The organism is Modestobacter sp. SYSU DS0904 (assembly GCF_054051115.1).
In genome coordinates, this window is sequence record NZ_JBJHAQ010000002.1 from 113,685 (window position 1) to 167,893 (window position 54,209).

Below are 54,209 nucleotides of genomic sequence, written 5' to 3' on the forward strand. Positions count from 1 at the left end.
CTCGCCGTCGTCGACGTAGAGCGAGACCGAGCCCGTCTCCCGGGGCAGCTGGGCGAGCACCTGGGGCACGGTGAGGCCCTGCGTGCCCAGGGCGCGCTGCACCTGGGAGGCGTTGTCGGCCGCCTGCACCAGCGTCGCGCGCTCCCGCTGGACGAGCAGGTACTGGGAGACCGCGACCCAGACGGCGGCCGCCAGCAGGCTGCACAGCACCGTGGTGACCGCGGTGAAGGCGAGGGTGGCGCGGCCCCGGAGGGTGCGCGCCGGACTGCTCGACCGGCCGCCCGCGGCGGGGGAGAGGTCCGGGTCCGGCTTCGGGGCGGTCGCCGTCACGCCGGGATGCGGTAGCCCATGCCGCGGACGGTGGTGACGACGGTGGGCTGCCCCGGGTCCGCCTCGACCTTCTTGCGCAGCCGCCGCACGTGCACGTCGACCAGCCGGGAGTCGCCGAAGTAGTCGTAGCCCCAGACCCGCTCCAGGAGCTCCTCCCGGCTCAGCACCCGGCCGGGCTCCTCGGCCAGCTCGCACAGCAGGCGGAACTCGGTGCGGGTCAGGCTGATCAGTTCGCCGTCGCGGGTGACGGTGCCCTCGTGCGGTGAGATCTCCAGGCCGCCCACGGAGATCCGCACGCGGGGCTCGGGGGCGCGGGTGCGGCGGGCCAGGGCACGGATGCGGGCGGAGAGCTCCTTGGCCACGAAGGGCTTGGAGACGTAGTCGTCGGCGCCGGCCTCCAGGCCGGCCACCACGTCGTGGCTGTCCGCCCGGGCGGTCACCATGATGATCGGGACGTTCGAGGTGCGGCGGATCTCCCGGCACACCTCGAACCCGTCCTTGCCCGGGAGCATGAGGTCGAGCAGGACGACGTCGAAGCCGCGCTCGCCCAGCTGCTCCAACCCGGCCTCGCCGCTGCCCGCCTCGGACACCTCCAGGCCCTCGCGCTGCAGGGTCATCTGCATGATCCGCCGGATCCGCGGGTCGTCCTCGATGATCAGCACGGATCGGGACACGATCGGAAGTCTGCCTGCCCCGCCGTTCCCCAGCCACCGCCAGCTCCCCGTCAGCCGGTTCGCCCGCGTCGGGGCAGCAAGACCTGGGCGCCCGGGCGGCCGTGGCTCCCCGCCGTCATGCGGCCCGCACCTGCCGGGTCCACCGGGCGACCTGGTCGGCCACGTCGGCGGGGTGGGTCAGCGGCAGCATGTGGCCGGCGTCGGGGAACTCGACGAGCTCGCCGTCGGGCAGCGCGTCGATGAGCTCCCGCACCTCGTCGCCGGGCACCTCGGGGTCCGCGCCGCCGTGGAGCACCAGCGTCGGCACGTGCAACCCCGGGGCCAGCTGGACGCCGTCGTGGCTCAGGCTGGCCAGCGTGGTGGCGGACAGCGCCGGGGCCCGGGTGGTCAGGAAGCTCTTCCGCACCCGGTCGACGACGTCCGGTGGCGCGGTCGGGCCCACGCCGATGCGCCGGACGAGCCGGTCGGCGATCCACCGGACCGGCCGGATCCGGCGGCCCACCGTCAGGGTGCCGCGCAGCACGCCGAACCAGGTACGCCGGAGGCCGGAGGCGAGGGCGGGCGGGAGCCCGCGCGCCGGCAGGCCGGGCGCGGTCACCCCGGAGCCACCGGACGCGGCGAACACCACGCCGGCGGTGCGGTCCGCGGCCGCGGCCTGCTGCTCGGCGGCGAGGATGATGCCGCCGCCGAGGCTGTGCCCCACCAGCACGGCACGCTCGCCGTCGGGCACGACATCGGTGAGCACCGCGATCAGGTCACGGGCGTGCGCGTCGAGGTCGTAGCCGCCGGAACGGGCGTCCCCGCTGCTGCCGTGGCCGCGCAGGTCGTACCGGAGCACCCGGTGCCGGTCGGCCAGCAGTTCGGGGACCTCACCCCAGGAGTCCCGGGACATGCCCAGGCCGTGGACCAGGACCACCAACGGAGCGCCGGCCGGGCCGGTGACGGAGACCGACAGCGGGGTGCCGTCGAAGGACGGGAACGGGGACATGGCCCTCCCGTCCCCCGGGCGGGTGGCCCCGACCCGGCGCGGGGTGCGTTCGTCACGGAGCTGACACGGAACCCCGGCGGGGATGACGGCGGGGTGACGGCCGGCGGCGGACGCGCGCGGCCGGCAGCGGTCACGGTGAGACGGCGATCCCGCCACCTCGGTCCTAGCAGCTCCCCGGGCGCCGGGTGGTGGATGAGGTGGTGGTGCCGGGGTCGCTCGGGTCAGGCGGGTCGGGGCTTGCCCAGGTACATGACCGCGTCCGCCCGGGCGATGAGCGTCGCGGGGTCGTGGGCGTCCCGGGGGAAGAACGCGGCGCCGGAGGTGCCGCTGAGCCGGAGGGTGGCGCCGGCGAGCTCGAGCGGCTGGCCGAGGGCGGTGTGCAGGTGCTCCTGGACCCGGCGGACGGTCTCCTCGGCGCTGCTCGTGCCCGGGGTGCCCGGCGGGGCCCCGGTGGTCGGCGGCAGGCCGGCGAGGACGACGAGGAACTCGTCCCCACCGAGTCGTCCCAGCAGGTCGCCGGCGCGGATGGCCCCGCGGAGCCGGCTCGCCGCGCCGACGAGCGCGGCGTCGCCCACCGCGTGGCCGAAGCGGTCGTTGATGGCCTTGAAGCCGTTCAGGTCGATCAGCACGGCGGCCACGCTCGTGCCGCCCCGTTGCGCCCGCCGCAGCTCCAGGTCCAGGTGCTCGAGCAGGTGCGACCGGTTGGGCAGCCCGGTCAGTTCGTCGTGGTGGGCGAGGTGCATCGTCCGCCGTTCCCGGTCGACGCGCGCGGTGACGTCGAGCTGGCTGCCGATGTAGTGGGTGATCTCGTCCCCGTTCCACAGGGCACTGATGTGCACCTCGTTCCAGAACGAGGACCCGTCGCGCCGGTAGTTGAGCAGCACGGCGTGCACGTCCCGGCCGGCGAGCATCCGCCGGCGGATCGGCTGGACCTGGCTGCTGTCGGTGTCCGGCCCCTGGAGGAAGCGGCAGTTGCGGCCCAGGACCTCGGCCTCGGTGTAGCCGGTCATGCGCAGGAACGCCGCGTTCGCATAGACCAGCGGGTGGTCGGGCAGGCGCGCGTCGGCGATGACGATGCCGTTGCTCGCCACGGCGACGGCCCGGAGCATCAGGTCCGGCAGGTCGCCGTCGGCGATGCGCCGGACCTCGGCGGCGGTGCGGGGCTCGGGAACCGCCGCCGGGGCCGGGCCGGTCGTCCTGGGACGCGTCCTGCTCAGCAGCAGGCCGGCCGCCTCGAGCACCCGCGGCCGGTCGTAGGTGAGCACGTAGTCCAGCCGACGGTCGCCCGGGTCCCAGGCTCCTGGCGCGCCACGGTCCCCCCGGCCGTCGACGCGGACCTCCCGGGCGGCCAGCGCGGCAGCGAAGTGCGGGCTGACCACCGTGACCACCCACTCGCGGGCCAGCGGGTCGTCGGCGTCCAGGGCGGTGCCGGCCACCCCCGGAGCCGGCTCCGGGGGCATGCCCACCCCGGTCACCGCGGTGAGCGCGGTGACGCTGCCGAGCGTCTCGTAGCGCCGGCGCGTGCGCGCGCTCATGGCCGCCGCGTGCTGGAAGTTCGCGAGGACGACGGTCTGCTCGTCGAGCAGCAGGGCCTGCCGCTCGAGCTGCCGGGTCATCGACGCCAGCAGCGGCACGCTGGTGCGCTGCGGTTCGGTGGCCGCGGCCAGGACCGTGTGCGGCGTCGGCGTCGCCCCGCCCACCGCGGGATCCGCCCGGGGGCCCGCCGGTCGGAGGCGCAGCGGGCGCATCCCGGTGGGCAGCAACGCCGCGGGGCGACCGAACATCCAGCCCTGTCCCAGTCGCGCGCCCATCGCCAGGGCACGTTCGAGGTGCTGCTCGGTCTCGATCCCCTCGGCCAGGACCAGGGCGCCGGAGCGCTCGGCCTCGGCCCGCACGGCGTTGACCACCCCGGCGACCTGCAGGGTGGTGTGACCCCGCACCAGGTTCAGGTCCAGCTTGATCACGTCCGGCCTGAGGAACGACACCAGCGCCAGCCCGGCCGGCTCGGCGCCGACGTCGTCGAGCGCGACCCGCCAGCCGATGTCCCGGGCGAGCCGCACACCGTGCACGAGGTCCGCGGGCCGTTCCAGCAGGTCCCGTTCGGTCACCTCCAGCACGATCTGGACGGGGTCCGGGGTGAGGTCGGCCAGGGCGGCGAGGTCGGCGGGCGAGAGGATGGACAGGGTCGCCGGCTCGATGTTGACGAACAGCGTGGTCACCGCGGGGACGCCGGCCACCCCGCTGAGAGCGGCGCGCAGGCACACGCCGTCGAGCGCGGCGGTCGTCCCGGCCGCCGCGGCCGCCGAGAACAGCTCGGTCGGCGCCTCCAGGGGGCCGGGCACTCCGCGGGAGAGCGCCTCCACGGCCACCAGGGCGCCGTCGTCCAGGTCGACGATGGGCTGGTAGAGCGTGCGCACCGAGCCCTCAGAGCCGTCAGAGCCCGCTGAGCGCCCCGAGCCCTCGGAGCCCGCTGAGCGCTCCGAGCCCTCCGAGCGCTCCGGCGCGGTCATGCGCTTGAGGGTCCCACGGTCTCCGGTGTCGGGCGCGGCGTCGGTTCTGCTGCCACCCGCGGGCCGGCTGCGGCAGGATCGCCCGGGTGAGCAGCCGAGCCGCGGCGGACCAGCGCCTCAGCGACCTCGCCCGGCTGCGTCGGGTCCGCGACCGGATCGACCGGGAGTACGCGCAGCCCCTCGACGTCGCGGCGCTCGCCCGGGGCGTGCACATGTCCGCGGGGCACCTGAGCCGGGCGTTCCGGGCCGCCTACGGCGAGCCGCCCTACGCCTACCTGATGACCCGGCGGATCGAGCGGGCGATGGCGCTGCTGCGCCGGGGCGACCTGAGCGTCACGGAGGTGTGCTTCGCGGTCGGCTGCTCGTCGCTGGGCACGTTCAGCACCCGGTTCACCGAGCTGGTCGGCATGCCGCCGAGCGTCTACCGGCGGATGGCGGACGGTGCGACGGAGGGGATGCCGCCGTGCGTGGCCAGGCAGGTGACCAGACCGGTCAGGAATCGAGAAGCACCGGTCACCGGGCCCTCCCTAGCGTGACCGGCATGGACACCACCGGCATGGACCTCACCATCCACTCCAGCTTCCTGCCGCACACCGACCCGGAGGCATCGCTGCTCTTCTGGCGCGACACCTTGGGATTCGAGGTCCGCCTCGACGTCGGCTACGAGGGCATGCGCTGGATCACCGTGGGCCCGCCCGGCCAGCCCGACACGGCGATCGTGCTCCACCCACCGTCGGCCGGCCCGGACCTCACCGACGACGAACGCCGCACCATCGAGGAGCTGCTGGCCAAGGGCAGCTTCTTCGGGGTCAACCTGGCCACTCCCGACCTCGACGGCACCTTCGCGGCGCTGGCCGGCGGCGGCGTCGAGGTGGTCCAGGAGCCGACCGACCAGCCCTATGGTCTGCGGGACTGCGCCGTCCGCGACCCGGCGGGCAACCTGATCCGCATCCAGCAGCTGAGCTGAACCCGGGGCAGTGCACCCGGGCGGAGGGAGAGTGCGATGAGCCCCGCCACCACGAGCCCCGCCACCACGAGCCCCGCCACCACGAGCAGGGCCACCGGCCCCGCCACCACGAGCCCCGCCGCACCGCCGTCGGATCGGCACGCGGCCGACGGCCACGACCTGATCCGGGTGATCGGCGCGCGGCAGAACAACCTCAAGGACGTCAGCGTCGAGATCCCGAAGCGCCGGCTGACCGTGTTCACCGGCGTCTCCGGTTCGGGCAAGAGCTCGTTGGTGTTCGGCACGATCGCCGCGGAGTCGCAGCGGCTGATCAACGAGACCTACAGCTCGTTCGTCCAGGGGTTCATGCCGTCGCTGGCCCGGCCGGAGGTCGACCTGCTCGACGGGCTGACCACGGCGATCATCGTCGACCAGGAGCGGATGGGCGCCAACCCCCGCTCCACGGTGGGCACCGCCACCGACGCCAACGCCTTGCTGCGCATCCTGTTCAGCCGGCTCGGGCAGCCGCACATCGGCTCGCCGCAGGCATTCTCCTTCAACGTCGCCTCGATCAGCGGCGCGGGCGCGGTCACCTTCGAGCAGGGCGGCAGGACGGTGAAGGAGCGCCGCGAGTTCAGCATCACCGGTGGGATGTGTCCCCGCTGCGAGGGCATGGGCCGGGTCAACGACATCGACGTCAGCCAGCTCTACGACGACAGCAAGTCGCTCAACGAGGGCCCGTTCACCGTCCCCGGGTACAGCGCCGACGGCTGGTACGGCCGCATCTACAGCGGCTGCGGCTTCTTCGACCCGGACAAGCCGATCCGCGAGTTCACCGACACCGAGCTGCACGACCTGCTGCACAGGGAGCCGACGAAGATCAAGGTCGACGGGATCAACCTGACCTACGAGGGGCTGATCCCGAAGATCCAGAAGTCGATGCTGGCCAAGGACCGGGAGGCGATGCAGCCGCACGTCCGGGCGTTCGTGGACCGGGCGGTCGTGTTCACCACCTGCCCGGACTGCGAGGGCACCCGGCTCAGCGCGGAGGCGCGGTCCTCGCGCATCCGGGGGAAGAACATCGCCGAGGTCTGCGCGATGCAGATCAGCGACCTCGCCGGATGGGTGCGCGGGATCGACGAGCCGTCGGTGGCGCCGTTGCTGGGCGGGCTGGGGGAGACCCTCGACGCGTTCGTGGAGATCGGCCTGGGCTACCTCAGCCTGGACCGGCCCGCGGGCACGCTGTCCGGCGGTGAGGCGCAGCGCACCAAGATGATCCGCCACCTCGGCTCCTCGCTGACCGACGTCACCTACGTCTTCGACGAGCCGACGATCGGCCTGCACCCGCACGACATCGGGCGGATGAACGACCTGCTGCTGCGGCTGCGGGACAAGGGCAACACCGTGCTCGTGGTGGAGCACAAGCCGGAGACGATCGCGATCGCCGACCACGTCGTCGACCTCGGCCCCGGCGCCGGGACGGCCGGGGGAACCGTGTGCTTCGAGGGCACCGTGGCAGAGCTGCGGTCCAGTGGCACGCTCACCGGGCGGCACCTGGACGACCGGGTCTCGGTGAAGCCGGCGGTGCGCACGCCCTCGGGTGCGCTGGAGGTGCGGGGCGCCGGCACGCACAACCTGCGCGACGTCGACGTCGACATCCCGCTCGGCGTGCTCGTGGTGCTCACCGGCGTCGCGGGGTCCGGCAAGAGCTCGCTGGTCTCCGGCTCGGTGTCGGGGCGGGAGGGCGTGGTGACGGTCGACCAGACCCCGATCCGTGGCTCGCGCCGCAGCAACCCGGCGACCTACACCGGGCTGCTCGACCCGATCCGCAAGGCGTTCGCCAAGGCCAACGGGGTGAAGCCGGCGCTGTTCAGCGCGAACTCGGAGGGCGCCTGCCCGGCGTGCAAGGGCGCCGGGGTCATCTACACCGACCTGGCGACGATGGCCGGGGTCGCCACTCCCTGCGAGGAGTGCGAGGGCAAGCGGTTCCAGGCCGCGGTGCTGGAGCACCGGCTCGGTGGGCGGGACATCAGCGAGGTGCTGGCGATGTCGGTGGCGGAGGCGGAGGAGTTCTTCGGCGCCGGCGACTCCCGCACCCCGGCTGCGCACAAGGTCCTGACCCACCTGGCCGACGTCGGGCTCGGTTACCTCACCCTCGGCCAGCCGCTCACCACGCTCTCCGGTGGTGAACGCCAGCGGCTCAAGCTGGCCACGCAGATGGGCTCCGACGGCGGGGTGTTCGTGCTGGACGAGCCGACCACGGGGCTGCACCTGGCCGACGTCGAGCAGCTGCTCGGGCTGCTCGACCGGCTGGTCGACGGCGGGACGTCGGTCGTCGTCATCGAGCACCACCAGGCGGTGATGGCGCACGCCGACTGGATCATCGACCTCGGTCCCGGCGCCGGCCACGACGGCGGCCGGGTGGTCTTCGAGGGCACGCCGGCCGATCTGGTCGCCTCGCGGGCCACCCTGACCGGCGAGCACCTGGCGGCCTACGTCAACGGCTGAGCTGCGGGCGGCGCCGCGACCAGGCGGTTTACGCCGTAAACCGTGCGGACTAGACTCGCCCGATGCCGTTGATCCTGCATGTCGGTGGTCCCCGCGACGGCCAGGTCGACGACCTGCCCGAGGAAGCCCTCGCCTCGTCCCTGCTCGTCTACGACGGGCCCCGGTGGCTCGGCGTCTACGAGCGGGTCGCTCCCCGGCGCACCGTGGACACCCCTCGCGGCGAGGCCGAGGTCTGGGCGGTGCACGAGTAGCCACGCCGGCCGCGCTGCCAGGCACGTGGACGAGGCGGGCGCGGCAGAGGCCCGTACCGGGGTTGCCTCAGAACGGGGTACGACAGTTTTGGCCCGCTCGCGGGAGGACGCCCACCCGGGCCGGGAGGACGGTTCCCGCCGGTGGGGGCGCCGCGGGTCAGCCGGCAGCGGAGTGGGACAGGGCCGCCCGGACCTCGTCGTCGGTGGTGGAGCGGAAGTCGAGGTAGCCCTGGCCGACGGCGGAGAACGACTCGGGTGCCCAGAGGCAGACGACCTCGTCGACCTCGGTGGCCAGCTGCCCGCAGACCCTCGGCGACGCCACCGGGACGGCCACGGTGAGCCGGCGGGGTGTCTGCCGGCGGACCGCGTTGAGAGCTGCCCGCATGGTGGACCCGGTGGCGAGCCCGTCGTCCACCACGATCACCGGCCGGCCGGTCAGCGGGGTGACCGGGCGGCCCTGCCGGTAGGCGGCCTCCCGGCGGCGGAGCTCGACGACCTCCCGTTCCCGGGCGCTGCCGAAGGTCTCCTCGTCGACGTCCACGTGCGCCAGGACGCGCTCGTCGCGCACGGTCTCGATCTCGGAGTCGACCGCCGCGATGGCGCCCATGGCGAACTCCGGGTGCCAGGGCACCCCGATCTTGCGGACGACGACGATGTCCAGCGCGCCGCCGAGCGCGCGGGCGACCTCTGCGGCGACCACCACCCCACCCCGCGGCAGGCCGAGCACCACGAGCTCAGGATCGGCGTGCTCGGCGAGGCGAGCAGCGAGGGCGCGGCCCGCCTCGGCGCGGTCGGCGAACGGCTTCGTGGTCGTGGACATCGGTCCTCCTCGGTCGTGGTCCCGTCGATCGGTCCGCTGCCCCTACCCGTTCTGCGCGACGGGGCATCGCCGGCGGCGTGCCGGGTAGGGGCACCACGCCGTGGCCGCCGAGCCGAGGCGCCCGGCCGCTCGTCCCGGAGGTGGTCTGCCCGCCCCGGGGCCACGACGGAGAGGGCTGCCATGCAGGCCCACGAGATCACGTCCGCAGTCCAGCAGTCGGCAGGGATCGACACGTCCGAGCACGCGCACCAGGCGGTCGCGGCCACCCTGACGGTCCTCGGGCAGCGACTGTCCACCGAGGCCGGGGACCTGGCCGCCCAGCTGCCCGCGGAGTTCGCGCGGTGCCTGCCGGACGGCGGGGAGGCCGAGCGGTTCGACCTGCCGGAGTTCTACCGCCGGGTCGCCGACCAGGAGGGCCGCGGGTGCACCCCGGAGCAGGCCCGGCAGCACGCCCGGGCGGTGACTGCCGCCCTGCGGGAGGCCGTGGGTGCGGAGTACCAGCACCTGCTGGCCCAGCTCCCGGACGACTACGCGGACCTGCTGCACACCGAGAACGTCCAGCACTGAGCCGATGCGCGGCCGGCTCCCCGGCCGGTCGCGCGCACCCATGGGGAGAGGAGACGGGATGACCGGGGTGGAGTTCGACCCACAGGTGCAGGAACTGGCCCGGCCGTTGCGCGATGCCGGCGACCTGGACCCGCTGCTCGAGCGGATCGGGTCGGCCCGCATCGTGCTGCTGGGGGAGGCCTCGCACGGCACCCACGAGTACTACGCGTGGCGCACGGAGCTGACCCGCCGGCTGGTCGCCGAGGCCGGTTTCTCCTTCGTCGCCGTGGAGGGGGACTGGCCGGACTCCCACCGGGTGAACTGCTCGGTGACGCTCGCCTCCGGTCCGGAGGACCCCCGTGAGGTGCTGCGGGGCTACGCGCGCTGGCCGACCTGGATGTGGGCCAACGAGGAGGTCGCCGACCTGACCCGCTGGCTGCGCGGGCACAACGCCGACCGGCGGCCGGCCGATCGGGTCGGCTTCCACGGACTCGACGTCTACAGCCTCTGGGAGTCCCTGCAGGCGGTGCTGGACCACCTCCGGGAGCACGACCCCGAGCACGTGGCGACGGCGCTGGCTGCCTTCCGGTGCTTCGAGCCCTACGCCGAGGACCCGCAGGCCTACGCGCGGGCCACCCGGCTGGTCCCGACCAGCTGCGAGGACCAGGTGGTGGCCCTGCTCGCCGACCTCCGCGCCCGCACGGCCACCGACGGACGGTGGGACCGGGACGCCGCCTTCGACGCCGAGCAGAACGCCCGGGCAGCGGCCGGCGCGGAGGCCTACTACCGGGAGATGGTCCGCGGCGGACCGACGTCCTGGAACGTGCGCGACATCCACATGGCCGACACCCTCGACCGGCTGCTGGAGCACCACGGCCCCGGCTCCCGCGCAGTGGTGTGGGAGCACAACACCCACGTCGGGGACGCCCGGTACACCGACATGGCCGACGCCGGCATGGTCAACGTCGGGCAGCTGGTGCGTGAGCGGTACGGCGAGGACGACGTCGTCATCGTCGGCTTCGGCAGCCATCACGGCAGCGTCATGGCCGCCGACGAGTGGGGTGCCCCGATGGAACGGATGCCGCTGCCGCCGGCCCGGCGGGGCAGCGTGGAGGCCCTGCTGCACGACACCCTGGCGGCGAACAGCGCGCTGTTCGTCGTCCCGCCCGAGCTGCCCGGGTGGCTGGCCGAGGAGCGCGCCCACCGTGCGGTCGGCGTGGTCTACCACCCCGGTGCCGAGCGCTGGGGCAACTACGTGCCGACGGTGCTGGGCCGCCGCTACGACGCGTTCTGCTGGTTCGACGAGTCGCGGGCGGTGACGCCGCTGCGGGACGCCCGGCCCATGAGCGGCGAGCAGGAGACCTGGCCCGATGCCGTCTGACCGCCGCACCGTGCAGCTGACCGTCGACGGGGGGTCGCTGACCGGGGACCTGGTCGTCCCGGCCGCGGCGCAGGGCGTGGTGCTGTTCGCGCACGGCAGCGGCAGCAGCCGGCACAGCCCGCGCAACCGGCAGGTCGCCCAGGCGCTGCAGGCGGCGGGCTTCGGCACCCTGCTGCTCGACCTGCTCACCGAGGACGAGGAACGGGTCGACGAACGGACCCGCCAGCACCGCTTCGACATCCCGCTGCTCGCCGCGCGGCTCACCGCCGCCGCTGACCGGCTCGGCGAGGAGGAGGGCACCGCATCCCTGCCGGTGGCGACCTTCGGCGCCAGCACCGGGGCGGCGGCCGCGCTGATCACCGCGGCCGACCGGCCGGACCGGGTCCGGGCGGTGATCTCGCGGGGCGGGCGCCCCGACCTCGCCGGCGCCGCGCTCGGCCGGGTGCGGGCGCCGACGCTGCTGCTGGTCGGCGCCGCCGATGAGCAAGTGCTCGCGCTGAACCGGGACGCCGCCGGGCAGCTGGCGGGCGAGCACGAGGTCAGCGTGGTCCCCGGGGCGACCCACCTGTTCCCGGAGCCCGGCGCCCTCGAGCAGGTGGTCGAGCGTTCGATCGCCTGGCTGCGCCGCTGGGTGCCGGGGACGCCGGCCGGCCCGCCCTGAGCCGGCTGGGGCCGGTCGGGGCGGCGCGTCGGCCCGCCGTCGGCTCGGGGTCAGCTGGTGGGGCGGCGTCCCCGGCCTGCTGCGCCTTCTCCCCGGCGTGGGCGGCCATGCTGCCTCCCGGCCCTCGCGTCAGGGCCGCCAGGTGGGCCGGAGCAGCCGGGCCAGGCGGTCCGGTGCCGACGTCCGGGGTGGCCGGGCTTCCCCCCGCGTCCAGGACCGCGCGCCGAGCCGCAGCCCGGCGCCGGCGAGGTGGCGGAGCAGCACGATCACCGCGGTGGTGGCGATGCCCTGCCAGTCCGGCTCCCCGGCCAGCCGGAGCAGGCCGGCGGCCAGCAGCAGGTCGAGCAGCACCCCCAGCGCCAGCGCCGGACGGCGGGTGCTGGCGAGGGTGAGCGCCCCGGCGACGAGGGCGAACGCGGAGAGCAGCTGCGGCCCCAGCCCGGTGACCGCGTCGACCGTCACGTGGTGCGCTCCCGCCGATCGCCGTCGCCGGAGTCCGCCTGCTCCCGGTCCCGCTCGGCGACCTGGCGTCGTTCCTCGGCGATCTCCCGGCCGAGGAACCAGTTCAGCGCGGTCCGGATCGCCGCGACGGCGGCCAGCTTCCCGAGCTCCTCGAAGCTCGGCGCGACCGCCGTCCGCAGCACGTCGCTGGCCAGCTGGAACTCCAGGCCCAGGGCGAGGAAGCGGCCCAGGGTGAGCCGGACGGGGACGAAGGCACGGTCGTCGCGGTCCCGCAGCGCGACCCAGAGGAAGCGGGCGAAGGCCCACAGGGCGCCGATGATGATGACGACGACGGCGCACGCCTCGACGATGACGACGAGCAGGTTGACGGCGTCCGCGAGCAGCTCTTCCACGCAGCGCCCCTACCCGGGTGGCCGACGCGCACGCCGGGCCCCGGTCAGCGCAGCGGGATCTCCACCCCGCGCTCGGCCTCGCCGCGGGGGCCGGTCCAGCGACGGTCCGCGGCGTCGATCGCCACGTCGTTGATGCTCGCCTCGCGGCGGCGCATCAGCCCGTGCGCGTCGAACTCCCAGTTCTCGTTGCCGTGGCTGCGCCACCACTGCCCGGACGTGTCGTGCCACTCGTACTGGAAGCGGACGGCGATCCGGTCGTCGGTGAACGCCCACAGCGACTTGCGCAGCACGTAGTCGAGCTCGCGCTCCCACTTGGCGGTGAGGAAGTCGACGATCTCGGCGCGACCGGACAGGAACGTGTCCCGGTTCCGCCACTGCGAGTCCTCGGTGTAGGCCAGCGACACCCGCTCCGGGTCCCGGGAGTTCCACGCGTCCTCGGCGGCCTGCACCTTCTGCGACGCGGTCTCCCGGGTGAACGGCGGCAGCGGTGGGCGATCGGTCACGGGGGCTCCAGCAGGTCGGTGGTGGGTCGGCTCGGTGGTGGGTCCGCTCGGTGGTGGGTCGGCTCGGTGGCGGCTCGGCCCATCGTGGCCGACGGCGCAGCCGGTCACCAGCCGTCGGGGTCCCCGGCGGCGGTCAGCGCCCGGTCGACCGGCGGTGAGCCGCGCAGCCGGACGCGACGCCCGGCCAGCTCGGCGACCGCCAGGTGGTCCAGCAGCAGCTCCAGCCCGGACGGCGACAGCGCCGTCACCGAGCCGACGTCGATGGCGTCCACCCGCACCGGCTCCCGTCCGTACCGGGCGACGAAGGCCGCCACGGCCGCCACGTCGACCTGCCCGGCCAGGCACAGCAGCCGCCCGCCGGAGGTGTTCAGCAGGCGCACCACGCCCCGCACGCCCGGGGTCTCGGCCGCGCCTCCGGCGGCGGGCCCGCTCACGCGCTGGCGCGGGGGCGGTCGGCGTCACCGGTGCGCTGGACCATGGCCAGCACCGCGTCGACGACGACGTCCGGGTGGGTCAGCGGCAGCATGTGCCCACCGTCGGGGACCTCCACCAGCTCGGCCCGGGCGATCCGCTCGACCAGGCGTTCCGCGTCGGGGCCGGAGACCTCGCTGTCGTCGGATCCGTGCACCACCGTCACCGGCACCGTGACCGCGGGGGCCAGCTGCTGACCGTCGTGGCTCAGGCTGGCCAGCGCGGTCCGCGCCAGTGCCCGTCCGCGGGTGCGCAGGAAGTCCTCCCGCACCCGGGCCACCAGGTGTTCCGGGGCGCCCGGGGCGAAGGCGTACCAGCGGGTCAGCCGGGCGGTGAGCCAGCGCCACGGACGCAGCGCGTGGCCCAGGCCGATGGCCGCCACCACGACGGCCAACCAGAGCCCCCGCACCACCCCGGCCAGCGGGGCGGGTGCGCTGCCGTCCGGGAGCCCCGGCAGGGTGACGGCGGAGCCCCCCGACCCGGCGAAGACGATGCCGGACAGCTCGTCGTCCCCGGTGGTGGCGACGTGCTCCAGCAGGATCGCGCCGCCGAGGCTGTGCACCAGGGCGGTGGCCCGCTCGCCGTCGGACCGGACCTGGTCCAGGACGGCGCCCAGGTCGGCGGCGTGGGTGGCCAGCGAGTAGGACCCGCCGCGGGCCGCCCCGCTGTCGCCGTGCCCGCGCAGGTCGTAGGCGACGACCCGGCAGGAGCCGGCCAGCCGCCCGGGCACGTCACCCCAGGAGCTGGTCGACATCCCCATCCCGTGCACCAGGACCACCAGGGGAGCCTCCGGAGGCCCCCAGGTGGTCAGTGCCAGACGGGTGCCGTCGGTGGAGACGACGTCGGGCATGCAGGTCTCCTCGGAGGGCATCCGCGCTCTGTGCCCGTTGCCGCAGGCGGTCAATCCTCGGGACCGGAGCCCCGGTCCGCCGGTGGACGCCCCGCAGAGCCGGCCTCCGCCCACCTACTAGGTTGAGCCCGACGCAACGCAGTCCAGGCAGCGATCGGCGAGGTGGGTCAAGTGGGCAGGTCGGTGCTGGTGACCGGCGGCAACCGGGGGATCGGGCTGGCCATCGCCCGTTCCTTCGCCGAGCAGGGCGACTCGGTGGCGATCACCCACCGGGGCAGCGGCGCACCCGACGGGCTGTTCGGCGTGCAGTGCGACGTCACCGACGCCGCGGCGGTCGACCGGGCGTTCACCGAGGTCGAGGAGCACCAGGGCGCGGTCGAGGTGCTGGTCAGCAACGCCGGCATCACCCGCGACGGGCTGCTGCTGCGGATGGGCGAGGAGCAGTTCACCGACGTCGTCGACGCGAACCTGACCGCGGCCTACCGGGTGGCCAAGCGGGCGGCGTCGAAGATGGTGCGGGCCCGCGCCGGCCGGATGGTCTTCATCAGCTCGGTGGTGGGCCTGTCCGGCTCCGCCGGGCAGGTGAACTACGCGGCGAGCAAGTCCGGGCTGGTCGGGCTGGCCCGCTCGATCGCCCGCGAGCTGGGCAGCCGCAACATCACCGCGAACGTCGTGGCGCCGGGCTTCGTCGCCACCGACATGACCGCGGAGCTGCCCGAGCAGCGGCAGCAGGAGATCCTCGGGCAGGTGCCGCTGGGCCGCTACGCGCAGGCCGACGAGATCGCCGGCGTCGTGCGGTTCCTGGCGAGCGAGCAGGCGGGGTACATCACCGGGGCGGTCGTCCCGGTCGACGGCGGACTGGGGATGGGGCACTGACCATGGGGATCCTTGACGGCAAGAAGATCCTGATCGCCGGCGTGCTGACGGAGGCGTCGATCGCCTTCTCCGCGGCGCGGATCGCGCAGGAGCAGGGCGCCACCGTCGTCCTGTCGAACTTCGGCCGGGCGTTCTCGCTCTGCCAGCGGATCGCCAAGCGGCTTCCGCAGGAGGCGCCGGTGGTCGAGCTGGACGTGACGGACACCGAGCACCTGTCGACGCTGGCCGACCGGCTGCGCGAGCACCTCGGGGGTGACGACGCGCGGCTGGACGGCGTCGTCCACTCGATCGGGTTCGCGCCCCAGGAGGCGATGGGGGAGGGCTTCCCGGAGGTCGGCTGGGAGCACGCCGCCACCGCCTTCCAGGTCTCGGCCTGGTCGCTGGCGTCGCTGACCCAGGCCTGCCGGCCGCTGTTCGGTGAGTCGGCCTCCGTCGTCGGCCTCACCTTCGACGCGACCGTCGCCTGGCCGGTCTACGGCTGGATGGGGGCGGCCAAGGCCGCGCTGGAGTCGACCTCCCGGTACCTGGCCCGCGAGCTCGGGCCCGAGGGCGTGCGGGTGAACCTGGTCGCCGCCGGCCCGCTGCGCACCATGGCGATGAAGTCGATCCCCGGCAGCAACCAGTTCGAGGAGGCGTGGGAGCAGCGCGCCCCGCTGGGCTGGTCGGTCACCGACACCGACCCCGCGGGCAAGGCCGTCGCCGCCCTGCTGTCGGACTGGTTCCCCGCCACCACCGGGGAGATCGTGCACGTGGACGGCGGGTTCCATGCCGTCGGTGTCTGACCTCTCCCGCCCGGCGCACCCGATGCCGGAGGGGGCGTCGATCACCCCGGCCGGCCAGCAGCCCGACGAGGAGCCCTCGCTCGCCGTGCGCAACAACGGCGGGGTCGCCCCGTCGGCCACCCCCGCGCCGGCCGGCCGCCGCGAGGCGCTGCTGGTGCTCGGCTTCGGCGGCCCGGAGGGGCCGGCGGACGTGATGCCGTTCCTGGAGAACGTGACCCGCGGTCGCGGCATCCCCCGCGAGCGGCTGGAGGCCGTCGCCGAGCACTACCACCACTTCGGCGGCGTCAGCCCGATCAACGACCAGAACGAGGCGCTGATCGCGGCCCTGGAGGCCGAGCTGGAGACGGCGGGCATCGACCTGCCGGTGTACTGGGGCAACCGCAACTGGGCGCCCTACGTCGAGGACGCCTGGCGGCAGATGGCCACCGACGGCGTCGAGCACGCCTACGTGCTCGCCACCTCGGCGTACGCCTCGTTCTCCGGCTGCCGGCAGTACCACGAGGACGTCGCCCGGGCCCGGGTCGCGCTGGAGTCCGACCCGGCCGCGCCGGCCGGCCCCACCGCGGAGAAGCTGCCGCACTACTTCGACGCCCCGGGCTTCGTGCAGGCCAACGCCGACGCGCTGACCGCCGCCCTGGCGCAGCTGCCGGCCGACCTGCGCGACGGCGCCCGGTTGGTCGCCACCGCGCACAGCATCCCGAACGCGATGGCCGACGTCGCCGGGCCCCGGGGCCACGCCTACGAGGCCGAGCTGCAGCGCGCCGCCGAGCTGGTCGTCGCGGCCGCCGCGCCCGGCCGCGACTTCGACCTGGTCTGGCAGAGCCGCAGCGGCCCGCCCTCGGTGCCGTGGCTGGAGCCCGACGTCAACGACCACCTGCGGGCGCTGGCGGAGAACGGGGAGCAGGCCGTCGTCGTCTTCCCGGTCGGGTTCATCAGCGACCACCTCGAGGTCATCTGGGACCTGGACAACGAGGCGAAGGAGACCGCCGAGGAGCTCGGCCTCGCCTTCGCCCGGGCCGCGACGGCGGGCACGCACGAGGCGTTCGTCCGGTCGCTGCGCCAGCTGCTCGAGGAGCGCCGCGCCGGTGGCGAGCCCCGCCTGGGCACCAACTGCCCGGCGTCCTGCTGCTTCGTGCAGCGCCCCGCCCGCCCGGCAGCCTGACACGCTGTTCCCGCAGTTGATCATCGGCGAACGGCTGTCCCGACCGGCGTGCCGGGCAACCGTTCGCCGATGATCAACCGGTGGGGCGTCAGTCCCTCGGCACCCAGTTGTAGGCGGCGACCGTCGCCTCGCGCACGGCGGTGGCCAGCGGGCGCAGCGCCTCGTCCCGGGCGGCTGCCTGGGTGCGGGTGACCGCGGCGCCGGGCGCGTCGGCCATCGCCAGGTCCAGCACCCGGCGGAGCCGCTGTGCCCGGCCGAGCACCGAGACGGCGAGCGGGTCGTGGTCGCCCGGCAGGCCGGGTGCGCGCACCCCCTTCGCCAGCCCGGCCAGCAGCGCCGGCACCTCCGGGTGCCACCGGGCCAGGTCGAGCGAGGCCAGCGTGCGCGCCGCATCCCCGACCGCGAGGTCCAGCGCCCCCGACGCGGCCCGCAGGGTCCCCTCCGCGAGGGGCGCGGCCGGGGGAGCGGGGGCCAGCGGCACCGCGGTCCAGGCGACCATCTCCGTGCCCAGCTCCTCGGGCACGAGCGCGACCTGCCCGCCGACCGCGACCTGCCCCGACGCGAGTGCCAGCGCGGTCAGCGCGGGGACGGCGGGCACCCCGCGGGTGTCCCCGGGAGCCGGCAGCACCAGCTGCAGCCGCTGCTCCCCGAGGCCCCGCAGCGCGCTCAGCGCCCAGCCCAGCGGGACCGCCTCGTCGGTGCCGGGCATCCCGACGACCCGGTGGGCGGTGTCCCCGGTGACGGCGTCGAGCGCCTCGTCGTAGGAGGAACGGCCGGTGAGCCAGGCGGTGGCCCAGACGGCGAGACGGCCGGCGGCGAGATCGTGCACGGTGACCGAGGCTACGACGACCTCGGGGGGGGCCGCCCAGGCGGGCGGCACGCGCGCGCAACGAGCGGCCGGGCACAGCTGCGCGTGCCAGACTCGGCACGTGGCTGCCTGGTTGCTCTGGTTGATCGCCTCAGGCCTGTTCGCGGCCGGGGAGGTCGCCAGCCTGGACCTGGTGTTGCTCATGTTCGCCGGCGGCGCCCTGGGTGGGATGAGCGTCGCCCTGCTGGGCGGGGCGGTGTGGCTCCAGCTGGCCGCGTTCATCGTCGTCTCCGTCGGCCTGCTCGTGGTGGTCCGCCCCATCGCCAAGCGGCACCTGGTCGACCGCACCCCCGAGCAGATCGACGGGGTCGCGACCTACGTCGGCCGCGAGGCCGTGGTCAGCCGGCGCGTCGACAACACCGAGGGCCGCGTCCGGCTCGGCGACGACGAGTGGACGGCCCGCACCCAGCTCGACGGCGAGGCCTACGAGGTCGGGACCGAGGTGCGCATCGTGCAGATCGAGGGCCCGATCGCCTACGTCAGCCACCTCTGATGGTCGCGATCGGGTGACGCCGCCCGGCGGGGGGTGACCCACCGTTCCGAAAGGGGCAGGATCGATGCCACGCACCGCCTCCTAGGAACGGAGCACCACCCGCGTGGATGCCGCCCTGATCGCCCTGATCGTCATCGCCGTGCTCGTCATCTTCGTGCTGGCCAGGAGCGTGACGATCGTCCCCCAGGCCCAAGCGAAGGTCGTCGAGCGACTCGGTCGCTACAGCCGCACCCTGTCGCCGGGCCTGGCGCTGCTCGTCCCGTTCGTCGACCGGGTGCGGGCCACCATCGACCTGCGCGAGCAGGTCATCTCCTTCCCGCCGCAGCCGGTGATCACCGCCGACAACCTGCAGGTCGGCATCGACACCGTCGTCTACTTCCAGGTCACCGACCCGCGCCTGGCCGTCTACGGCATCGCGAACTACATCACCGGCATGGAGCAGCTGACCACCACCACGCTGCGCAACGTCGTCGGTGGGCTGAACCTGGAGGGCGCGCTGACCGGCCGGGACGGCATCAACTCCCAGCTGCGCACGGTGCTGGACGGCACCACCGGCCCCTGGGGCCTGCGGGTGGCCCGGGTGGAGATCAAGGCGATCGACCCGCCGCCGTCGATCCAGGACTCCATGGAGAAGCAGATGCGCGCCGACCGCGACAAGCGCGCGGTCATCCTCACCGCCGAGGGGCAGCGGCAGTCGGCGATCACCACCGCCGAGGGCCAGAAGGCCGCCTCGATCCTGTCGGCGGAGGGCAAGAAGCAGGCCGCGATCCTCGACGCCGAGGCCGAGCGGCAGAGCCGGATCCTGCGCGCCGAAGGTGAGCGCGCCGCGCTGTTCCTGCAGGCGCAGGGGCAGGCGAAGAGCATCGAGACGGTGTTCCAGGCCATCCACGACGGCAAGCCCGACCAGGGGCTGCTGGCCTACCAGTACCTGCAGACGCTGCCGAAGATCGCCCAGGGCGACGCCAACAAGATGTGGATCGTGCCCAGCGAGTTCAGCAAGGCGCTGGAGGGGCTGTCCAAGCTGGGTGGCGGCGACGACGGCGACGGGGCCCGCAGCTGGCTGGACGTCGACGCGTCCTCCGGCGCCCAGGGCGCGACCCAGGCGCCGGCGTCGTCCCTGGACACCAGCAACTGGTTCGACTCGAACCTGCCGCCGGCCGCCGAGCAGCCCGAGGCCAAGATCTCGCTGTCCAGCATCGCCGACCAGGCGGGGGAGACGGCGCCGCAGATCCCGAAGCCCCCGCCGCTGTCCCAGGTCAAGCAGGACGTGCAGGAGAGCGGCCCCGCCGCCGACCCCCGCAACCGCCCCGCGGACGACGACCCGCTGGAGCTCCCCCCGTCCTGACGCACTGAACGCCGATGGCCCAGAACTCGTTGAGTTCTGGGCCATCGGCGTTCGGCCCCGTCCAGAGGCTCGCCCCCGAGCTTGCGAGGGGGTGAGGAGGACGGGGTCCTTAATCCTTGAGCAGGCCCTCGCGGAGCTTGGCCAGCGTCTGGGAGAGCAGCCGGGAGACGTGCATCTGCGAGATGCCGATGTCCGCGGCGATCTGCGACTGGGTCATGTTCCCGAAGAACCGCAGGATCAGGATGCGGCGTTCGCGGGCCGGGATGGTGGCCAGCAGCGGCTGCAGCGACTCCCGGTACTCCACGCCCTCGAGCGCGGCGTCCTCCTCGCCCAGCGTCGCCGCCAGGGTCGGGGAGTCCTCCTCGCCGGAGAGCCGCTCGTCCAGCGAGCTGCTGCGGTAGGCGTTGGCCACCGCCAGGCCCTCGAGCACCTCGGCGCGCGGGATGCCCAGGTGCTCGGCCAGCTCCGACGGCGTCGGGGCGTGACCGTTCTTCTGGGACAGCTCGCTGACCGCCGCGTTGAGCGACAGGTGCAGCTCCTGCAGCCGGCGCGGCACGCGCACCGACCAGCCCTGGTCGCGGAAGTGCCGCTTGATCTCCCCGGTGATGGTCGGCACCGCGAAGGACAGGAACTCGACCCCGCGGCTGGGGTCGAAGCGGTCGATCGCGGCGATCAGCCCGAGGGTGCCCACCTGCAGCAGGTCGTCGAACGGCTCGCCGCGGTTGCTGAACCGACGGGCGAAGTGCCGGACCAGCGGCAGGTGCTCCTCGACGAGGATCTCCCGCAGCCGCTCCCGACGGGGGTCGTCCTTCTCCAGGCCGGCCAGCTCGACGAACAGCGGCGCGGTCCGCTCCGCTCGTCGGCGGTTGTCCGAGATCGGCACCGGGTCCACGGCGGGCTCGGCGTCGACACCGGCGGGCTCGGCACCGGCCGGGTCGACCACCGGGGGCTCGGCACCGGCGGGCTGAGCACCGGCGGGCTGGGTACCGGCGGGCTCGGCACCGGGGAGGTCGGCCGGTGCGATGGCGTCAGTGGTCACGTCGCTACCGCTCCCCGTGGTGTCGTCGACCGGCGTCCGGGGTCGGGCCGGAGCGCCGGTGCCGGCGCCGAGGACATCATCGGTGGCCGGCTGGTCCGTGGCAGCCGACCGGGTCACCGTGCGACCGAGACGTCGTGGTCGGTGGGGCTGAACGTGTCAGCTGCCTGCGCCGCCACGCTGTACCGGCGCAGCCGCTTGACCATCGCGATGCAGGCGACCGGGGTGGCCGCCCCGTCGCCGCCGGGCACGGCGACCTGGGTGCTCGGGCCCGCCTCCACGGTGTCGACCAGCGTGGCCAGGACCGCCCAGCCGAAGCCGTCCCGCGGCACGTCGACCCCGGCCGCCGTCGGCACCCAGGCGTCGATGCGCAGGTGCTCCCGGGTGGCCTCGAAGACCACCGTCAGCGGGGAGTCGCCCAGCGCGACCGCGGCGAGCGTGGCGCACGCCTCGTCGACGGCCAGCCGCAGGTCCTCCACGGCGTCGAGGTCGAAGTCCATCCGCATCGCCAGGTCCCCGGTCATCGCGCGCACCGCAGGCAGCTGCGTGGGTGAGGTCGGGACCCGCAGTTCCAACCGTTCGGCCCGCCGCTCACCCGTGGGGGCGGCGCCCGTCGTGTCGACCATGCGTCGTCTGCTCCTTCGTCGTCCCCGCGCCCCCGGCTGGGAGCGCGGCGGTCCGTCCGGTGCACCCGGGTGCGGCGCCGTGGCCGGCGCGCGAGCGACGAGCGGTCGCCCCTCGGGTGCGTGCACGGGTACAGCCCGCTGTCCCGACGGTAGTCGGACCGCCTGCGGTTCGTGCCCAGCAGGGCGGCGCCCCAAACACGCCGTCACCGGGGTGAGTGGGATGGCGACAGGCTGTGTTTGGAACGGCCCGGCGCCGACCAACTCCTGAGCCGTGAGACTCCGCCGCAGCGACGTGCACACCCCGGGCTGGACCCGGCGCCGCGCCGGACGGGGCTTCTCCTACCGGGACGAGGCCGGCGCCCTGATCAAGGACGACGAGCGGCTGGACCGGGTGCGCGCCCTGGCCATCCCGCCGGCCTGGCGGGACGTCTGGATCTGCCCCTGGCCCAACGGCCACATCCAGGCGGTGGGCACCGACGCGGCCGGGCGTCGGCAGTACCGGTACCACGACGAGTGGCGGGCGCGGCGCGACGCCGCCAAGCACGAGCGGGTGCTGGAGATCTCCCGCCAGCTGCCCGACGTCCGCGACGAGGTGACTGCCGCGCTGCGCAAGCGCGGGCTCACCCGGGACCGGGTGCTGGCCACCGCGGTGCGGCTGCTCGACCTGGGCGCGTTCCGGGTCGGCAGCGAGCAGTACGCGGAGGACAACGGCACCTTCGGCCTGGCCACGCTGCGCCGCGAGCACGTGCGGGTGCGCGGCGAGCGGACCTTCTTCTCCTACACCGCCAAGGGCGGCATCGAGCGCGAGGTCGAGCTCACCGACCAGCCCACCGCCACGGTGGTGCGGCAGCTGCTGGAGCGCCCGGCCGAGACCGGTGCGGAGCTGCTCGGCTACTGGCTGCCCGACGGCAGCTGGCACGACGTGACCAGCGACGAGGTGAACTCCTACCTGAAGGAGGTCAGCGGCGCGGAGATCACCGCCAAGGACTTCCGCACCTGGACGGCGACGGTGATGATGGCCGCCACGCTCGCCGAGCAGCCCGCGCCGGGCAGCCGGACGGCACGGAAGCGGGCGGTCCGGCAGGCGTACGTGCGCGTCTCCGAGCAGCTGGGCAACACCCCGACGGTGGCCAGGACCAGCTACGTCGACCCGCGGGTGGTCGACCGCTACGAGCACGGCGAGACGATCGCCGATGCGCTGGCGGAGGCGGCGGGGGCACCGGACGACCGGACGGCCCAACGCACGCTGGAGGCCGCGGTCTGCAGCCTGCTGAGCAGCTGATGCCGGACCCCGTCACCGGGTCCGGCACGCAGCGACGGCGCCCCGCCGGAGCGGGGCGCCGTCGTCGCCGTGTCTGCGGCCCCTCCCCAGGGACCCGTCGCGAGCTCGCGAGGGGCGGGGAGGAGAGGGGTCCTTCCTCAGGCCTTCTCGGCGATGGTGAACAGGTCGATCAGACCGGTGACCTCCAGCGGCCGGGTGACCGCGCGGGTGTTGGCCACCAGGCGCAGGCCGACGTCGCGCGAGCGAGCCGACTTCTGCGTCTCCACGAGCACGGCCAGGCCGGCCGAGCCGAGGAACTGGACGCCGCAGAGGTCGATGACCAGCGCGGTGGGCTGCTGCTCCAGCTGGGTGTCCAGCGAGGCCCGCAGCACCGGTGCGGTGAAGGTGTCCACCTCGCCGATGACCGTCACGGTGACGGTGCCGTCGTCGTCGGTGGACGTCGACAGCGTGATCACGTCGTCGAAGGGGGCTTCGTTCGCGTCAGCCGCGGCCGACGCGCCTTCGGCGGGTGAGTCGGATGAGGTCACGGACTGCAGCTCCTCTCAGCGGCGGTGCGCGCAGGACGCGCGAACGCCCAGACAGCGTACTGGTGTACGCCGTCCCGTTCCTCGCGGCCCGTGCACCGGGTCTTCCAGACACCTGCTCCGGAGGCTTCCGGGCAGGCGACGGCTGGCTGCTCAACCGTGGCGCCCAACCTAGTCGGGCCATGATCGGCGCACCAATCCAGGCGGTGCGGACGCACGCCGAGGGCCGCGGCGTCCGGTACGCCGCGGCCCCTGGAGCGGTCGGTCAGGTGTTCTCGACGACGTGGACGGCGCTCTCCTCCGGGCCCTCGCCGCCGACCGGTGCGTCGGCGAACGCCTCGACGTCGTCGCCGGTCCGGTTGGTGCCGGAGTCGCTGAGCCGGTCGGTGTCCTCGTCCTGGTCCAGCTGGGCGAAGGCCCGGTCGGGGTCCTCGGCGGGGCGCACGTCGGGTGCGTCCTCGGGGATCTCCCGGTCCAGCCGGCCGCTCAGCGGCTCACCCTCGGTCTGCTCGCGCGCCGTCGTCCCGAAGTCCACGTCCTGGTGCTGGCGATCCCCGGGCTCGGGCGCGAACTCCGGGTCCTCGGCGCGGGCCATGGTCGGGCTGTCGTCCTGGGAGACCTCGGGGATCCCGTTGTCCTCGGGGAAGACGTCGCGGGCGGTCTGCCCCTCCGGGCCGACGTCCCCGCGCGGGCCGTCCGTCGTCCCGGTGAGGCCGCGCTCGTCGTCGGGGAACTCGGCGTCGTTCAGGGCGGAGTCGCGGGCGGCGCGGTCCGGGTCGGTCATGGTGGTGCCTCCGTTCTGCGCGCCTCGGGGGCGGGCGCGCTCGTCCGTCCGGCTGGACGGGGGAACCGGTCGGGTGACCGGCGTCGTGCGCAGCCCCTACCCGCGCACCCCCACGGCATGCGTGACCCCTCTCCCGCCAGGACCGGGCATGCGCGGCGTGGGCGACGGGTATCGGGGCGGCATGGCGATCACCGAAGATGTCCAGCGCATGGGCGCGCCGTTCCGGCGCTGGGCGCACACCCAGAAGCAGGAGTACACACACGGGGAGGCGCGGCCGCTCGGCGCGGACCTGGGTGCGATGGGCGTCTACGTCGGGCTGGTGGGTGCGGCGGCCGCCGCGATCCGCGCCTCGGGACGGGAGCTGCCCCAGCGGATCCCGCTCGGTGACGCGGCGCTGCTGACCATCGGGACGTTCCGGCTGGCGCGCCGGATCGCCAAGGACCCGGTGACCGCTCCCGTGCGCGCGCCCTTCGTCAGCTACCAGGGCACCTCCGGCGAGGCCGAGGTCGCCGAGGAGGTGCGCGAGCACGGCGGCGTCAAGCACGCCGTCGGTGAGCTGCTGACCTGCCCGTTCTGCATGGCGCAGTGGGTCGGCACCGGCTTCGTGCTCGGGTACGTCACCGCCCCGCGGGCCACCCGGCTGGCCGCCCTGACGATGACGATGGTCGCCGGCTCCGACGTGCTCCAGTTCGCCTACGACGCGATCCAGAACGGTGCGCTCCGCCCCGGCGGGGAGCCGCCCCCCGAGGACGTCACCGGCCAGTCCGTCTGAACCCGGCCGGTCACCCAGGGTGCACGCCTTGGTGCGGTGGTCGCGGCGGGCCGGTCACCCGCCCGGGTGGTCGACTGCGCTCCGTGGTCGTCTCGGGCTGCCGCGCCGGCGCTGACCTGCCTATCCTTCGATCTTGACGATGCCGGCGTCGCCGGCCCGGGGCGGGAGGTCAGTCGTGCGGTCGATCTGGCGGGGCGCCATCTCCTTCGGGCTGGTCAGCATCGGCGTCAAGCTCTACTCGGCGACCGAGGACCACGACATCCGCTTCCACCAGGTGCACAAGGCCGACGGCGGCCGGGTGAAGTACCGCCGGGTCTGCGCGGTGGACGGCGAGGAGGTCGAGTACGGCGACATCGCCAAGGGCTACGAGCTGCCCGACGGTCAGCTGGTCGTGCTCACCGACGAGGACTTCGACGAACTGCCCCTGGTGACCACCCGGGAGATCGAGGTGCTCCAGTTCGTCGACCAGGAGCAGATCGACCCGGTCCACTTCGAGAAGACCTACTACCTGGAGCCCGACGGCGTCGCGACCCGGCCGTACGTGCTGCTGCGCACCGCGCTGGAGAACGCCGGCCAGGTGGCGATCACCAAGATCGCGATCCGCCAGCGGGAGTCGCTGGCGGCGCTGCGGGTGCGCGAGGGCGTGCTGGTGCTGCACACCATGCGCTGGCCCGACGAGATCCGCCGGCCGGACTTCGGCTTCCTCGACGAGGACGTCGCCGTCCGACCGCAGGAGCTGGCGATGGCCGAGTCGCTGATCTCCACGATGGCCGGCGAGTTCGACCCCACCCAGTTCACCGACGACTACCGCGAGGCGATGCAGGCGCTGCTCGAGGCCAAGCAGTCCGGTGGCCAGGTGCAGCCCGCCCCGGACGTGGCCGACGAGGGCGGCGGGGCCGTGGTCGACCTGATGAGCGCGCTGCGGCGCAGCGTCGAACGGGCCGGGGGCAGTGCGCCGGCCGCGCGGGACGACGACCCCGACGAGGCAGCCACCGAGGCGGCCGCCGAGGAGGCGCCTCCGGCGAAGAAGGCGGCCGCGCGCAAGGCGCCGACGAAGAAGGCCCCGGCGAAGAAGGCGGCTGCCACGAAGGCGCCGGCGAAGAAGGCGGCCGCGGAGCAGACCCCCGCAGGCGGCGAGGCCCCGGCCAAGGCCACCAAGCGCACCTCCCGCCCCCGCAAGACCGCCTGACCCGGCGTGGCCGCCGCCGACCCGCTGGCCTCCTACCGGGCCAAGCGGGACCCGACCCGCACCGCCGAGCCGGTCCCGCCGGCCGGGCAGCCGCTGCCCCGGGGCGACGACGACACCTTCGTCGTCCACGAGCACCGCACGGCCCGCGGCCGCACCGGGGAGCGGGTGCACTGGGACCTCCGCCTGGAGCGCGGCGGTGTGCTGCGCAGCTGGGCGGTGCCCAAGGGCCCGCCGACCGAGCCGGGGGTGAACCGGCTCGCCGTCCCCACCGAGGACCACCCGCTGGAGTACGCCTCGTTCTCCGGCGCCATCCCGGCCGGTGAGTACGGCGGCGGGGTCTCGACCATCTGGGACGCCGGGCGCTACGCCACCGAGAAGTGGGCCGACGACCACCTGACCATCGCCTTCGACGGCGCGCGGCTGACCGGCCGCTACGTGCTCTTCCGGCTGCCCGACGGCAGCTGGAACCTGCGCAAGCTCGACCCCGACCCGGTGTCCGCGGCACCGGCGGCCGCCGGCGTCCCGGAGGACCTCGCGCCGATGCTGGCCGCGCTCGGGGAGCTGCCGCCGGCGTCGGACGAGCGGTGGGGCTACGAGTTCAAGTGGGACGGCGTCCGGGTGCTGGCGCACCTGCGCGGTGGGCAGCTGCGGCTGCGGGCGCGCAGCGGCAACGACGTCACCGCCACCTACCCCGAGCTCGCCCCGGTCCCGGCGGCGCTGCTCGGGCACGACGCCGTGGTCGACGGCGAGGTCGTCGCGCTGGACTCCCGTGGCCGCCCGGACTTCGGCCTGCTGCAGGGGCGGATGCACCGCACCGGCCCGGAGGTGGCCCGGCTGGCCGCCGCGGCGCCGGTGAACTACTTCGTGTTCGACCTGCTGGCCTGGGACGGCGAGAGCCTGCTCGGCCGGCCCTGGACCGAACGCCGGGAACGGCTGGACGCCCTGGGTCTGGGCGACGACCGCTGGGTGACCACGCCGTGGTTCCGCGGGAACGGCCCGGCCATCCAGGCGGCCAGTCGGGACAACGGCCTGGAGGGCGTCGTCGCCAAGCGGCTGGACTCCCCTTACCGGCCCGGTGGGCGGGGACCGGACTGGCGCAAGGTGAAGAACCTGCGCACCCAGGCGGTCGTCGTCGGTGGCTGGCGGCCGGGGGAGGGTCGGCGGGCCGGGGGCATCGGATCGCTCCTGGTCGGGGTGCACGACGACGCCGGCCGGCTGGTGTTCGCCGGGCACGTGGGCACCGGGTTCACCGCGAAGGCGCTGGCCGACCTGGCGCCGCTGCTCACCCCGCGGGCCACCTCGCCGTTCGCCACCTCCCCGACCGCCCCTGCGTTGCCCCGGGAGGTCACCCGGGACGCCCGGTGGGTGGAGCCGACGCTGGTGGGGGAGGTCCGGTTCGGGGAGTGGACCCGGGAGGGCCGGCTGCGCCACCCGTCCTGGCGCGGCCTGCGCGACGACGTCGACCCGGCCGGCGTGGTGGTGGAGCCCGGGTGAGCGAGCTCGCGAGCGAACCGATGAGCAGGGCGGCCCGCCGAAGGCGTTCGACGAGCGCCAGCGAGGAGATCGCGTGAGGCAGCGGGTGCAGATCGAGGGGCGCCAGCTGGAGGTCAGCAACCTGGACAAGGTGCTGTTCCCGGAGGTGGGCTTCACCAAGGCGCAGGTGATCGACTACTACGTGCGGATCGCCCCGGTGCTGCTGCCGCACGTGGCCCGCCGTCCGGTCACCTTCACCCGCTGGCCCTCCGGCGTCGACGGCACGGCGTTCTTCGAGAAGAACAGCGCCCGGCACGCGCCGGAGTGGGTGACGTCGGTGACGGTGCCCTCGCCCGGGTCGTCGCGGGGCCGGGAGACGCTGGACATGGTGCTGCTCTCCGCCGTCCCGGACCTCGCGTGGTCGGCCAACCTGGCCGCGCTGGAGGTGCACGTGCCGCAGTGGCGGGTGGACGACGACGGCGTCGCCCAGCTGCCCGACCTGCTGGTGCTCGACCTGGACCCGGGACCCGGCACCGGCGTCACCGAGTGCGCGCACGTCGCCCACCGGCTGCGGGAGGTGCTGGTCGCCGACGGGCTCGACCCGGTGGTGAAGACCTCGGGCTCGAAGGGCATGCAGGTCTACGCGCCGATCACCGCCGAGGACCGGGAGCACCCCAGCCGCTACGCCAAGCGGCTGGCCCAGCAGCTCACCCGGGAGACGCCCGAACAGGTGGTCTGGCGGATGGAGAAGGCGCTGCGGCCGGGCAAGGTGCTGGTCGACTGGAGCCAGAACAACACCGCCAAGACCACGGTCGCGCCGTACTCGCTGCGCGCGCGAGCCCGCGCGACGGTCTCCACGCCGCTGGCCTGGGACGAGGTGGACGCCGTCCGGGACGGCGCCGACCCGGCCACCCTGGTGTTCCGCACCGCCGACGTGCTCGCCCGGGTCGAGGAGCTCGGCGACCTGTTCGACGTCGACGCGCGCCACCGCGCGGCGCTGCCGGGGGTCTGACACCTCCTCCCCGGGGAGGACCCCGGATCGTCCTGCGGTCCGATGTGCAGCGGGGACCGGACGGCCAGGCTCGACGCCATGACCACCGTGCTCCCGGCCGGCCCCGCGCCGGCCACCCCCGCCACCCCGCCGGCCGCCGGCCCCGCCCGCTGGTGGCTGCCGGTGCTCGTGCTCGTGCTGGGTGCCGGCGGCGGCGTGCTCACCGAGTGGGCGCAGGGCGCGCTGGCCGACCCGTGGGCGGCCTGGGCGAACTCGGTGGCCGCCTGGTGCCTGCCCGCCTTCGCCGTCGGGGCGCTGGCCCGCCGGTGGCGCGGCGCCGTGACCGCCGCCGTCGCCACCGAGCTGCTCCTGGTCGGCGGCTACTACGCCGCGCAGTCGGTGCAGCTGCTCCCGGTCCGGCCGGCCGTCGTCGTCGTCTGGCTGGTCGCCGGGGTGGCGGCCGGGCTGGTGTTCGGGACGGCGGGCTGGTGGTGGCGGTCCTGCGGACCGCGCCGGGCGGTGGCCGGGGTGACGCTGCTGGCCGGGGTGCTGATGCAGGAGGGGGTGTACCGGCAGGTGAACTTCCCGTGGCAGGGGGCGTCGGGCTGGGGCATGGTCGCGGCGGGGCTGGCGGTCGCGCTGCTGGCCCGCACCGCGCGGCAGCGGCTGGCGGTGCTCGGGCTGCTGGTGGTCGTCGTCCCGGTGGGCTGGGCCGGCACCGAACTGGTGAACGCGGTGCTGGGCGCCGCGTGAGCACCGAAGTGGCCACTTCGGTGAGACCGCCGGTTGCCACCGCACCCGAGTCGCCACTCCGGTGCACCCGGCGGCGCATCGAGGGGTCCGTTCGCGTCGCCCTCCCGGGGGTGACACGCCGAGTTCACCCGGTCTTGTCTTGACTGACTAAAGAAAAGAGGGTTGAGTCGACGCCGATGGAGACGGCCTGGGAAGACGAGCTGCGGAGCGCAGGGCTGCGGGTCACCCGCCCCCGGCTCTCCGTGCTCGACGTCCTCGCCGGCCGGCCGCACGCCGACGCCGACACCATCGTCACCGCCGCCCGCGCCACCCACCCCTCGATCTCGCCACAGGCGGTCTACGGGGTGCTCAAGGCGCTGGTCGGTGGCGGGCTCGCCCGCCGGATCGAGCCGGCCGGTGGGCCGGCGCTCTACGAGCTCCGGGTCGGTGACAACCACCACCACCTGGTCTGCCGGGAGTGCGGTCTGGTTGCCGACGTCGACTGCGTCGTGGGGCAGGCACCGTGCCTGGAGCCCTCGGACGCGGCGGGGTTCGCGGTCGACGAGGCCGAGGTCGTCTTCTGGGGCCTCTGCGCCGGCTGCCAGGCCGCTCGCGGGGAGCACACATCAGCAACAGGCACAGGAACGCGAAGGGGAGTGGGAGCATGACCGACGTCGCATCGCAGGGCAGCAAGGCCGGCGACGACCGTCCGATCCTGACCAACCGTCAGGGTCACCCGGTGTACGACAACCAGAACCAGCGGACGGTGGGCGCACGCGGCCCGGCCACGCTGGAGAACTACCAGTTCCTGGAGAAGATCAGCCACTTCGACCGGGAGCGCATCCCGGAGCGCGTGGTGCACGCCCGCGGCTTCGTGGCCTACGGCGAGTTCGAGGCCACCGGCACGTGGGGTGACGAGCCGATCGAGCGGTACACCCGCGCGAAGCTGTTCAACACCCCGGGCAAGAAGACCGACCTGGCGATCCGCTTCTCCACCGTCATCGGCGGTCGGGACTCCTCCGAGGCGGCGCGTGACCCCCGCGGCTTCGCGGTGAAGTTCTACACCGAGGACGGCAACTGGGACCTCGTCGGCAACAACCTGGCGGTCTTCTTCATCCGCGACGCCATCAAGTTCCCCGACGTCATCCACTCGCTCAAGCCGGACCCGATCACGTTCCGCCAGGAGCCGGCGCGGATCTTCGACTTCATGTCGCAGACCCCCGAGGCCATGCACATGCTGGTGAACCTGTTCTCCCCGCGGGGCATCCCCGCGGACTACCGCCACATGCAGGGCTTCGGCGTGAACACCTACAAGTGGGTCAATGCCGAGGGCGAGACCAAGCTGGTCAAGTACCACTGGCTCCCGAAGCAGGGCGTGAAGAGCCTGACCGAGGCCGATGCCGCGGTGATCCAGGGCCAGGACCTCGGCCACGCCTCGAAGGACCTCTACGAGGCCATCGAGCGCGGTGAGTTCCCGCAGTGGGACCTCTACGTCCAGCTGATGGACGACGGCGAGCACCCCGAGCTCGACTTCGACCCGCTCGACGACACCAAGGTGTGGCCGGAGAACGAGTTCGAGCCCAAGCTCGTCGGGACGATGACGCTCAACCGCAACGTCACCGACCACCACAACGAGAACGAGCAGAGCGCCTTCGGCACCGGCGTCCTCGTCGACGGGCTGGACTTCTCCGACGACAAGATGCTGATCGGCCGGACGTTCTCCTACTCCGACACCCAGCGCTACCGGGTGGGTCCGAACTACCTGCAGCTGCCGGTGAACTCCGCGAAGAACGCGACGGTGCACACCAACCAGCGCGGTGGCCAGATGTCGTTCGGTGTGGACCTCGGCCCCGGCCAGAACCCGCACGTGAACTACGAGCCGTCGATCACCGGTGGTCTGCGTGAGGCCGAATACCCCACGCACGACGAGCAGGGTCCGGTCATCACCGGCCGGCTCACCCGCAAGCGGATCCCGCTGACCAACGACTACACCCAGGCCGGGCAGCGTTACCAACTGCTCGAGCAGTGGGAGAAGGACGACCTGGTCGCCAACTTCATCGAGCTCATCGGGCAGGCGGTCAAGCCGGTCCAGGAGCGGATGGTCTGGCACTTCTACATGTGCGACGACGAGCTGGGCCAGCGGGTCGGCGAGGGGCTCGGCATCACCGCGGACGACGTCCGTGGCCTGCCGCCGCTGCAGAGCCAGACCCTGTCGGAGGAGGAGCTGGCCCGCGCGGCCAACCTCGGCAAGAACGGCCCGCGCGACGTCACCGGCTTGAAGATGACGCACACCGTGCCGAACGAGCGCGTCGTCCTGGCCAAGTGACCGCTGCCGGCTGACGCCGGAGCACTGAGCACGACACGGCGACGGGCCGCGACCGGGACTCCCGGACGCGGCCCGTCGTCCGTGCGAACGGTCGGCCTACCGGCCTCCACCGCGGCCGGGGTGCGTCACGCCTGGGCGGCGGAGTGCTGCTCGGCGCCCGGGGCGGCCTCGGTGGCGAGGTCGGCCTGCCACAGGTCGGGGCCGAACACCTCGTACTGGATGTCCTTGGCCGGCACGCCGCGGTCGATCAGCGAGCTGCGCACCGCCCGCATGAACGGCAGCGGGCCGCACAGGTAGTAGGCCGCCCCCTCGGGCAGCTCCACCTGGGAGACGTCCATCGTCCCGGCGTGCACCCCGTCGACGGGCAGGGTGCTCTCGGCACCGCGCTCGTACCAGACGTGCGCGCTCGCCCCGGGGAGCGCGCGGATGTCGTCGAGCACCTGGCGGCGCAGCGCGAAGGACTCCTCGTCGACGTCGGCGTGCAGCAGGGTGATCGGCAGGTGGGACCCGGCCGCGGTCAGGTGCGAGAGCATCCCGGCCATCGGGGTGACGCCGATGCCGGCGCTGGCGAACACCACCGGCCGGCCGGAGTCGTCGAGCACGACGTCGCCGAAGGGCAGGGACAGGGTGAGCACGTCCCCGACCTCGGTCTGGTCGCACAGCAGGTTCGACACCTCGCCGGCGGGCTTGCCGTTGCCGCGCACGCGCTTCACCGAGAACTGGCGGTGCTCGCCGTCGTCGGCGCGGGTCAGGCTGTACTGCCGCGGCTGGTGCACCCCGTCGGGCATCTGCACCTTCACCGAGACGTACTGGCCGGGCAGCGAGGTCTTCACCAGCCGGTCGTCGATCCGCTTGACCCGGAAGGTGACGACGTCGGCGGTCTCCTCGACCTTCTCCGTGACCTCCCACGGGCGCCAGACGGTCTCCGCCCGGACGCCGCGGGAGCTGTACAGGCCGCGCTCCATGTTGATCAGCGCGTAGGCCATCAGCCAGTAGACCTCGTCCCAGGCCGCGGCCACCTCCGGGGTGACGGCGTCGCCCAGCACGTCGACGATCGCCCAGAACAGGTGCTCGTGGACGACGTCGTACTGCGCCGGCGTGATGCCCAGGGAGACGTGCTTGTGCGCGATCCGGGACAGCAGCTGCTCGGGCACCTGCTCGGGCGTCTTCACCAGGGCGCTGGCGAAGACCGCGACCGAGCCGGCGAGCGCGACCTGCTGGGTGCCCTCCGCCTGGTTGCCGCGGTTGAAGGTGCCGTCCAGCAGCTCCGGGTGCTGGCCGAACAGGTGGCCGTAGAACCGGCGGGCGATCTCCTCGATGTTCTCGGCGACGACCGGGAGGGTGGCCTCGATGACCGGGCGGGAACGATCGGACAACAATGGGTGCTCCTCGCAGTTGGGGGTGCTCCACCCGCCATCGGGTCCGACGGGCGGAGGCACCCCGAGTCTGGTGGGGGACGCCGGGGTTCGCAGCGGGTCCTTGGTCATGAACGGGTGACCACCAGCGGCCGGCCACGCTGCGGGAGCCCGGGGCGGTCCTGCTCCTCGGCCGATCGGCGCATGGGTCAGGGCACCGGCAGTTCCGCGCCGCACTGCCGGCAGCGGACGGACGGGCGGTCGTCGGCCAGCCGGCCGCACTCGGGGCAGACCAGCTCCAGCCAGCACACCGGGTCCCCACCCTCGGGTTCGGCGGGTGGCGGCCGGTCGGGGTGTCGCTGGTCGGGCACCGTTCCTCCTCGTCGTCGGTGGGGCCAGACTGGACCGGTGGACGACGCCGCGCAGCAGCTGGGGGCAGCCGCCGACCGGATCGAGGAGCTGGCCGCCCGGACGACGCCGGGGCAGTGGCGGGTGCAGGGCCTGCTCGCCTCCCGGCCCGAGGTCGTCGCGCACCTGCCGGACGGCGCCACCGAGCACGTGGCCGAGGCGCGCGCCCGCACGGCGGAGTGGATCACCACGGTGAGCCCCGCGCTGGCCGGGCCGCTCGCCGCCTGGCTGCGCTCCGCCCACCCCACGGATCAGCGGGCGGTGGCGGTCGCCCGCGCGCTGCTGCGCTGACCGTCCCTTCGGGTCGGGTCGGACTCGCAGCTCCGGGCCGGACGCGGCCGGGGTCGCCACCGGGCAGCCGGCGTCAGGGGTGGCCGGTTCTGGCAGTTCCGCTGCGCTCGTGGTCTCCCCGGCCACTGGTCTGCCGTCCCGTTGCTGAGCATCCTCGCCCTGTCGGGCAGCGCGCCCGACGACGGGGAGAGGAGCGGAGCATGTGGGCGACCGTCGTGTTCGCGGTGCTGGTGGTGGTGTTCTTCCGGGCGATGGGCCGTGCCGGCGCACCGGCCGGTGCGCGACCGGCGCCAGGGCGGTGGTCCGCTGCGGTGCAGCAGCTCGTCACGGACGTCGTGCGCGGCGTGCGGGTGCACGCCGACCTGGCCGCCGCCCACCGCGACCGCCTGGGGCGATCCGGCTGGGCAGGAGCAGAGCCGGCCGAGCCCCGGCGGGGGGCCGGGCCGGAGACGTGCCGGGACGACCGCTGACGCAGCGCCGCGGCTGTGGCGCGCTCCGGGTGGCGGCGCTGCTCGCCGCCCGGGCCCTGCCGGGGTGGGACCGGTCAGTCGCGGGGGCGCTTGCGGTCCTGCTCGGCGAGGAAGCGCTCCAGCTCGGCGCCGAGCTCGTCACCACTGGGCATCTGGCCGGCGGTGCCCAGCAGGCCGGTGTCCTCCCGCGCCGCGGTGAAGGAGTCGAACTGCTCCTCCAGCGCGGCCACCACCGAGGTGTTCTCCGCCGAGCGGCCGATCTGCTCGTCGACCTCCGTGCGGTTGGTCTCGGCCGCCTCGCGCAGGGTCTCGGTGGGCACGTGCAGCCCGGTGAGCTGCTCCAGGTGCTCCAGCAGCGTGAGGGAGGCCGCCGGGTAGGTGGCCTGGGCGAGGTAGTGCGGCACGTGCGCCGCCACGCCGAGCGCGTCGACGCCGGCCTCACCCAGCCGCAGCTCCAGCAGCGCCCCGACGCTGCCCGGGATGCGCATCTCGCTCCAGTAGACCGGGTAGGACTCGATCAGCTGGCGCCGCGTCGCGTGCGCGGTGACCGTGACCGGCCGGGTGTGCGGCACCGGCATCGGGATGGCGTGCAGCGCGACGACGGTGGTCACCCCCAGCCGCTCGACCAGCCCGATCACCGCGGCGACGAACCGCTCCCACGCGAAGTCCGGCTCGGTGCCGTGCAGCAGCAGGAACGGCTGCCCGCCGTCGTCCTCCAGTGCGTACAGGCCGATCTCCGGTGAGGTGATCGACTCGTAGCGGTCGCCGGAGAACGTCATCCGCGGGCGGTGGCCGCGGTAGTCGACCAGGCTGTCGACGTCGAAGCGGGCGATCAGCTCGTGCGGGAGCGTGGCCAGCAGGTGCGAGCCGGCGAGGGCGCCGGCGTGCGCGGCGTCGAACTCCCCGGCCAGGTGGTGCACCAGCACCAGGCCGCGCCGCTCCGCCGGCGAACCGGTCTGCTCCTCGCGGGCGAGGAACGGTTCTGCCTGGGGGAGCACCTCGACGAGGTCCTCCGGTCGCTGCGGCACGGTGCGGCCTCCTGGGAACGATCCGACGGGTCGCCAGGTCAAGCCCCGGGAGGGACGGCGGCATTCCCGCCGTCCCTCCCGGCTCACCTGGCCGGGTGGGGGTCCTCCGCGGTCTCGCTCACCAGTTCGGTCCCGTCGGTGTCCCCGGAGAGCACCCGGCGGGTGCCGTCGGGCTCCACCTCCGGGGACAGCCCGTCGAGGACGTCGCGCCCGTACCGGTAGGCCACCGCGATCAGGGCGGCGACCGGCACGGCGAGGAAGGCGCCGATGATGCCGGCCAGGCTGGCGCCGGCGGTCACCGCGAGGATGACGACGGCGGCGTGCAGGTTCAGACCCCGGCCCTGCAGGATCGGCTGCAGCACGTTGCCCTCGATCTGCTGCACCACGACGATCAGGCCGAGCACGATCAGCGCGGTGGTGAACCCGTTGCTGACCAGGGCGATGAGCACGGCGAACGCACCGGCCGTGAAGGCGCCGATGATCGGCACGAAGGCGCCGAAGAAGGTGAGCACCGCCAGCGGGAGCACCAGCGGCACGCCCAGGACGAGCAGCCCGATGCCGATGAAGAACGCGTCGACGAAGCCGACCAGCGCCTGCTGGCGGATGAACTCCGACAGCGTCTTCCACGTCTTCAGCGACAGCGCGGCCACGTGCGGTGCGGCGCTCGGACCGGTCTGCGCGGCCAGCCACGGCACCCAGCGGGGCCCGTCCTTGAGGTAGAAGAAGGTCAGCACCAGGGCCAGCACCAGGTTGATGACGATCGAGCCGATCGTGGTGGCGGTGGTGTAGGCGTACCCGGCGATGTTCTGCGCGTTGGACTGCACCTGGTTGATGACGCTGTCGATCGCGTCGTCGACCTGGCCGTCGCCCAGGTTGAACGGCGGGCCGGCCAGCCACTCCTGGATCTCCTGGAGACCGGCGCTGAACTGGTCGGCCAGGTCCTCGACCTGGTTGACCACCTGCGGGGCGATCCAGGCGATGATGCCGCCGAAGGCCGCGAGGAACAGCAGCAGCGTCACCAGGGCGGCCAGGGCCGGGGGCCACGAGTGCTTGCGCAGGAACCGGGCGAGCGGCCAGAGCACGGTGGTGAACAGCAGGCCGAGGACGACGGGCAGCAGCACCACCCAGAGCTTGCCGAGGACGTACCCGATGACGATCAGGCCGAGCACGACGAGCACCAGTTCGCCGGAGCCGATCGCGAGGACGCGGGCGGCGGCCTGGAAGCGGCGCGCGCGCTCCGGGCCGGGCGCGGGGGACCGGGTGGGCACCATCGTGTCGTCGTGGGTGGGGGCTCCGGGGCTTGAGCCGGCGTCGGGAGTCGTCGCCCCGGAGTTCTCGGGGTCGGTCGCCCTCTGGTCGGGCGGCGTCTCGGGGCGGGACTCGGGACTCTGGTCGGGCATGCGCTGATCCCAACACACCCGGGCGACGGGCACTCGGCGGAACGACGCGATCTGCCTCTCTCCGCCCTGTCCCGTCGGGCGGGCTGTCAGAGGTGCGTCGTAGGTTCCCGGCATGCCGAAGACCGCCACCGCCGACCGGGTCGACCGGGATGAGCTCGTCGCCTTCCTCCGCCCCCGGCACCACGCGCTGCTGATGACCCGCCGGGCTGACGGGAGCCCGCAGCTGTCGCCCGTGAGCTGCGGGGTCGACCCGGAGGGACGGGTGGTCGTGTCGACCTATCCGCAGCGGGCCAAGGTGGTCAACGCCCGCCGCGACCCGCAGGTGTCCCTGTGCGTGCTCTCCGACGACTTCGACGGCCCCTGGGTGCAGGTGGACGGCCGGGCCGAGGTGCTCGACCTGCCCGACGCGCTGGAGCCCCTGGTCGAGTACTTCCGGTCGATCAGCGGCGAGCACCCCGACTGGGACGAGTACCGGGCCGCGATGCAGCGCCAGGGCAAGGTGCTGCTCCGGGTCACGATCGAACGCTGGGGCCCGGTGGCCACCGGTGGTTTCCCGCCGGAGCTCACCCGGGACACGCCTGCCAAGGCCTGAACCTTGCTCTTCCTGAAGCAAGGTGCTGAACTTGCCAGATGTCGTTCGTGGTGACCGTCGACCAGCGGGCCAGCCGTCGCGCCCCCGACCGGGTGCCCGCTGCCCTCCGGGTGCTGGTCGGTGTGCCCGTGGTGCTGCGCTTCGAGCGCACCGCGGGCGACGAGTTCCAGGGGCTGCTCGACGACCCGGCCGCGGTGGTGGAGGTGGTCCGGCGACTGGTGCGTGAGGGTGACTGGAGCATCGGGATCGGGGCCGGGCCGGTGCAGCGGCCGCTGCCGGCCAGCACCCGCGCGGGTGCCGGACCGGCCTTCGTCGCCGCGCGGTCCGCCGTCGAGGCGGCCAAGCGGCGCCCGGTGCGGATCGCGGTGCGCGGGCCGGTGGCCGAGACGGCGGCCGACGCCCAGGCGGTGCTCACGGCGCTCGCCGCGCTGCTGGAGCGGCGCAGCGATCAGGCGGAGGAGGCGGTCCGGCTGGTGGAGGGCGGGCGCACCCAGGCCGAGGCGGCCGGCGAGCTCGGCGTCAGCCGCCAGGCGGTCGGGCAGCGCCTGGCCGCCGGGCTGTGGGAGGTCGAGCGCGACCTGCGGCCCACCGCGGCCCGACTGCTGGCCCGGGCGGCGGGATGAGCATCGCCGGACTGCTGGTGCTCGCCGTCGTCGTGGCCGGCGGTGCCGGCCTCACGCTGCGCGGGGAGCGGGTGCGCACCCCGATCGGCGCGCTGGGACTGGTCGTGCTGCTCGCCGTGGCGGCGGTGCTCGCCTGGCGTGCCGGGCGCACCGGGGACGTCGTCGACGCGGCGGCGGTGGTCCTCGCGGTCGCGGCCGCCGCGCTGGGTGGTGGCCCGGTGGCGATGGCGGTGCTGCGCGCCGCCGACCCGCAGCGCGACACGCCCGCGGCGCCCCCCGCGCCGGCTGCGGCCGGCGCCGAGCCCGTGGTCGGCAAGCCCGCTCCGCGCAGCGTGGCCGACCCGGAGGTGCTGCGCGGCGGTGCGTGGATCGGCGTCCTGGAGCGCACGGTCATCGCCGGCACGGTGCTGGCCGGATGGCAGGAGGGGCTGGCCGTGCTGGTCGCGGTGAAGGGGCTGGGCCGGTTCCACGAGGTGAAGGCGCCGGTCGCCGCCGAGCGGTTCATCATCGGCACCCTGGCCAGCGGTCTGTGGGCGCTGGCCTGCGTCGGCGTCGGGGTGCTGCTCAGGACCTGATGGAACGGCCCCCTCGTAGGGGCCCGCGCCGAGCCTGCGAGGCGTGGGGGACGAGGGGGTCCTTGCTCAGTCGGAGAAGACCTCGATCTGGGCGCCCATCTCCACCAGCCGCTCGTAGAGCTGCTCGTAGCCGCGGGCGATGATGTCGACGTTGCGCAGCACCGACTGGCCCTTCGCGGCCAGCATCGCGAGCAGGATGCAGACCGCCGGCCGCAGCGCGGGCGGGCAGACGATCTCCGCCCCCGACCACCGGGTCGGCCCGGACACCAGCACCCGGTGCGGGTCGAGCAGCCGGACGTCGGCCCCGAGCCGGGTCATGTCCGACAGGTGGATGGCGCGGTTGTCGTAGACCCAGTCGTGGATGACCGTCTCCCCGGTCGCGGTGGCCGCGATCACCGCGAAGAACGGCAGGTTGTCGATGTTCAGCCCGGGGAACGGCATCGGGTGCACCTTGTCGATCGGTGCCCGCAGCTGCGAGGGGTGGATGGTGACGTCGACCAGCCGGGTGCGCCCGTTGTCGGCCGGGTACTCCGCGGACAGCTCGTAGCTCAGCCCCATCTCGGTGAGGGTGGCCAGCTCGATCTCCAGGAACTCGATCGGCGCCCGCCGCACGGTGAGCTCGGAGCCGGTCACGATGCCGGCGGTCAGCAGGCTCATCGCCTCGACCGGGTCCTCGCTGATCGTGTAGTCGACGTCGGCGTCGAGCACCGGCCGGCCGGTGACCACCAGCGTCGTCGTCCCGAAGCCGGCGATCTGCACCCCGAGCTTCTCCAGGTACAGGCACAGGTCCTGGACCATGTAGTTCGGGCTGGCGTTGCGGATCGTCGTCGTCCCGTCGTGCCGGGCGGCGGCCAGCAGGGCGTTCTCGGTCACGGTGTCCCCGCGCTCGGTCAGCACGATCGTCCGGTCCCGGCCCTCCGTCGGGCGGACCGTCGCGTGGTACTCACCGGCCCGCGCCTCCACGTCCAGGCCGAAGGGGCGCAGCGCGATCATGTGCGGCTGGACGGTGCGGGTGCCCAGGTTGCAGCCACCGGCGTAGGGCAGCTCGAAGACGTCGGCGCGGTGCAGCAGCGGGCCCAGGAACATGATGATGCTGCGGGTGCGCCGGGCGGCGTCGGCGTCGATGGCGGCCAGGTCCAGCTGCTCGGGGACGACGAGGGTGAGGTCCCGGCCGGCTTCGTCCCAGGCGGCCGAGACGCCGATCGAGGTGAGCACGTCGAGGATGCGGTCGACCTCGACGATCCGGGAGACGTTGCGCAGCGTCGTCCGCCCGCGGTTGAGCAGCGATGCACACAGCAGCGCGACGGCGGCGTTCTTCGACGACTTCACCGTGACGCTGCCCGACAGCGGCGTGCCCCCGCGTACCCGCAGGTGGGTGGGGCCGGGGCGGCCGACGGTGATCAGCTCGCTCTCCAGGGCGGCCGACAGTCGGCCGAGCAGCTCCAGGGTGAGGTTCTGGTTGCCCTGCTCGATCCGGGCGATCGCGCTCTGGCTGGTGTTCAGCCGTTCGGCGAGCTGTGCCTGGGTGAGGCCGTGGTGCCGGCGTGCGTCGCGGACCAGCGCGCCGATCTGGCGGAGTGACTGACCGGTGGCTTCCTCGGTGAGCGTCATCGCCGGAAAAGATATCTCACAGATGAGATGGGGCTGAGCCGGGTCGGCGGTTGCCCGCTGCCAGCATCTCCGGGTGCCGGGTCCGGCTCCGGGCGGGATGATGACCCGGCTCGTCCCGCCGCCCTCGAGGAGATGCTGTGCCCGACACCCCGACCGGCTCCGCCCCCCATCCCGGGCTGCTGACCATCTACTGCAACGACCACATCGCCGCGGCGGCCGGCGGCATCGAGCTGGTCTCCCGGATGATCGGCGTGCACCGGGGCGACCGGCACGAGACCCCGCTGCGCCAGCTGCTGGACGAGCTGCGCGGGGAGAAGGAGGCGCTCATCGGCATCACCCGGGCGCTGGGCCTGTCGGTGCGCCACTACAAGCAGCTCGCCGTCTGGGTGGCGGAGAAGGCCAGCCGGGTCAAGCTCAACGGGCACCTGCTGTCGCGTTCGCCGCTGAGCGAGCTGGTGGAGTTCGAGTTCCTCGCCTCCGCGGTCCGTGCCAAGCGCAGCGGCTTCGAGACGCTGCGGATGTCGGCCGAGGTCGACCCGCGGATCGACGCCGCCCTGCTGGACCAGCTGATCGACCAGGCGAACCGGCAGTACCAGTGGCTCACCGAGGTGCGCCGGCAGGTGGCCGCCGAGCTCTTCGGTGGCGACCCCGAGGTGGTCGACGGGTCGGCCGACACCAGCGCCTGACGAGCGCCGCTCCCGGGCCGGCGGTAGAACCGCACCCATGTGCCACGACCACGACAGCCGTCCGCCCGCCCCGCCGCGCAGCGGGGACGTCGCCGAGCGCGGCTCGCTGACCCTGACCGCCGCCGACGGCACCGAGTTCTCCGCCGCCTTCGCCGCTCCGGCCGGGCCGGCGCGCGCGGGCGTGGTGATCCTGCCCGACATCCGTGGCCTGCACCCCTACTACGTGGCCCTCGCCGAGCGCTTCGCCGAGGCCGGGCTCCCCGCGGTGGCGGTCGACTACTTCGGTCGCACCGCCGGGGTGGCCGAGACCGGGAGCCGCGAAGAGGACTTCGACTGGCAGAGCCACATCCCGCAGACCACCGCCGCGGGCGTCGACGCCGACACCGCCGCCGCGGCGGCGTACCTGCGCAGCCGGACCGACCCCGCGCTGCCGGTGGTCACGGTCGGCTTCTGCTTCGGCGGCAGCCACGCCTGGCGGCAGTCCGCCGGCGACCTGGACATCGCCGGGTCGGCGGGGTTCTACGGCCGGCCGTCCATGGTCGGGGACGCCGCGCAGCGCGCCACCAAGCCGGTCGTGATGATCATCGCCGGCGCCGACTCGGCGACGCCGGTGGAGGAGCAGCAGCAGCTCGCCGCCACGATGCGCGCCGCCGGCGCCGAGGTGGACGACGTCGTCTACGAGGGTGCCCCGCACTCCTTCTTCGACCGGGCGTTCGGGGAGTGGGCCGAGGCCTGCGACGACGCCTGGCGGCACGTGCTCGCGCTCACCGACCGGGTCGCCGCCGGCTGAGGCGCCCGCACGCCGCCGGGCTGCCCACCCACCTGCCCGCAACCCGCGCTCTAGGCTCGGCGGCGTGAGCGAGCCCAGTGAACCCGGTCAGATCGAACCCGGCGTCATCGAGTTGGCCCAGCGGGTCTTCGGCCTGGCGCGGGCCGGGGAGACCGAGGAGCTGGCCGCCTACGTCGACGCCGGCGTGCCGGTGAACCTGACCAACGAGAAGGGCGACACCCTCCTCATCCTCGCCGCGTACCACGGCCACCCGGAGACGGTCGCCGCGTTGCTGGCCCGCGGCGCCGAGCCCGACCGGGCCAACGACCGCGGCCAGACGGCGCTCGCGGCCGCGGTGTTCAAGCAGTCGGCCGACACCGTGCGGGCGCTGCTCGCCGCCGGCGCCGACCCCGACGCCGGCGGTCCCAGCGCCCGCGCGACGGCGCAGTTCTTCGAGCTCCCGGAGATGACCGCCCTGCTGGAGCGCCCGGCCGGCTGAGCACGCCCGAGAGCTGGTCGGTGCAGTCACTGCATCGAAAAGGCGCGACGGCGGGCGTTGCACCTGCTTGCAGTGGCTGTACTTCCCGCGCTGACCACCCCGCGGGGAGGACCGACCGTCAGCCGGCGGGCGCGGGGGCGCGCCGGCCGAGCGCGAAGGTCAGCACGACGAGCAGCAGGCAGGCGCCGCAGCCGATCAGTGCGATGCCGGTGTAGCCGCCGGTGGTGGGGTAGGCGCTGCCGGCGGGGGTGGCCACCTCCAGCACGGTCGCGCTGAGCGCGCTGCCGATGGCGAAGCCGATGTAGCGGAGCACCTGGTTCAGCCCCATCGCGCTGCCGGTCTCCCCGGCGGGCACGGCGGTGACCACGAGCCCGGGCAGTGCGGCGAACGTCGTCCCCACGCCCAGTCCGGCGACGGCCATGGCCAGGAACAGCTGCCAGAGGTCGGTGCGGGCGAAGCCGACGAGCAGCTCGCCGACGGCGAGCACCAGCGCGCCGATCGGCAGCACCCAGCGGGCGCCGACCAGCCGGTCCAGCGGCCGGGCGACCCACCCGGCGGCGAAGCTCGCCACCGAGAAGGGCAGCAGGATCAGCCCGGCGACGACGATCGAGGAACCGAACCCGTAGCCGGTGGACTCCGGGGTCTGCGCCAGCCGTGGCACCGAGGAGAGCAGCAGGTAGTTGGCCAGCCCGATGAGCAGGGCGCCGACGTGGGCGGTGGCGGCGGTGCGCCCGCGGGCCAGCCGCAGGTCGACCAGCGGGGCGTCGGCGTGCAGCTGCCACACCGCCCAGCCGGCCAGGGTGGCCAGCGACAGCCCGATGAGCCCGAGGACGGCGGGTGAGGTCCAGCCCCAGTGCTCGCCCTCACCGAGCGCGAGCAGCCCGGCGGTCAGGCCGACCCCCAGCAGGACGGCGCCGAGCAGGTCGAGGCGGCGGGCGGCGGTCTCCGGTGCGCGCGGGTAGACCACCGCGGCCGCCGCGAGGGCGATCGCGCTGGCGGCGGCGCCGAACCAGAACGCCGCGTGCACGCCACCCAGCTCCGCGATCAGGCCGGTCAGCGGGTAGCCGAGGCCGAGGCCCGCGGCGACCGTCACCGACAGCGCGGCCGCGGTGGAGCGGGCCCGGTCCGGGGGCAGCGCGGACCGGGCGGTCGCGATCGCCAGCGGGGTGACGGCCAGCCCGAAGCCCTGCAGCGCGCGCCCGGCGACCAGCCAGCCCAACCCCAGCGGCAGGGCGGCGAGCACGCTGCCGAGCACCACCAGGCTGAGCACGACCAGCACCACGGTGCGGCGGTGCCGGCCGTCGCCCAGCCGCCCGATCACCGGGCTGGCGACCGCGCCGACCACCAGGGTCACCGTCAGCGCCCACTGCGCGCTGGTGACCGGGACGTCGTTGGCCTCGGCGATCGCCGGGATCAGCGGCGCACCCAGGCTGCTGATCACCGCGACCAGCATGGCCAGGTAGATGAGCACCGGGACCAGGGCCGGGGGAGCGCTGCCCGCGGCGGCCGGGCTGGTGCGGGCAGCTGGTTGGCTCACGGAACTGCACGCTAACCGCGGGTGGCGGCAGGCGGGCGAGGGGGTTCCGGCCAGCGGAGGGCCCCGCCGTAGCGTGGGCCGGGACGAGGAGGTGGGTGCATGCCCGGCTGGGTGCAGGACGCGGTGTGGTGGCACGTCTACCCGCTGGGCTTCGTGGGGGCGGAGCAGGAGCGGGGCGACGACGCCGTCCGGCACCGGCTGCCGCGGCTGGTCGACTGGCTGGACTACGCCGTCGAGCTCGGGGTGAACGGGCTGGCCCTGGGGCCGGTGTTCGCCAGCGGCACGCACGGCTACGACACCGAGGACCACCTGCGGATCGACCCGCGGCTGGGCGACGACGCCGACTTCGACGCGCTGGTCGCCGCCTGCCGCGACCGTGGTCTGCGGGTGCTGCTGGACGGCGTCTTCAACCACGTGGGCCGCGGGCACCCCGCGTTCCGGGCGGTGCTGGAGCAGGGGCCCGACGCGCCGACCGCCGGCATGTTCCGGCTGCGCTGGCCGGACGGGCCGGACGCGGAGCCCGAGTACGACACCTTCGAGGGCCACGGTCAGCTGGTCGCCCTGGACCACTCCGCCCCGGCCGTCGCCGACCTGGTCGCCGGGGCGATGACGCGCTGGCTGGACCGCGGCGCCGACGGCTGGCGGCTGGACGCCGCCTACGCCGTCCCGCCGTCGTTCTGGGCCGGGGTGCTGCCCCGCGTCCGGGAGACCCACCCGGACGCCTGGTTCGTCGGCGAGGTCATCCACGGGGACTACGCCGGGATCGTGCACGGGTCCGGGATGGACTCGGTGACCCAGTACGAGCTGTGGAAGGCGATCTGGAGCTCGCTCAACGACGCCAACCTGCACGAGCTCGCGCACGCGCTGGGCCGGCACGACGAGTTCCTGCGGTCGTTCGTGCCGCTGACGTTCGTCGGCAACCACGACGTCACCCGGATCGCCAGCCGGCTCACCGACCCCCGGCACCTGGCGCACGCGCTGGTGGTGCTGTTCACCGTCGGCGGGACGCCGTCGGTCTACGCCGGCGACGAGCAGGCCTTCACCGGGGTGAAGGAGGACCGCGCCGGGGGCGACGACGCCGTCCGCCCGCCGTTCCCGGCGACCCCCGCGGAGCTGGCCCCCTTCGGGGAGCCCACCCACCGGCTGCACCAGGACCTGATCGGGCTGCGCCGCCGGCACCGCTGGCTGCACGCCGCGCGGACCGAGGTGCTGCACCGGGAGAACCGGCAGCTGAGCTACGCCAGCAGCGCCGACGGCGAACGCCTCGTGGTGGCCCTCAACCTCGCCGACACCGCCGCGGTCGTGCCCGCGCCGGGCGCCGGTGCGCTGCTGGCCGGCGCCGGACAGGTCCAGCGGGACGCCGTCCGGCTCGAGCCGCACGGCTGGGCGGTCCTCGCCGGCCGGTGAAGGACCCCGGTGGGGCATCTCACCGCGGCGGGCTGGAACGCCGGGCGCCGGTGTGGTGTCGTTCTCGGACGTGACCACTGCCCCCGCCCCGGCCGCCCGCACCCCGAGGCGGGCCTACCTGGTCTGGGGCGTGGGGCTGTTCGCCTACGCGGTGGCGATCTTCCACCGCGGGTCGCTCGGCGTGGCCGGCGTGCAGGCGCAGGAGCGGTTCGACGCCGGCGCCTCGGCGATCTCGCTGTTCCTGGTGCTGCAGCTGGCGGTCTACGCCGGCCTGCAGGTGCCGGTGGGCGTGGCGCTGGACCGGTTCGGTTCCCGGGCGATGATCGTGGCCGGCGCGCTGACGATGTCGGCCGGGCAGGCCGTGCTCGCGCTGGCCACCGACGTGCCGACCGCCGTCGCCGCCCGGGTGCTGGTCGGCGCCGGCGACGCGATGACCTTCATCAGCGTGCTGCGGGTGGTGCAGCTGTGGTTCACCGGCCGCACCGTCCCGGTGATCACCCAGCTGACCGGCATCCTCGGGCAGATCGGCCAGATCGTCGCCGCCTACCCGCTGGTCGCGCTGCTGCGCGACACCTCCTGGCCGGCCACGTTCCTCGGCGCCTCGGCGGTGGGGGTGCTCGCCGCGGTGCTGGTGCTGGTCGCGCTCTCCGACGCCCCGCCCGGCACCCCGGTGCCCACCCCGGCCGGGCCGGGGCAGGTGCGGGCCAACCTGGTGGCCACCTGGCGGGAGCCGGGGACCCAGATCGGGATGTACACCCACCTGGTCACCCAGTTCTCCGGCACGGTGTTCGCGCTGCTGTGGGGGTTCCCGTTCCTCACCGTGGGGGAGGGGCTGAGCCCGGGGACGGCGGCGACCCTGCTCACCCTGCTGGTGCTGATCGGCATGGGCTTCGGCCCCTTCCTGGGCCGGCTGGTGGGCCGCTGGCCGATGCGCCGCTCGGTGCTGGTGTTCGGCATCCTCGGCGCCACCGCAGTCACCTGGACCGTCGTGCTGCTCTGGCCGGGGCGGGCGCCGCTGTGGCTGCTCGTCGTCCTGGTCCTGGTGCTGGGCACCAACGGCCCGGGCTCGATGATCGGCTTCGACTACGCGCGCACCGAGAACCCGGTCGAGCGGGCGGGCAGCGCCAGCGGGGTGGTCAACGTGGGCGGGTTCGTCGCCTCGCTGCTCACCATCCTGGCCATCGGCGCGGTGCTGGACCTGCTCACCCCCGGCGGCAGCACCGACTACAGCCGGGACGCGTTCCGCGCCGCCTTCTCGGTGCAGTACGTGTTCTGGGCGGTCGGCCTGGTGGGTGTGCTGCGGCACCGCAAGGCGCTGCGCGCCCGGCTGGCCCGCGACGGCATCATCATCGCCCCGCTGCACATCGCGGTCGGCGCACGTCTGCGCGGCCGGTCGGCCTACCCGCCGCCGGCCGACGACTGAGCGCTGCCGGCCGGCCGCCGGACCCGGCTCAGATGGAGCGGGTCTCCCCGGCCCGGTCCGCATAGGCGGCGACCGTGTCCCCGGCCAGCGCCAGGTCGACCCGGCGGCGCATGTCCCGCACCGCCGCCACGTCGTCCTCGGCCCCCTGCTCGGGCAGCTGGGCCACGGCGTTGTCCGCCGCCCGGGCGATCTCCGCGCGCTGGTCGTCGTCCCGGCACGACACGGCGACGTCGCGCAGCATCTGCAGCAGCGAGGTCAGCACCGACGGCTCGGTCCCGCCGTAGCGGCGCAGCTGGCCGCCGCACAGCTCCAGGTAGTAGCGCAGGTCCCGGTCGGGGACGACCGCCCGGCCGACGCCGTCCGCGTCCCGGTGCACGCTCGGGCCGAGGTGGCACCCGACGACCCGGGACAGCAGGTCGCCCATGTGGCCCAGCGCCGTCGCCGCGGTGACCGGGTCGTTGACGGCGGGGGAGATCGCCTTGACCGCGATGTCCGCCAGCTGGCGGAACCCGAACCCGGCGTCCTGGTCCAGGGTGCGCTCGTATCCCAGCTCGATCGCGGCCAGCACCTCGTCGGCGAGCGTCCCGGGCACGGTGCCGCCGGCGCGGATCCAGACGGTCGCCACCGGGGTCCGCCGCACCACGTGGTCGCCGGGGCGGGTCTCGACCCGGACCACCGCGTCGTGCTCCCGGGCCGCCGCGACCAGCCGGTCCACGTCGACGGTGCGCACGTACCCGCTGGCCGTGGCGGCGATCAGCTGCCCGGTGGCGTGGTCCAGGTGCAGCTGATCCGGGTCGTCGAGCGGCTCGTCGTAGTCGGGGTAGAACTCCGCGATCGCCGTCCTGGTCTCGTCGTGCACCTTCAGCATCAGGGTGTCCACCCGCAGCAGCCGGGTCATGTGCGAGATGAAGGTCAGCCCGGCGGCGAAGGCGGCGATCCCCAGCAGCAGTGCGACCAGCGCGCTGACCACCGGCACCGGTGAGGAGCTGTTCAGCTGGCGGATCGCCACGAGGCTGTAGACGAACGCCGCGGTGAGCACCGAGAGCACGGCCTTGGAGATCCGGTCGCGGGTGACCTCGCGGAGCAGGCGGGGGGAGAACTGCTGGCTGGCCAGCTGCAGGGCCACCACGGTGAGGCTGAACGTCAGGGTCGTGATGGTGACCACCGCGGTGGTCACCACCTGGAACAGCGTGGCGACGGCGTCCTGGTCGCCCGGCCACAGCCGGGTGAGCCAGCCGCCGGTCGGGCGGATCATGGTGAGCCCGAACGCCGCCCCCGCGGCGGCCACCCCGGTCACGGTCGGCCACAGCCAGAGCGGGGACCGGGAGCTCTCCGCGCTGCGGCCGCCGTTCACGGCCGGCTCCCGGCGCGGCGGGCGACCGCGATGGCGTAGTCGAAGCGCCGGCCGTCGCGCTCCACCGGCAGCACCAGGTGCTCGACGGCGACGGCCTCGGGAAGACGGCGCAGCCGCTCGGCGAGCTCGGACACCGGGTCGCTCGCCCAGACGGCCAGCACCCCACCGGGCCGCAGGGCGCCCAGCGCGCGGGTGAGCCCGGGCGCCTCGTACAGGCCGGCGTTCCTCTGGTGCACCAGGAAGGCCGGGCCGTTGTCGACGTCGAGCAGCACCGCGTCGTACGTCCCCGGGTGGTCGGCCAGGTGCGCGGCGACGTCGGCGGTGTGCAGCCGCAGCCGGGGGTCGGCGGTCAGGGCGTCGGCGGGCAGCGCGGGGAGCAGCCCGTCGCCGGCCCAGCCGACCAGCGCCGGCTGCAGCTCGGCGACGTCGACCAGCGTCACCCGCGGGTCGGCCAGCGCGGTGGCCGCCGTCCAGCCCAGCCCGAGGCCGCCGACCAGCACCCGCAGCTCGGTGCCGGCGCAGCGGGCCAGCGCCTCGGTGGCCAGGGCCCGCTCGGTGGAGGTGTCGACGTCGTCCATCGCGAAGACGCCGTCCACGATCAGCTCCAGGTGCCCGGTGCCGTCCTCGGCGGTGCGCCGGCGCAGCACCACCTCGCCCTGCGGGCCGCTCACCCGGCCCAGTTCCCGCACGTCCGCGTCGATCACGGGGCCGAGTGTGCGACAGGGCGGAACCGCAGGTGCTGCCCGGGTCGGAGCTGGGCGCAGCGGTCGACGTCGGCGTCGGTGACGTAGCCGATCACCGGGTAGCCGCCGGTCACCGGGGCGTCGGCGAGGAAGAGCACCGGCCGGCCCGACGGCGGCACCTGCAGCGCGCCGCGCAGCATCCCCTCGCTGGGCAGCTCGCCGGCCCGCAGCCGGGTCAGGGGAGCGCCGTCCAGCCGGAGCCCGATCCGGTTGCTCTCGCTGGTCACCGCCCAGGACTGCGCGGTGAGCGCGGCCCAGCCGGGGTCGCCGAACCAGTCGGCCCGCGGCCCGGGCAGCACGGTGACCGGCACCTCGCCGTCCGGGGGGTCGGGCACCGGCGCCAGGTCGACGCCGGGCGGGGGCAGCGGTGTGCGGCCGACCGGCAGCACGTCGCCGGCGGCCAGTGGCGCGGGGCCGAGGCCGGAGAGCAGGTCGGTGGCCCGCGAGCCCAGCACCGGGGCGACGTCGATCCCGCCCCGGACGGCGAGGTAGGTGCGCAGCCCGCTCACCGGGTGACCCAGCCGCAGCTCGGTGCCGGTGCGCAGCAGGGTCGGTGCGGCGTGCGGTGCTCCGGGACAGCGGGCGCCGGTGGTGACCACCAACAGGTCGGCGTCGGCCCGGACGGCGAGCCCGCCGGCGGTCACCTCCAGCACCGCCGCGTCCCGCGGGTTGCCGACGAGCCGGTTGGCCAGCCGGGCGGACGTGCGGTCGCAGGCGCCCGAGCGGCCGACGCCGAGCGCCGCCTGCCCGGGCCGGCCCTCGTCCTGCACGGTGGTGAGCGGTCCGGTCGCCAGCACGGTGAGCGCGCGGGTCATGGCGCGCTCACGAATCGCACCCGGGTGCCCGGCCGGAGCAGTGCGGCCGGCTCCCGGTCGGGGTCGAAGACGGCGACGTCGGTGCGGCCGATCAGCTGCCACCCGCCCGGCGACTCGCGCGGGTAGACACCGCTGAACTCCCCGGCCAGCGCCACCGAGCCCGGGGGCACCCGGGTGCGCGGGGCGGCCCGGCGCGGCACGTCCCAGGTCGCCCCCGGCTGGACCAGGTAGCCGAAGCCCGGGGCGAAGCCGCAGAACGCCACGGTCCAGTCCGCGGCGGTGTGCCGGGCCACCAGGACCTCGGGGGAGGTGCCGAGCAGCTCGGCGCACCCGGCCAGGTCGGTGCCGTCGTAGTGCACCGGCAGCTCGACGACCTCCCCGGCGGCGTGCGCGTCCCGCCGCGGGCTCGTGGTCCGGACCGCCTCGGCGACCGCGGCCAGGGTGGTCACCGCCGGGTCGGTGACCAGCAGCACCGTGCGGGCGGCCGGGACGACGTCCACCACGCCCGGCGGCGGGTCGGCGCGGAGCGCGGCGTACAGGGCGAGGACGTCGTCGAGGGTGGCGACCTCGGCGAGCAGGCCGGTGCTGCCGCTGGGGAGCAGGCGCATCAGCGGGCGAACGCGGACAGCTCGACGCCGGCCGCGGTGAGCGCGGCGCGGACCGAGCGGGCGATCTCCACCGCGCCGGGGGTGTCGCCGTGCACGCAGATCGAGCCGGGGCGCAGGGTGAGCGCGCCGCCGTCGACGTCCCGGATCGGCTCGCCGGTGGCCATCGCCACGCACCGGGCGGCGATCTCGGCCGGGTCGTGCAGCACCGCGCCGGGCAGCCGGCGGGAGACCAGCGCGCCCGCCGGGGTGTACGCACGGTCGGCGAACGCCTCGGGCACCACGGTCAGGCCGGCCTCGGCCGCCAGCCGCAGCCACGCCGAGCCGGGCAGGCCCAGCACCGGCAGCGTCCGGTCGTGCGCGACGACGGCGGCGACCACCGCGGCGGCCTGCTCCTCGTGGTGCACGATCGCGTTGTAGAGCGCGCCGTGCGGCTTGACGTAGCGCACCCGGTCGCCGGCGATCCGGGCGAAGCCCTCCAGCGCGCCGATCTGGTAGACGACGTCGGCGGTGAGCGCCTCGGGCTCGACGTCGATGAACCGCCGGCCGAAGCCGGCCAGGTCCCGGTAGCCGACCTGGGCGCCGATCGCCACGCCGCTGCGCACCGCGCTTACGCACACCCGCTGCATGATCAGCGGGTCACCGGCGTGGAAGCCGCAGGCGACGTTCGCGCTGGTGACGATGCCGAGCAGCGCGTCGTCGTCGCCCAGCGTCCACTGGCCGAAGCCCTCACCGAGGTCGGAGTTGAGGTCCACGGGGCGAGCCTGCCGCACGCGGTGCCGGCGTGCGGAGCCGGTCAGCGCTGCGCGGCGCGGAAGCAGGCGGCGACCTGCTCCTCCCGTGCGGCCTCCTCCACGCTGCTCATCTCCGGGCGCTCGGCCTCGCCCATGCTCAGGCCGGCGCCCTCGAGCTCGACGGTGAAGCCGAGCTGCTCCAGGCACGGGGCGGCGGCCGCATAGTCCACGGGTCCGGACGGGCGGGCCGGCCACGCGGGGTGCTGACCGGCCGGCATCGGGAAGACGGGCGGCCCGCCGTCGGCCAGCCGCACCTGGCCGGCGCTCCAGACGATGGGCGTGCGCACCACGTCGAGGGGCACGCCGTCGACGACCGGCAGCGGGTCGAAGTCGCGGACCAGCTCCCCGTCCGGCGCCCGGTCCAGGCTGGGGGAGTACTCGGCCGCCACGCCGGGTTCGGCGAGCACGACCAGGGGACCGGTCTCCGCGGAGACGTCCATCAGCGCCAGCCGGTCCTGGCCGGCGAACTGCATCGAGCCGACCTGGAGTGTCATCTCCTCGGCGGCGGCCCCGCGCGGCCCGGTGAACCACGCCCAGTACCACTGCCAGCCGGACCGGCCGATCACGACGGCCCACCGGTGCCCGCCGGGGACGTCGGCGGCGTAGACCACTCGCCGCGTGCTCGCGTCCAGCTCGGGCTCGCTCCAGTCGGACACCGCGAACTCCGCCGTGGGCGGGTAGGTCCAGTCGAGCGCGGCGACAGCGGCCAGGAAGTCCTCGTCGTCGGCGAGCGAGCCGCGCACCGGCACCTCGTACAGGTCCGGCGGTGGCAGTTCGGGGACGGGGCTCCGGGCCGGCCGCGTGGCGACGGGGGCCTCGGCCGTCGTCGTGCCCGTCACCGAGACCCCCGTGGCCAGCGCGACGACCGCCAGCCCGCCGGCGACCCATGCGGCGGCCCGGCGGCGGCGGGACCGGACCAGGTCGAGCGCCCGCGTCGCGGTGCTCACCCCGTCCGGCGGCTCGGCCCGGGCGGCGAGCTCCGCCAGCCGGGCGGCGACCGCCTGCTCGACCGGGGCGGTCACGCCGGCCGCCGGTAGATCGCGTCCGGGTCGTCGTCGTCGACCGGGCGGACCGCCGGCCTCGGCACCCGGACCGGCTCCGGTGCGGGCTCGGGCGTGGGCCGGGGCGCGGGCAGGGCACCGGTGGGGCGGTAGATGGCGTCGGGGTCGGGGTCGGGCTCCGCCGCCGGCGGGCTGGTCGCCGGGGCGACCGGTTCCGGTCGTGCCGGGGTGTCCGGCTCGGTGGTGAGCAGCGGGGCGAGGGCGCCCAGCGCCGCGGTGAGCTCCTCGGCGACGTCGGTGGGGGAGCAGCCGAGCAGTGCGGCGACGGCGGCCTCGTCCAGCCGCTCGTGCAGGCGGAGCACCACCACCGCGCGGGGGTGTGGCGCCAGGTCGGCGAGCGCCCGCAGCCAGACGCGGTCGGCCTCGGGGAGGTCGTCTTCCCCGCCGGCCGGGACCACCACCGGGTCGGCCGGCCCCGGCTGCTCCAGGGCGGCGCGGACCAGCGACGCCCGGGTGTGCGCCAGCGCCTCCGCCGGGCCGGGGAGCCGGTGCCATCGGTGGCGGGTGCCGGCCAGCGCCCGGACGAGCAGGTCCCCGGCCGCCCGGCGGTCGCCGGTGAGCAGCAGGGCGGTGCCGAGGAGCCGGTCCTCGGCGTCGGTCGCGAACGCCGTGAATCCCGCGTCCCGCTGGCCCATCCGCCGCCCCCCTTCCGGTCGTCCTCGGCACGGTATCGGGCCGTACGGAGCTCCGGAGGCGATCGGGCACACTGTCGCCCTGATGACCGCCCCTGAGCCGGCCCCGTTCGCGACGCTCGTCGCGCGGTTGCGGGCGGCCGGGTGCGTGTACGCCGAGGACGAGGCGGCGCTGCTGGTCGAGGCCGCGGACGGGAGCGGGCACCTGGAGCAGCTGGTGACCCGGCGGGAGGCCGGCGAGCCGCTGGAGCAGGTGCTGGGCTGGGCCGGGTTCTGCGGTCTGCGGGTGGCCGTGGTGCCGGGGGTGTTCGTCCCGCGCCGGCGCACCGAGTTCCTGGCGGCCGAGGCGGTGGCCCGGGCCGGGCGGGGCAGCGCCGTCGTCGACCTGTGCTGCGGCACCGGCGCGGTCGGGCTGGCGGTGGCGGTCGCCGTCGGCGGGGTGCGGCTGTACGCCGCCGACCTCGACCCCGCGGCGGTCGCGTGCGCCCGCCGGAACCTGGCACCGCTCGGCGCATGGGTGGGGGAGGGTGACCTGTTCGACGCCCTGCCGTGGTCGCTGCGCGGCCAGGTCGACGTGCTGGTGGTCAACGCCCCCTACGTGCCCACCGACGCGGTGGCGCTGATGCCGCGGGAGGCGCGGGACCACGAGGCGCCGCTCGCCCTGGACGGCGGACCGGACGGGGTGGCCGTGCACCGGCGGGTCGCGGCCGGCGCCGCCGGGTGGCTGTCGCTGGGCGGAACGCTGCTGATCGAGACCAGCGAGGAGCAGGCGGCAACGACCGCGGCGGCGGTGGTGGCGGGCGGCCTGCGGCCCACGGTGCGGCACGACGAGGACCTCGACGCGACCGTCGTCGTCGGGACCCGCCCCTGACCCGCCGACGGCCCCCACCCGGTGGGGTGGGGGCCGTCGGCAGGGGGCAGCAGGGGGTTGGCTCAGCTGGGCTGGACGCCGAAGGCGGTGGCCAGCTTCTCGATCTTGCGGGCCCGGCCCAGCCGGGGCAGGTCGCTGCCGTCGCGGATGACCTGACCGCGGGCGTCGAAGTCGGCCAGGAAGTCCTTGGCCCAGGCGACGTCGGACGGCGTCGGGCTGATGACCTCGTTGATCACCGGCAGCTGGTCCATCTGCAGGCAGAGCTTGCCGGTGAGGCCCAGGGAGACCGTGGTCGCCGACTGCTCGCGCAGGATCGGGTGGCTGGTGCTCACCGTGGGGCCGTCGATGGGGCCGGGCAGGCCGCCCACCCGGCTGGCCACGACCAGGCGCGAGCGGGGGTAGGCCATCGCCAGGTCGTCGGCGCTGGTGCCGGTGTCGCGGCGGTAGTCGCCGCTGCCGAAGGCCAGCCGGAAGGCGCCGCGGGCACGGGCGATGTTCACCGCCTCCTCGATGCCCAGCGCGGACTCGACCAGCGCGAGCACCGGGGTGTTGCCGCCGAGCCGGTCGAAGGTCTCGGTGACGTGCTCGGCCGCCTCGGTCTTGGCGAGCATGACGCCGTTCAGGCCGGGCAGGCCGGCCAGCCCGGCGACGTCGTCGGCCCAGAACGGGGTGGAGTGGTCGTTGATCCGCACCCACGCGCGCTTCTCACCACCGGAGAGCCACTCGACGACGTCGGCGCGCGCTTCCGGCTTCCGGGCCGGGTCGACCGCGTCCTCGATGTCGAGGACGATCTGGTCGGCGCGGGAGTCGTGCGCCTCGTCGAACAGCTCCTTGCGAGCGCCGTTGACGAGCAGCCACGACCGGGCGATCTCTGGGTCGACGTTCCTGCCTCTGTGCACCGGACCATTCTGGGGGTCCGGCCGGGCGCCGGTCCGCCGGGGGTCCGCACGGGGCTCGCCGGCTCGGTGCCGGGCTCGGTGCGGCGGGCGGGTCAGGCGGCGCGGGCGGCGAGCCGGTCGAGCAGGCCGACGTGCCAGTCGACGTCGACCCGCCGGCCGATGGTGCCGCGGGGGCGGACCAGGTCGAACCGGACCAGCCCCGACCCG

At 74.7% G+C, this 54,209-nt stretch carries 61 protein-coding genes (2 of these 61 cut by a window edge); 31 read left to right on the forward strand and 30 right to left on the reverse strand.

The window, feature by feature from the left end; genetic code table 11:
- The 4 genes from ACI79U_RS01710 to ACI79U_RS01725 form a co-directional block, all read right to left on the reverse strand.
- Positions 1-330, reverse strand: the 5' portion of a protein-coding gene (locus ACI79U_RS01710; RefSeq protein ID WP_457064447.1) for an ATP-binding protein. Its footprint begins 1,110 nt before the window's first position; only the first 330 of its 1,440 coding nucleotides appear in the window; its start codon is at positions 328-330; the stop codon falls past the left edge of the window.
- Complete coding sequence (locus ACI79U_RS01715; RefSeq protein ID WP_457064449.1) at positions 327-1,004, reverse strand: response regulator; 678 nt, start codon at positions 1,002-1,004, stop codon at positions 327-329. The genes ACI79U_RS01710 and ACI79U_RS01715 overlap by 4 nt, the downstream gene beginning before the upstream one ends.
- 115 nt (positions 1,005-1,119) lie before the next feature.
- A complete protein-coding gene (locus tag ACI79U_RS01720; protein WP_457064451.1) occupies positions 1,120-1,992 on the reverse strand; it encodes an alpha/beta fold hydrolase in 873 nt (290 codons plus the stop codon).
- A 221-nt stretch (positions 1,993-2,213) separates the two neighbouring features.
- Entirely contained in the window at positions 2,214-4,409 is a 2,196-nt protein-coding gene (locus tag ACI79U_RS01725) for a diguanylate cyclase domain-containing protein (protein WP_457064453.1), read from the reverse strand.
- 179 nt (positions 4,410-4,588) lie between these two features.
- Here ACI79U_RS01725 and ACI79U_RS01730 point away from each other — a divergent pair, with 179 nt between their 5' ends.
- The 4 genes from ACI79U_RS01730 to ACI79U_RS01745 all read left to right on the forward strand — a co-directional run bounded on the left by ACI79U_RS01730 (position 4,589) and on the right by ACI79U_RS01745 (position 8,207).
- Entirely contained in the window at positions 4,589-5,038 is a 450-nt protein-coding gene (locus ACI79U_RS01730; protein WP_457064455.1) for a helix-turn-helix transcriptional regulator, read from the forward strand.
- 5 nt (positions 5,039-5,043) lie between these two features.
- Positions 5,044-5,469 (forward strand): VOC family protein, encoded by a 426-nt coding sequence (locus tag ACI79U_RS01735; protein ID WP_457064457.1) that lies wholly within the window; start codon positions 5,044-5,046, stop codon positions 5,467-5,469.
- Positions 5,470-5,505: 36 nt separating this feature from the next.
- Positions 5,506-7,956 carry an ATP-binding cassette domain-containing protein gene (locus ACI79U_RS01740; RefSeq protein WP_457064459.1) on the forward strand — a complete coding sequence of 817 codons (2,451 nt, stop codon included), beginning with the start codon at positions 5,506-5,508 and terminating at the stop codon, positions 7,954-7,956.
- Between the two features lie 62 nt (positions 7,957-8,018).
- Positions 8,019-8,207: a hypothetical protein gene (locus ACI79U_RS01745; RefSeq protein WP_457064461.1), complete on the forward strand. Its 189-nt coding sequence runs from the start codon at positions 8,019-8,021 to the stop codon at positions 8,205-8,207.
- Positions 8,208-8,364: 157 nt separating this feature from the next.
- On the opposite strand, the gene ACI79U_RS01750 is transcribed toward ACI79U_RS01745, so the two are convergent.
- Positions 8,365-9,027, reverse strand: coding sequence for a phosphoribosyltransferase (locus ACI79U_RS01750; protein WP_457064463.1), 663 nt, complete (start codon positions 9,025-9,027; stop codon positions 8,365-8,367).
- Between the two features lie 180 nt (positions 9,028-9,207).
- On the opposite strand from ACI79U_RS01750, the gene ACI79U_RS01755 reads away from it, so the two are divergent.
- Genes ACI79U_RS01755 through ACI79U_RS01765 form a run of 3 tightly spaced genes read left to right on the forward strand, consistent with a single transcriptional unit; the run spans position 9,208 to position 11,615 of the window.
- A complete protein-coding gene (locus ACI79U_RS01755) occupies positions 9,208-9,594 on the forward strand; it encodes a DUF2267 domain-containing protein (protein WP_457064465.1) in 387 nt (128 codons plus the stop codon).
- A gap of 58 nt (positions 9,595-9,652) precedes the next feature.
- On the forward strand, positions 9,653-10,954 hold the full coding sequence (locus ACI79U_RS01760) for an erythromycin esterase family protein (RefSeq protein WP_457064467.1): 1,302 nt from the start codon (positions 9,653-9,655) through the stop codon (positions 10,952-10,954).
- Positions 10,944-11,615, forward strand: coding sequence for a dienelactone hydrolase family protein (locus ACI79U_RS01765; protein WP_457064469.1), 672 nt, complete (start codon positions 10,944-10,946; stop codon positions 11,613-11,615). The genes ACI79U_RS01760 and ACI79U_RS01765 overlap by 11 nt, the downstream gene beginning before the upstream one ends.
- 129 nt (positions 11,616-11,744) lie before the next feature.
- On the opposite strand, the gene ACI79U_RS01770 is transcribed toward ACI79U_RS01765, so the two are convergent.
- From ACI79U_RS01770 to ACI79U_RS01790, 5 genes are all read right to left on the reverse strand, one after another.
- Positions 11,745-12,077, reverse strand: a complete 333-nt coding sequence (locus ACI79U_RS01770; RefSeq protein ID WP_457064471.1) for a hypothetical protein — start codon at positions 12,075-12,077, stop codon at positions 11,745-11,747.
- Complete coding sequence (locus tag ACI79U_RS01775) at positions 12,074-12,469, reverse strand: DUF1622 domain-containing protein (RefSeq protein ID WP_457064473.1); 396 nt, start codon at positions 12,467-12,469, stop codon at positions 12,074-12,076. The genes ACI79U_RS01770 and ACI79U_RS01775 overlap by 4 nt, the downstream gene beginning before the upstream one ends.
- A 44-nt stretch (positions 12,470-12,513) precedes the next feature.
- Positions 12,514-12,972: a nuclear transport factor 2 family protein gene (locus tag ACI79U_RS01780; protein WP_457064475.1), complete on the reverse strand. Its 459-nt coding sequence runs from the start codon at positions 12,970-12,972 to the stop codon at positions 12,514-12,516.
- 104 nt (positions 12,973-13,076) lie between these two features.
- The gene (locus ACI79U_RS01785) at positions 13,077-13,355 is read right to left on the reverse strand and encodes a hypothetical protein (protein WP_457064477.1); all 279 of its coding nucleotides are present in this window, start codon (positions 13,353-13,355) and stop codon (positions 13,077-13,079) included.
- A gap of 47 nt (positions 13,356-13,402) precedes the next feature.
- Positions 13,403-14,314 (reverse strand): alpha/beta fold hydrolase, encoded by a 912-nt coding sequence (locus tag ACI79U_RS01790; RefSeq protein ID WP_457072625.1) that lies wholly within the window; start codon positions 14,312-14,314, stop codon positions 13,403-13,405.
- A gap of 150 nt (positions 14,315-14,464) precedes the next feature.
- On the opposite strand from ACI79U_RS01790, the gene fabG reads away from it, so the two are divergent.
- Genes fabG through ACI79U_RS01805 form a run of 3 tightly spaced genes read left to right on the forward strand, consistent with a single transcriptional unit; the run spans position 14,465 to position 17,113 of the window.
- A complete protein-coding gene (gene fabG / locus ACI79U_RS01795; RefSeq protein ID WP_457064481.1) occupies positions 14,465-15,169 on the forward strand; it encodes a 3-oxoacyl-ACP reductase FabG in 705 nt (234 codons plus the stop codon).
- A gap of 2 nt (positions 15,170-15,171) precedes the next feature.
- Positions 15,172-15,951: an enoyl-ACP reductase FabI gene (gene fabI, locus ACI79U_RS01800; protein ID WP_457064483.1), complete on the forward strand. Its 780-nt coding sequence runs from the start codon at positions 15,172-15,174 to the stop codon at positions 15,949-15,951.
- The gene (locus tag ACI79U_RS01805; protein ID WP_457064485.1) at positions 15,944-17,113 is read left to right on the forward strand and encodes a ferrochelatase; all 1,170 of its coding nucleotides are present in this window, start codon (positions 15,944-15,946) and stop codon (positions 17,111-17,113) included. Before fabI ends, ACI79U_RS01805 begins: the two co-directional genes overlap by 8 nt.
- An 88-nt stretch (positions 17,114-17,201) precedes the next feature.
- Here ACI79U_RS01805 and ACI79U_RS01810 read toward each other — a convergent pair whose 3' ends face one another.
- Complete coding sequence (locus ACI79U_RS01810; protein ID WP_457064487.1) at positions 17,202-17,942, reverse strand: hypothetical protein; 741 nt, start codon at positions 17,940-17,942, stop codon at positions 17,202-17,204.
- A gap of 100 nt (positions 17,943-18,042) precedes the next feature.
- Between ACI79U_RS01810 and ACI79U_RS01815 the strand changes: the two genes are divergently transcribed.
- Both ACI79U_RS01815 and ACI79U_RS01820 read left to right on the forward strand, forming a co-directional pair.
- On the forward strand, positions 18,043-18,474 hold the full coding sequence (locus ACI79U_RS01815) for an NfeD family protein (protein WP_457064489.1): 432 nt from the start codon (positions 18,043-18,045) through the stop codon (positions 18,472-18,474).
- A gap of 103 nt (positions 18,475-18,577) precedes the next feature.
- Positions 18,578-19,819, forward strand: coding sequence for an SPFH domain-containing protein (locus tag ACI79U_RS01820; RefSeq protein ID WP_457064491.1), 1,242 nt, complete (start codon positions 18,578-18,580; stop codon positions 19,817-19,819).
- A gap of 109 nt (positions 19,820-19,928) precedes the next feature.
- Here the strand turns inward: ACI79U_RS01820 and ACI79U_RS01825 are convergent, their stop codons facing one another.
- Both ACI79U_RS01825 and ACI79U_RS01830 read right to left on the reverse strand, forming a co-directional pair.
- Positions 19,929-20,858, reverse strand: coding sequence for a SigB/SigF/SigG family RNA polymerase sigma factor (locus tag ACI79U_RS01825; RefSeq protein ID WP_457064493.1), 930 nt, complete (start codon positions 20,856-20,858; stop codon positions 19,929-19,931).
- A gap of 113 nt (positions 20,859-20,971) precedes the next feature.
- Positions 20,972-21,481 (reverse strand): ATP-binding protein, encoded by a 510-nt coding sequence (locus tag ACI79U_RS01830; RefSeq protein ID WP_457064495.1) that lies wholly within the window; start codon positions 21,479-21,481, stop codon positions 20,972-20,974.
- Between the two features lie 271 nt (positions 21,482-21,752).
- On the opposite strand from ACI79U_RS01830, the gene ACI79U_RS01835 reads away from it, so the two are divergent.
- Entirely contained in the window at positions 21,753-22,763 is a 1,011-nt protein-coding gene (locus ACI79U_RS01835; RefSeq protein ID WP_457064497.1) for a DNA topoisomerase IB, read from the forward strand.
- A 137-nt stretch (positions 22,764-22,900) separates the two neighbouring features.
- Here ACI79U_RS01835 and ACI79U_RS01840 read toward each other — a convergent pair whose 3' ends face one another.
- Positions 22,901-23,290: an STAS domain-containing protein gene (locus tag ACI79U_RS01840; protein ID WP_153358920.1), complete on the reverse strand. Its 390-nt coding sequence runs from the start codon at positions 23,288-23,290 to the stop codon at positions 22,901-22,903.
- 262 nt (positions 23,291-23,552) lie between these two features.
- Positions 23,553-24,071 (reverse strand): hypothetical protein, encoded by a 519-nt coding sequence (locus ACI79U_RS01845; protein ID WP_457064500.1) that lies wholly within the window; start codon positions 24,069-24,071, stop codon positions 23,553-23,555.
- Positions 24,072-24,252: 181 nt separating this feature from the next.
- On the opposite strand from ACI79U_RS01845, the gene ACI79U_RS01850 reads away from it, so the two are divergent.
- From ACI79U_RS01850 to ACI79U_RS01880, 7 genes are all read left to right on the forward strand, one after another.
- The gene (locus tag ACI79U_RS01850) at positions 24,253-24,843 is read left to right on the forward strand and encodes a DUF1360 domain-containing protein (RefSeq protein ID WP_457064502.1); all 591 of its coding nucleotides are present in this window, start codon (positions 24,253-24,255) and stop codon (positions 24,841-24,843) included.
- Between the two features lie 175 nt (positions 24,844-25,018).
- The gene (gene ku / locus ACI79U_RS01855) at positions 25,019-26,032 is read left to right on the forward strand and encodes a non-homologous end joining protein Ku (RefSeq protein WP_457064504.1); all 1,014 of its coding nucleotides are present in this window, start codon (positions 25,019-25,021) and stop codon (positions 26,030-26,032) included.
- 6 nt (positions 26,033-26,038) lie between these two features.
- Positions 26,039-27,526, forward strand: a complete 1,488-nt coding sequence (ligD, locus tag ACI79U_RS01860; protein WP_457064506.1) for a non-homologous end-joining DNA ligase — start codon at positions 26,039-26,041, stop codon at positions 27,524-27,526.
- A 73-nt stretch (positions 27,527-27,599) separates the two neighbouring features.
- Complete coding sequence (ligD, locus tag ACI79U_RS01865) at positions 27,600-28,517, forward strand: non-homologous end-joining DNA ligase (RefSeq protein ID WP_457064508.1); 918 nt, start codon at positions 27,600-27,602, stop codon at positions 28,515-28,517.
- Positions 28,518-28,595: 78 nt separating this feature from the next.
- Positions 28,596-29,249, forward strand: a complete 654-nt coding sequence (locus ACI79U_RS01870; RefSeq protein WP_457064510.1) for a DUF6518 family protein — start codon at positions 28,596-28,598, stop codon at positions 29,247-29,249.
- A gap of 176 nt (positions 29,250-29,425) precedes the next feature.
- Entirely contained in the window at positions 29,426-29,896 is a 471-nt protein-coding gene (locus ACI79U_RS01875) for a Fur family transcriptional regulator (protein WP_457064512.1), read from the forward strand.
- Positions 29,893-31,554, forward strand: coding sequence for a catalase (locus ACI79U_RS01880; protein WP_457064514.1), 1,662 nt, complete (start codon positions 29,893-29,895; stop codon positions 31,552-31,554). The genes ACI79U_RS01875 and ACI79U_RS01880 overlap by 4 nt, the downstream gene beginning before the upstream one ends.
- 125 nt (positions 31,555-31,679) lie before the next feature.
- Here the strand turns inward: ACI79U_RS01880 and ACI79U_RS01885 are convergent, their stop codons facing one another.
- Together ACI79U_RS01885 and ACI79U_RS01890 are read right to left on the reverse strand one after the other, a co-directional pair.
- Positions 31,680-32,930 carry a globin domain-containing protein gene (locus ACI79U_RS01885; protein WP_457064516.1) on the reverse strand — a complete coding sequence of 417 codons (1,251 nt, stop codon included), beginning with the start codon at positions 32,928-32,930 and terminating at the stop codon, positions 31,680-31,682.
- A gap of 188 nt (positions 32,931-33,118) precedes the next feature.
- On the reverse strand, positions 33,119-33,280 hold the full coding sequence (locus ACI79U_RS01890) for a hypothetical protein (protein WP_457064518.1): 162 nt from the start codon (positions 33,278-33,280) through the stop codon (positions 33,119-33,121).
- Positions 33,281-33,317: 37 nt separating this feature from the next.
- Between ACI79U_RS01890 and ACI79U_RS01895 the strand changes: the two genes are divergently transcribed.
- Positions 33,318-33,608: a hypothetical protein gene (locus ACI79U_RS01895; protein ID WP_457064520.1), complete on the forward strand. Its 291-nt coding sequence runs from the start codon at positions 33,318-33,320 to the stop codon at positions 33,606-33,608.
- A 200-nt stretch (positions 33,609-33,808) separates the two neighbouring features.
- Positions 33,809-34,078, forward strand: a complete 270-nt coding sequence (locus tag ACI79U_RS01900; protein ID WP_457064522.1) for a hypothetical protein — start codon at positions 33,809-33,811, stop codon at positions 34,076-34,078.
- Positions 34,079-34,152: 74 nt separating this feature from the next.
- Here the strand turns inward: ACI79U_RS01900 and ACI79U_RS01905 are convergent, their stop codons facing one another.
- The gene (locus tag ACI79U_RS01905; protein WP_457064524.1) at positions 34,153-35,106 is read right to left on the reverse strand and encodes a proteasome assembly chaperone family protein; all 954 of its coding nucleotides are present in this window, start codon (positions 35,104-35,106) and stop codon (positions 34,153-34,155) included.
- Positions 35,107-35,189: 83 nt separating this feature from the next.
- On the reverse strand, positions 35,190-36,506 hold the full coding sequence (locus ACI79U_RS01910; protein WP_457064526.1) for an AI-2E family transporter: 1,317 nt from the start codon (positions 36,504-36,506) through the stop codon (positions 35,190-35,192).
- A 112-nt stretch (positions 36,507-36,618) separates the two neighbouring features.
- Between ACI79U_RS01910 and ACI79U_RS01915 the strand changes: the two genes are divergently transcribed.
- Genes ACI79U_RS01915 through ACI79U_RS01925 form a run of 3 tightly spaced genes read left to right on the forward strand, consistent with a single transcriptional unit; the run spans position 36,619 to position 38,296 of the window.
- Entirely contained in the window at positions 36,619-37,098 is a 480-nt protein-coding gene (locus ACI79U_RS01915; RefSeq protein WP_457064528.1) for a PPOX class F420-dependent oxidoreductase, read from the forward strand.
- Between the two features lie 38 nt (positions 37,099-37,136).
- A complete protein-coding gene (locus tag ACI79U_RS01920) occupies positions 37,137-37,721 on the forward strand; it encodes a hypothetical protein (protein ID WP_457064530.1) in 585 nt (194 codons plus the stop codon).
- Entirely contained in the window at positions 37,718-38,296 is a 579-nt protein-coding gene (locus ACI79U_RS01925; protein WP_457064532.1) for a hypothetical protein, read from the forward strand. Before ACI79U_RS01920 ends, ACI79U_RS01925 begins: the two co-directional genes overlap by 4 nt.
- A gap of 66 nt (positions 38,297-38,362) precedes the next feature.
- Here the strand turns inward: ACI79U_RS01925 and ACI79U_RS01930 are convergent, their stop codons facing one another.
- Positions 38,363-39,907 (reverse strand): UDP-N-acetylglucosamine 1-carboxyvinyltransferase, encoded by a 1,545-nt coding sequence (locus ACI79U_RS01930; protein WP_457064534.1) that lies wholly within the window; start codon positions 39,905-39,907, stop codon positions 38,363-38,365.
- Positions 39,908-40,044: 137 nt separating this feature from the next.
- Between ACI79U_RS01930 and ACI79U_RS01935 the strand changes: the two genes are divergently transcribed.
- From ACI79U_RS01935 to ACI79U_RS01945, 3 genes are all read left to right on the forward strand, one after another.
- Complete coding sequence (locus ACI79U_RS01935) at positions 40,045-40,593, forward strand: hypothetical protein (protein WP_457064536.1); 549 nt, start codon at positions 40,045-40,047, stop codon at positions 40,591-40,593.
- A 37-nt stretch (positions 40,594-40,630) separates the two neighbouring features.
- On the forward strand, positions 40,631-41,383 hold the full coding sequence (locus ACI79U_RS01940) for a dienelactone hydrolase family protein (RefSeq protein ID WP_457064538.1): 753 nt from the start codon (positions 40,631-40,633) through the stop codon (positions 41,381-41,383).
- Between the two features lie 64 nt (positions 41,384-41,447).
- Positions 41,448-41,861 (forward strand): ankyrin repeat domain-containing protein, encoded by a 414-nt coding sequence (locus ACI79U_RS01945; protein WP_457064540.1) that lies wholly within the window; start codon positions 41,448-41,450, stop codon positions 41,859-41,861.
- Between the two features lie 118 nt (positions 41,862-41,979).
- On the opposite strand, the gene ACI79U_RS01950 is transcribed toward ACI79U_RS01945, so the two are convergent.
- Positions 41,980-43,398 (reverse strand): MFS transporter, encoded by a 1,419-nt coding sequence (locus tag ACI79U_RS01950; protein ID WP_457064542.1) that lies wholly within the window; start codon positions 43,396-43,398, stop codon positions 41,980-41,982.
- Between the two features lie 99 nt (positions 43,399-43,497).
- Here ACI79U_RS01950 and ACI79U_RS01955 point away from each other — a divergent pair, with 99 nt between their 5' ends.
- Positions 43,498-44,805, forward strand: a complete 1,308-nt coding sequence (locus ACI79U_RS01955) for an alpha-amylase family protein (RefSeq protein WP_457064544.1) — start codon at positions 43,498-43,500, stop codon at positions 44,803-44,805.
- A 70-nt stretch (positions 44,806-44,875) separates the two neighbouring features.
- Positions 44,876-46,228, forward strand: a complete 1,353-nt coding sequence (locus ACI79U_RS01960; RefSeq protein WP_457064546.1) for an MFS transporter — start codon at positions 44,876-44,878, stop codon at positions 46,226-46,228.
- A gap of 28 nt (positions 46,229-46,256) precedes the next feature.
- Here the strand turns inward: ACI79U_RS01960 and ACI79U_RS01965 are convergent, their stop codons facing one another.
- From ACI79U_RS01965 to ACI79U_RS01995, 7 genes are read right to left on the reverse strand one after another with little or no spacing between them, the layout of a single operon-like run.
- Complete coding sequence (locus tag ACI79U_RS01965; protein ID WP_457064549.1) at positions 46,257-47,582, reverse strand: DUF2254 domain-containing protein; 1,326 nt, start codon at positions 47,580-47,582, stop codon at positions 46,257-46,259.
- Positions 47,579-48,286, reverse strand: a complete 708-nt coding sequence (locus ACI79U_RS01970; RefSeq protein WP_457064551.1) for a spermidine synthase — start codon at positions 48,284-48,286, stop codon at positions 47,579-47,581. Before ACI79U_RS01970 ends, ACI79U_RS01965 begins: the two co-directional genes overlap by 4 nt.
- A complete protein-coding gene (locus ACI79U_RS01975) occupies positions 48,283-49,140 on the reverse strand; it encodes a 5-oxoprolinase subunit C family protein (protein ID WP_457064553.1) in 858 nt (285 codons plus the stop codon). The genes ACI79U_RS01970 and ACI79U_RS01975 overlap by 4 nt, the downstream gene beginning before the upstream one ends.
- Entirely contained in the window at positions 49,137-49,748 is a 612-nt protein-coding gene (locus ACI79U_RS01980; RefSeq protein ID WP_457064556.1) for a 5-oxoprolinase subunit B family protein, read from the reverse strand. The genes ACI79U_RS01975 and ACI79U_RS01980 overlap by 4 nt, the downstream gene beginning before the upstream one ends.
- Positions 49,748-50,500, reverse strand: coding sequence for a LamB/YcsF family protein (locus tag ACI79U_RS01985; protein ID WP_457064558.1), 753 nt, complete (start codon positions 50,498-50,500; stop codon positions 49,748-49,750). Before ACI79U_RS01985 ends, ACI79U_RS01980 begins: the two co-directional genes overlap by 1 nt.
- Before the next feature lie 41 nt (positions 50,501-50,541).
- The gene (locus tag ACI79U_RS01990) at positions 50,542-51,561 is read right to left on the reverse strand and encodes a hypothetical protein (RefSeq protein WP_457064560.1); all 1,020 of its coding nucleotides are present in this window, start codon (positions 51,559-51,561) and stop codon (positions 50,542-50,544) included.
- On the reverse strand, positions 51,558-52,235 hold the full coding sequence (locus ACI79U_RS01995; protein ID WP_457064562.1) for a hypothetical protein: 678 nt from the start codon (positions 52,233-52,235) through the stop codon (positions 51,558-51,560). Before ACI79U_RS01995 ends, ACI79U_RS01990 begins: the two co-directional genes overlap by 4 nt.
- Before the next feature lie 82 nt (positions 52,236-52,317).
- Between ACI79U_RS01995 and ACI79U_RS02000 the strand changes: the two genes are divergently transcribed.
- Entirely contained in the window at positions 52,318-53,103 is a 786-nt protein-coding gene (locus ACI79U_RS02000; RefSeq protein WP_457064564.1) for a putative protein N(5)-glutamine methyltransferase, read from the forward strand.
- A 62-nt stretch (positions 53,104-53,165) separates the two neighbouring features.
- Here ACI79U_RS02000 and ACI79U_RS02005 read toward each other — a convergent pair whose 3' ends face one another.
- Positions 53,166-54,002 carry an HpcH/HpaI aldolase/citrate lyase family protein gene (locus ACI79U_RS02005; protein ID WP_457064566.1) on the reverse strand — a complete coding sequence of 279 codons (837 nt, stop codon included), beginning with the start codon at positions 54,000-54,002 and terminating at the stop codon, positions 53,166-53,168.
- A gap of 92 nt (positions 54,003-54,094) precedes the next feature.
- Positions 54,095-54,209, reverse strand: the end of a protein-coding gene (locus tag ACI79U_RS02010; protein ID WP_457064568.1) for a hypothetical protein. It continues 545 nt past the right edge of the window; the window shows 115 of its 660 coding nt (coding positions 546-660); the start codon falls outside the window, past its right edge; it ends in the stop codon at positions 54,095-54,097.

Bases quoted from the DNA above. Each gene is read 5' to 3' on its own strand.
- ACI79U_RS01720 (WP_457064451.1), bottom strand. From the start codon at position 1,992: ATGTCCCCGTTCCCGTCCTTCGACGGCACCCCGCTGTCGGTCTCCGTC.
- ACI79U_RS01735 (WP_457064457.1), top strand. From the start codon at position 5,044: ATGGACACCACCGGCATGGACCTCACCATCCACTCCAGCTTCCTGCCG.
- ACI79U_RS01740 (WP_457064459.1), top strand. From the start codon at position 5,506: ATGAGCCCCGCCACCACGAGCCCCGCCACCACGAGCCCCGCCACCACG.
- ACI79U_RS01745 (WP_457064461.1), top strand. From the start codon at position 8,019: ATGCCGTTGATCCTGCATGTCGGTGGTCCCCGCGACGGCCAGGTCGAC.
- ACI79U_RS01750 (WP_457064463.1), bottom strand. From the start codon at position 9,027: ATGTCCACGACCACGAAGCCGTTCGCCGACCGCGCCGAGGCGGGCCGC.
- ACI79U_RS01755 (WP_457064465.1), top strand. From the start codon at position 9,208: ATGCAGGCCCACGAGATCACGTCCGCAGTCCAGCAGTCGGCAGGGATC.
- ACI79U_RS01760 (WP_457064467.1), top strand. From the start codon at position 9,653: ATGACCGGGGTGGAGTTCGACCCACAGGTGCAGGAACTGGCCCGGCCG.
- ACI79U_RS01765 (WP_457064469.1), top strand. From the start codon at position 10,944: ATGCCGTCTGACCGCCGCACCGTGCAGCTGACCGTCGACGGGGGGTCG.
- ACI79U_RS01790 (WP_457072625.1), bottom strand. From the start codon at position 14,314: ATGCCCTCCGAGGAGACCTGCATGCCCGACGTCGTCTCCACCGACGGC.
- fabI (WP_457064483.1), top strand. From the start codon at position 15,172: ATGGGGATCCTTGACGGCAAGAAGATCCTGATCGCCGGCGTGCTGACG.
- ACI79U_RS01830 (WP_457064495.1), bottom strand. From the start codon at position 21,481: ATGGTCGACACGACGGGCGCCGCCCCCACGGGTGAGCGGCGGGCCGAA.
- ACI79U_RS01845 (WP_457064500.1), bottom strand. From the start codon at position 24,071: ATGACCGACCCGGACCGCGCCGCCCGCGACTCCGCCCTGAACGACGCC.
- ACI79U_RS01850 (WP_457064502.1), top strand. From the start codon at position 24,253: ATGGCGATCACCGAAGATGTCCAGCGCATGGGCGCGCCGTTCCGGCGC.
- ACI79U_RS01870 (WP_457064510.1), top strand. From the start codon at position 28,596: ATGACCACCGTGCTCCCGGCCGGCCCCGCGCCGGCCACCCCCGCCACC.
- ACI79U_RS01875 (WP_457064512.1), top strand. From the start codon at position 29,426: ATGGAGACGGCCTGGGAAGACGAGCTGCGGAGCGCAGGGCTGCGGGTC.
- ACI79U_RS01880 (WP_457064514.1), top strand. From the start codon at position 29,893: ATGACCGACGTCGCATCGCAGGGCAGCAAGGCCGGCGACGACCGTCCG.
- ACI79U_RS01900 (WP_457064522.1), top strand. From the start codon at position 33,809: ATGTGGGCGACCGTCGTGTTCGCGGTGCTGGTGGTGGTGTTCTTCCGG.
- ACI79U_RS01910 (WP_457064526.1), bottom strand. From the start codon at position 36,506: ATGCCCGACCAGAGTCCCGAGTCCCGCCCCGAGACGCCGCCCGACCAG.
- ACI79U_RS01915 (WP_457064528.1), top strand. From the start codon at position 36,619: ATGCCGAAGACCGCCACCGCCGACCGGGTCGACCGGGATGAGCTCGTC.
- ACI79U_RS01920 (WP_457064530.1), top strand. From the start codon at position 37,137: ATGTCGTTCGTGGTGACCGTCGACCAGCGGGCCAGCCGTCGCGCCCCC.
- ACI79U_RS01925 (WP_457064532.1), top strand. From the start codon at position 37,718: ATGAGCATCGCCGGACTGCTGGTGCTCGCCGTCGTCGTGGCCGGCGGT.
- ACI79U_RS01930 (WP_457064534.1), bottom strand. From the start codon at position 39,907: ATGACGCTCACCGAGGAAGCCACCGGTCAGTCACTCCGCCAGATCGGC.
- ACI79U_RS01940 (WP_457064538.1), top strand. From the start codon at position 40,631: ATGTGCCACGACCACGACAGCCGTCCGCCCGCCCCGCCGCGCAGCGGG.
- ACI79U_RS01955 (WP_457064544.1), top strand. From the start codon at position 43,498: ATGCCCGGCTGGGTGCAGGACGCGGTGTGGTGGCACGTCTACCCGCTG.
- ACI79U_RS01975 (WP_457064553.1), bottom strand. From the start codon at position 49,140: ATGACCCGCGCGCTCACCGTGCTGGCGACCGGACCGCTCACCACCGTG.
- ACI79U_RS01980 (WP_457064556.1), bottom strand. From the start codon at position 49,748: ATGCGCCTGCTCCCCAGCGGCAGCACCGGCCTGCTCGCCGAGGTCGCC.
- ACI79U_RS01995 (WP_457064562.1), bottom strand. From the start codon at position 52,235: ATGGGCCAGCGGGACGCGGGATTCACGGCGTTCGCGACCGACGCCGAG.
- ACI79U_RS02000 (WP_457064564.1), top strand. From the start codon at position 52,318: ATGACCGCCCCTGAGCCGGCCCCGTTCGCGACGCTCGTCGCGCGGTTG.